This is a genomic window from Pseudomonas sp. GW821-FHT09D08, from assembly GCF_059416305.1.
In genome coordinates this window covers 115,344-172,358 of the sequence record NZ_JBWKOX010000011.1, presented here as the reverse complement: position 1 = coordinate 172,358, position 57,015 = coordinate 115,344, and the positions used below count along the sequence as shown (strand labels likewise).

Here is a 57,015-nt window from a genome sequence, read left to right as displayed (position 1 = left end):
GTGATACTGCCCGGCAACAGTTGCACCAGGTTACTGCCCATGCTGCCGATATCGATCAGCCCCAGCGGCGCCCGCACCACACCGCCCTGGCGAACCGTGGCGGCGCCCAGTTGCAGGCGGCCGAACGCCGAATAGGGAATGGCGGCGTCGGCCGTGCCGGTACGGCCAATGGTCAACGTACGCAACGGGTCGAACAGGATATCGTTGATACCTGCCTCACCCAGGTAGCCCGCGATCACCCGCGCGCCGACCTGTGTGCCGGGGTACAACTGCGCCGCGCGCAAGGTCATGTCGCCCTGGGTCAGCAATTGGGTGCTGATACCCAGGGCGACTCCGTTCTCATTGGCCCCTGCCAGAAACCGCAGGTCACCCTCGCTGGTCAGGTTGACCTGGTCAAACCCACGCCGTTCCATATCCAGCAGGCTGCCATCCGCCTGGCGCAGGCTACCCTTGACGCCAAACAGCACGCTGCCGCGCACATCGATCAGGCTAGCGCGGGCGTTGAACTGAGCGGCGGTTTCACGCTGGGACGGGACAGGCAGCACAATCGCCGGACGCACATAGCCGTCCCGGCCTGGCGTGTTGACGCCAGCCAGCAATAGATACGGTGCAGCCAGGTTGACCCGGGTGTTGTCAGCGGCATTTTCACTGAGGCCGAAGGCCGTACCGAACAGCCGCAGACTCTGGCCCAGCGTCAGCGAAACATCGCCATCGGCACTGATGAGCCCGTTGCTCATCAAGGCCAGGTTGTCAAAACCGCCCGCGCTGACCTGGTCCACTCCCAGACGCCCATGGCCGTACTCCAGGCTGCCGGCAGCCTCCTGCGGCGTACCCGCCAGGTCGTGGCGCTGGTGCGTCTGGCTGATCAGCAATTCACGGCCTTTGAGCACCTGATCAACCACGGTATTAAGTGTGTAGAGCGGGCTGTCCAATGCGACCGCGAGACTGCCGCCCGCAGCGCCGGCGCCCCCCGCCCTGGCGACAAAGCTGCCGTCCAGGTACAGGCCGTTATTGGACGCCAGGCTGATACTCCCGCCATTGCTGGCCTGGCGCACCATGCCCTGCCCTGGAACATTCAGCAGGGCCTCGGTGCCGGAGGCGTCCAGGCGCGCACCTTCACGCACCACCACAAACACGTCACTGGCCGTGGCCACCCCGGTCTGCAGATCGAGCGTGCCGCCGATAGTGATGGTACCGCCGTCGCGGACCAGGCCATACGCGCGGCCAAGGTTGTCAACCGCCGTGGCAGCACGCGCTGCGACATCGATCAGCGCATGTTCGCCAACCCAGATGGAGCGACCATGGCCAGCCGCATTCACATCCTCGGCAGACCCAGCCTTGATGCCCCCCAGGGTCACGCTGCCACCCCAGGCGTTCAGCGTGCCGTCCATGTTCAATTGGCCAACGCTGCGCAGGCTGATGGCCTGGCCGGGGTCGACATTGATGACCGCGCCCTGGCCCACCGTCAGGGCAGTGGTTGCCAGTTGTTCGGCGGTGGAGTCGACGTAGCCCGCGTTCAGGCTCAAGCCGGCGCCACGGCGCTGGGTCAGCAGGCTCCTGGTCGGATCTTCCTGATAGAGCATGGGCGTCCAGCGCTCCAACGCACTGGCCGGATCGCTGCCGGTGGCGATCGACGACGCCTGTGCGCCCAACCGATACACCGGGACCGTGACATCGACTTGGGTACCGTCGGTGACGATCAAGCCCTCGTTGCCGGTGATGTCGTAGGCCGAAAAACCTTTATTGAAGAAGTCAGCGGCCAGTTTCAGGGTGTCGGCATCCGCCGCAAGGGGGCTGTCGCCGATCTGCACCTTGCGCGCCTGCAACGCCAGGGTGCCGCCGCCGGTGACGCCATAGCCGCGCACCTCGCCGTCCAGCCCCAGGGCGCCGAGCGCGCCCAGGGTCACGTTGCCGCCCTTGCCGCCGGTGAGCCGGCCATCCACGCCGAGGGTGCCGCCGGAAGAGGCGTCCACCACGCTGCCGGCCATCAGGTGCACGTTGCCCGTGCTGCGCAGCGACACATTGCCACCGTTCACATAGGCCACGCCGGTGCTGTTGGCCGCGTCCAGCAGCAGGTTATTCCAGCGCCCGCTGGCATCCAGCTTGACCCCGGCGGCGACCGTCACACTGCCGTCGCCCGGCAGGATCGTGTCCTCGACAGCGCCGTCCTTGGTCGGATCGACCTGGCTGAGGATGTTCCCGGCCTGGAGGCTGCCACCGTGGGCCGTCAGGTTGGCATTGATGGTGACGCCTGGCCCGAGCAGGGTGATAGCACCACCGTCCGCCACGTTGAGTGCACCGTTGACGCTGACCTGCTGGTTGGCGGCGACCTTGATTGCGCCCAACTGGAAACCGTTGAGCTGGTCACTGTCGAGCACGATCTGGCCTTGGCGATCCGCTGGCAGCGCCGTCGTGAGGTCCAGGCCATCGGCGATTTTCTGTGTATTGCTGTCGATCAGCACCTGCTCGGTGCTGCCGGTCAGCGCATAGCGCAGGGTGCCGGTGGTCTTGTTGTAGACCGGCGTGTAGCCGCCAATGATCAACTGCGCGCGCTGGGCCATGGCCTTCTGCGACTGCTGGTAACCGTCAAGGTTGATGTTCGGCGCCTGGGTCTGGCGATCACCCTGGAACACACCGCTGACCACCTGGCCTTCCAGCACCGCACTGGTGGTGCCGACCACCAGCTTGCCGGCATCGCGGCCCACGGTATAACCGTTCTCGTAACGGCGCTGCTTGGCGATCATCGGGTTGTAGTAGAAATCGGTCTGGCCCCAGCGCTTGCTGGTGTCTTCGTAGCCCTTATAGAGCCCGGAATAGAGAATGTCGCCGGGCGCGTTGGACAGCTCATACAAACGCCCGTCCGGGCCCTTGAGCCAGGTCTGCTGGATATACCCGGCCTGCACATCCACGGTGCCGCCCGACAGGTTGATCTGCGCACCCTTTTGAGTCACCACGTCCTGGCCGGTAAAGGTCACGGTACCGCCCTGGGCCATCCACTCACCCACCGAGTGGCCCTGGGTGCCGAGGTAACCGCCAACCTCCAGCAAGCCGCCGGCGGTGTACCAGCGGTCCGTGGCATAGCCGCTGGTACCGGCCGGCACAAACACCAGTTCGCGCAGGTCGACCCACACATCGTTGTTGATCAGCTTCCCGTCTTCACGGTTGACCGGTGCGTCGCGTTGCTCGTTGCCCTGTACGTTGATCTTGATGTTGTTGGCTTCCATCGACACCTTGACGCCCACCGCGCCGGACACGTCGATCATCGCCCCATCGCGCACCAGGCTGCGCCCGCCCGCGCTGACCGCGACCTGGCCACCGGTGGCCAGGGTGATCGAGCCTTTCTGGAAGTCCACGGTGCCGCCGCTGACGATCTCGATACGCGACTGGTCGGTACGATCGGCCACGGCGCTCAAGTGGTTGAATTGCTCGGTGATCAGGTTGGCGGGCTTGCCATCGAACGAAGTCAGGCCATTGTTTTTCTGGGAATTGAGGGCGCTGCTGCCGCTGGCGTCCAGCAGGATCGCGGTGGTGCTGCCCTCGCCCAGGGTGACGCTGCCGGTGGTGTCACTGGCCGCGTTGAGCAAGTGGAGGGTGCCGCGCGTATCCACCGAGGTACTGGTCAGGGCCACACCGTTTTGCTGGACCTGGTGGCCGGTCAGGGTGATGTCGCCGGTGGAGGCCATGATCAGGCCGCTGTTGGTGACCTTGCCCGCGGTGCTGTCGGCGTTGAGGGCCGTCGCGACTTCATTGCCACGGGTGGTGGAACGCTCGTTGCCGGCGGTGCCGACGCCTTTGCGGATATAGAAGCTGTCGCCGGCCGCCAGGGTCGTCTGGCCTTTGGCAGTGATGAGCGTACCGGCGTTTTCAACCTCGGTGCCGAGCAGCAAGGCATAGCCGCCGGCATCGGTGGACGTGGCGGCGTTGTGGGTCTGGATCAGCGCGCCGCGTTGCACCTCGACCTTGCCTGCCGCGTCGGTGAAGGTCGGTTGCGTACCGGTGGTATCGACGTAGAGGCCACGCTGGGTGAACTGCTCATCGGTGATGTTCGCCGCCGCTGCCACCAGGTTGCGCACATTGACCTGGCTGGTGCCGCTGAACACCACGCCGTTGCGGTTCATGATCATCACCGTGCCGGCGCCGTTGATCTGGCCCTGGATCTCGCTGGGCCGGGCATCGGGGTCGTTGACGCGGTTGAGCACGGCCCAGTTGGATTGCTGTTGGAAGTCCACCGTGGTGTTGCGGCCGACGTTGAAGGTCTCCCAGTTGAGGATCGCCTTGTCGGCGGTCTGCTCGATGCTCACCGTGGTCTTGCCGCCGGCCTGGGTCTGGCTCGGAGCCTTGGCGTTGGTCCAGCCCTGGGTCAGGCTGTTGTCCACCTGCAAGCCGCCCTTGCCCAAGCCATCGGGAATCGTCGACACCTGGCCGAACGCAGCCTGGCGCCCCGCCGCTTGCGCGGCCTGTTGCGCGGCAATCGCCGCGACACTGGTATTCAGCGTGCTGATGGAGCGTGCCAACTGCTGGTTGACCCGTGCCTGCTGGTTCAGCGTCGGAACCCCTGGCACCTGCCCGGCACTGAGCCGCGCCGCCGTCGCCGCCTGGGTCGCGCCCTTGTCGGCAAACCAACTGGAACTGAACGCCGTAGCCGCATGGGCATTGCCCGCCACCATCAACAGGGCGATGGCCTGGGCCAGTGGCTTGAGGCGCAGGATCGTCTCTTGGGCTTTCAGGTTAACCGGTGATTTGCAGCGGACCATCGGGGATCTTCCTTCTTTGTTATCACGCAGGGAGCAAGGCACGCTCACGTATGAGGGTTAGGCGGTTGGCGAGGGGCGCGACTGAACTTCTGTCATGCAAAGTTCACATACGGCTGCTAACGCAAAAAAATCAGCAACGGCACAGGCCGTTGCTGATCAGGTGTTGCGGGTCGTTGAACGCTTGGGTTACAGCGGACGACCGATGCCGTTGCAAACGCTGGTGTTACCGATGCCTTGCGCGCTGGAAACGGTAGCGAAGGTGTCGGTGATCGCTTGTTTCCAGTTGCTTGGCAGTGGTACGAAGCGGTTGGCGCTGATGGCAGCGTCGTTGTTATCAACGCTGTCGTAGTGACGCAGGAAGAAGTCTTGCACTTGAGTGGTTTGATTAGCGTCGGCGTAGCACTGGCTGAAGATCACGTTGGTGAAACCCAGGATCGGGTAACCGGTAGTTGGGTAAGCAAAGGTAGCTGAGCCGCTCGCGGTGGCAGCAAATACTGGGACCCAGTTGTCTTGGTTGGTGGCGTCGATGAACGTGCCATTAGGGCGGGCTTGGGTTGGAGCAAGGATCTGACCGATAGCGGCCGACACGTTGGCAGGCGCAGGCGAAACACCGGCAACCTTGGCGACTTTGGTGGCGTCATCCAGACCGGCCAAAGTAGTCGCGGCGTAATCCGGGCTCATGTAGGTGATACCACCGTCCGTAGCGTTCAGCGCAGTCATCACGCCTTGGCTGCCGGTCGCGGCCACGGAACCGGCCGGCGCGCTATTGGCCACGTTGCCGTAGCTCGACGAGAAGGTGGTGGTGATGGCGAACGTTTTGGCTTCGCTGCACTTGGCGTTCAGGAAGCGGGTGAAGAGTTCAGTGGTACCGCTGGATTCACTGCGGTAAACAACTTTGATCACACCTGTGCGGCCGGAACCGGTGATCTGGTTCCAGTTGGTCAGGCGACCCGAGAACACGCCGCACAGCTGGTTAACGCTCAGGTTAACCGCCGCGGTGCCGGCCTTGTTGAACGGAATGGCAACCGACGTGGCAACCGATGGCACCTGGATCAATTTGCCCCAGGCCGCTTGGTGGTCATTTTTGTATGCCAGCAGCTCGGCCGCCGACAGTTTGGAGTCGCTGCCAGCCCAGTGCACGTTCTTGGTGCCAGTGCCGAACTGGCTATAGTCGTTGTTCAGGAACGCCAACTTACCTTTGCCGCTGCCCACACCGATGTAAGGGGCGAAGCCAGCGGTCAGGACGCCGGCGGTCTGGTACAGCGGCTGTGGCAGAGTCGCGCCACCGCCGTTTACGTCAGCGAATGCAGCCTGTGCCGAGCACAGTGCAGCGAGGGTCATGGATACCGCGAGAACGTTGCGCTTAAACATGAAGAATCTCCTTTCGTCGTGTTTGTACGTTGGGGTAGATGGCTCTTGCATGACGCCATGGCTTCGGTCCCAGGCCGTGTCTCGGGGGTGGCAAGGGGTGAGGCCATGGGTAGGAAATTTCGCAGCTTCCGATGACAGCAAAAGGAAAAAACCTCGGGAGGAAGGGCTTGATTTTTAAAAAGATTCTCGGGTGTTTTGGTCATGATTGTGAGCGGTTTGGCGGCAGGTGACAGCGAGGTTTCAGCGCGGGTTTCGCCAAGGCGGCGCGGGCTGTGGCGCAGGGCCTGGATGTGACGGAATGAGGAACCCGAGGTTGGGAGCCGGCGATATCGGCCTGCCCCAAAACCAGCCTCAGCAGAGTTTCTGATACACCGCATTCTGCTTTACTGGGGCTGCTTCGCAGCCCGACGCGGGGCAAGCCCGCTCACCACAGAGGAACTCACCCGTTTCTGAACGTTGTGTAAATACCCATGGCTATCAGGGGCCCCCCCTCCCACATTTCTCAACTGCATGCATTCAGGTAACGAGTTGGTTGATCTCGATGATCGGCAACAGCACCGCCATCACGATCACCAGCACCACCGCGCCCATCACCACGATCATCAGTGGCTCCAGCAACGCGGTCATGCCCATGGCCCGCCGTTCGATATCCCGCGACAAGGTCTGCGCCGCCCGCTCCAGCATCGGTGGCAGCGAGCCGGTTTTTTCGCCGCTGGCGATCAGGTGGATCAGCACCGGCGGGAAGACCTTTTCCACCGCCAGTGCCGGGGCCAGGTTGACGCCTTCGCGCACCTTGGCCGTGGCATCGTTGACGCATTGGCTCAGGCGCTCGTTGGACAGGGTTTGCCGCGCCGCTTCCAGGGCCCGCAGCAACGGCACCCCGGCACCGCCGAGGATCGCCAGGGTCGAGGCAAAGCGCGCGGTGTTCAGGCCCAGCACAAAACGCCCGATCAGCGGCAAGCGCAGCACCCGGCTATGCCAGTTCAGGCGCGCCACGGGGTTGCGCAGGTACAGGCGCCAGCCCCAGAACCCACCGACAATCCCGCCGAAACACAGCCAGCCCCAGGCGCGGATAAAGTCGCTGGCGTTGAGCATCGCCAATGTCAGCCCGGGCAAGTCCTGGCGCGCCTGGGAAAACGCGCTGACCACCTGGGGCACCACGTAGCTGAGCAAAAAAATCACGATACCGATGGACACCAGCCCGACCACACCGGGGTAGATAAACGCGGTGAGGATCTTGCCGCGCAGGTTGTTGCGCTCCTCGATGTAGTCGGCCAGGCGTTCCATCACCTGGGCCAGGTCACCGGACTCCTCCCCCGCCGCGATCAGTGCGCGGTAGATCGACGGAAAGTCCCGAGGCCGCGCGGCCAAGGCATCCGCCAGACGCATGCCGCCGCGTACATCAGCACGCACGGCAGCCAGGGTCTGGGCGATGTGTTTTTTCTCCGCCTGTTCCACCGTGGCGCTTAATGCCGCCTCCAGGGGCAGGCTGGCGCCGAGCAGGCTCGCCAGCTGCCGCGTGGCCCAGGCCAGGTCGTTGTCCGACAGCTTGGCGCTGAACAGGCTGCTGCCGGCGGCGCTTTGCTGGCCGCCCTCGACCTGCACCAGCAGCGCGGTCAGACCACGGCTGCGCAGCACGGCAAACGCCCCGCTCTGGCTGTCGGCCTCCAGGTGTCCGGCCTCGACTTTGCCGCTGGCATCGGCGGCTTCATAGCGGTAGCGATTCATCAGGCGTCCCGTGTCACGCGCAGGATTTCTTCCGGTGCGGTGGCGCCGCTGCGTACCCAGCGCTCGCCGTCTTCACGCATGCTGAACATCCCCGCACGGCGCGCCGCCACGCGCAGATCCTGCTCGCCGGCGCCCTGGTGGATCAGGCTGCGCACCTCGTCGTCGACGCAAAACAATTCATGGATCCCGGTCCGCCCGCTGTAGCCGATCTGGTTGCACTGCGCACAGCCCACCGGGCGCCAGGTGCCGGGCGCGGCCGGGTCTTCCTGCTTGCAATGCGGGCACAGGCGGCGGACCAGGCGTTGCGCCAAGACCCCCAGCAGTGACGAGGCCAGCAGGAACGGCTCGACGCCCATGTCGATCAGGCGGTTGACCGCCGACACCGCATCGTTGGTGTGCAACGTAGCGAGTACCAAATGCCCCGTGAGCGAGGCCTGCACCGCGATTTGCGCGGTCTCCAGGTCGCGAATTTCACCGATCATGATGATGTCCGGGTCCTGACGCAGGATCGCCCGCAGCGCCAGGCCGAAGGTCATGTCGATCTTGGCATTGACCTGGATCTGGCTGATACCCGGCAAGTCGTATTCCACCGGGTCCTCCACGGTGAGGATATTGCTGGTGCTCGCATCCAGCCGCGCCAGCGCGGCGTACAGGCTGGTGGTCTTGCCGCTGCCCGTAGGCCCGGTGACCAGCACGATGCCATGGGGCTGGCGAATCAAGGTGTCGAGGCGCGCCAGCAGCTGTGGCTCCATACCCAGGGTCTCCAGCTGCAAACGCCCGGCCTGCTTGTCGAGCAAGCGCATCACCACGCGCTCGCCATGCCCGGTGGGCACGGTCGACACACGAATATCAATCGGCCGCCCGGCCACGCGCAGGGCGATACGACCGTCCTGGGGCAAGCGTTTTTCGGCGATGTCGAGCTGGGCCATGATCTTGATCCGCGACACCAGTGCGCCATGCAATGCCTTACGCGGCGACACCACATCCCGCAACGTGCCGTCGACGCGGTAGCGCACCACGGAGTGGGTTTCATAAGGCTCGATATGGATATCACTGGCCTCGTCCCGCGCCGCCTGGGTGAGCAAGGCGTTGATCATGCGGATTACCGGTGCGCCGTCCTGGGTGTCGAGCAGGTCGGTGATCTCGGGCATGTCCTGCATCAGGCGGTCGAGGTCGACCTCGTTTTCCGCCGCGCCCACCACGGCGGCGGCGCTGCCCGTATCGGCATAAGCACTGGCGAGGAGGCCATCGAGTTCGTCGTCGCGTACCTGCTCAACCCGCGACTGGCCGAACTGGCGCCGTACTTCGCTGATGGACCAACCGGGGGTGGAGGGGCAGACGGTCAGCAGCATGCCGTCGTCGCCGGGGCGCAGGAGGATGCGTTGGGATTTAGCCCAGGCGTAGGGCAGCAGGCTCATACCCCTCTCCCATAGGAATACACAGTGCAAATGTGGGAGGGGGCTTGCCCCCGATAGCGGTGGATCAGTTTGTATATCTGTGGCTGACACACCCTCATCGGGGGCAAGCCCCCTCCCACATTTGGATCTTCATTTGGACTCATGGCCGTGCGCCTACCGGTACGGCGCGAATGACCGCCCTCGGCCCCTGCTGCTGCCCCCCCGGAATCGCCTTCTCCACCGACGGTAATTGCGGCGCCTGCACATCCGGCATCGCCCAGCTGTGCTCGGGTTGCAACCCACCCTGGGCACGACGCATGAATTCATAGCGGTTCAAGGTAATGCTGCGCCCCGCGCCACTGTCGCGAATAATGTAAGGCCGCAAAAACACCATCAGGTTGGTCTTGCTCACACTGCGCTTCTCGTTGCGAAACAACGCCCCCAACCCCGGAATATCCGAGAGCCACGGCACCGCGTCATTGCTCTGGCTGTAGCCGTCCTGCAACAGCCCGCCCAGCACCATGATCTGCCCATCGTCCAACAGGATGCTGGTATCGATCGCGCGCTTGTTCGTCACCGTGCCCGCCGACACCGATGCCCGTGTGTCCACGGTGCTGACCTCCTGGTAGATATCCAGCTTCACCGTGCCGCCCTCGGAGATCTGCGGGCGTACATTCAGCTTGAGCCCCACCTCTTCGCGCTGCACGGTCTGGAACGGGTTATTGCTGGTACCGCCGCCACCGGTCACATAACTGCCAGTGACGAATGGAATGGTCTGCCCGACGAAAATGCTCGCCGCTTCGTTGTCCAGGGTCAGCAGGTTCGGCGTGGACAGCACGTTGGTGCCGCCCTTGCTCTTCAGCGCACGGGCCAGCACCTTGAGGTCGAGCACCTTGCCGATCCCCGGAATATCCACGGTGCCGTTGACCACGCCGATATTCAGGCCCTTGGGCAGTACGTCGATGCTGGTGGGACTGGCGGGCGTGCCGTTCACGCCGCTGCCACCCAGATTAACGCCACCAAAGCCACCTTTGCCCGCCAGATTGCCGGCCTGCCATTGCACACCGAACTCGGTGGCATCGTCCTCGCCCACTTCCACGATCAGGCTTTCGATCACCACCTGGGCGCGGCGCTGGTCGAGCATGTCGATCACTTCCCGCAGGTTGCGGTACAACGGGTCCGGCGCGGAGATCAGCAGGGTGTTGGTGGTGGCGTCGGCCTGGATGGTCACGCCGCCGGCGCTGAACGCGGTGTCCTGCTCGTTGGCGGTATTGCCGCTGCCAGTACTGGTGCCGGTGCTGGAGCCGGTGGCTTGCCCATAGCCCGACTGCACGCCACTGCCGGTGGGCGTGCCGCTGCTGTTCTGGGCATTACTCGTGCCCTGGCTGTTATTGCCATTGCCGCCCATGGCGCTGAGCTTGCCACGCCCATCGTCGCTAACCCCGGAATCGCTCTCGCCGGTGAGCAGCCCGCGCAGCGACTGAGCCAGCTTGGCCGCCTGGGCGTTGCGCAGGTACACCACGTGCATATTGCTGGGGTTGCTCTGGGCATTGTCGAGCTTGTAGATGAGGTTGCGCGCCAGCTCCGTACGTTCGGGGCTGCCGGAACGGATGATGATCGAATTGGAGCGCGGGTCACCGACCACGTTGATCTTCTGGGTCTGGTCGGCGCCCTGGGTTTCCAGCAGCTCGGAAACCATGGCGGCGATGTCCACGGCAATGCCGTTCTGAATCTGCACCACATCGGTGTCGATGGCGCTGGGGGTGTCGATGCCGCTGATGATCTGGGCGACCCGCGCGAGGTTTTCCGCATAGTCGGTGATGACGATGCTGTTGTTGCCGGGGTAGGCGTTGATCGGGTTGTTCGGCGACACGATGGGGCGCAGCACCGGGATCAGGTTCACCGCATTTTCGTATTGCAGGCGGAAGGTGCGCGTCTGCATGCCACTGCTGCCGGCACTGTAGATCGGCCCGCCGAGCAACTTGGCATCGGCCTCCGGCACCACCTGGGCCACGCCGCCCACATCCACCACACTGAAACCCTGCATGCGCAGCGCCGCCAGCAGCATGTCGTAGGCCTGATGGGCCGGCACCTGGCCTTCGCTGACCAGGGTGAGCTTGCCCTTTACCCGTGGGTCCACCAGGAACTGCTGGCCGGTAGCACGGGACAGCGCACGCACCACCGCCTGGATATCGGCATCGACAAAGTTGAGCTGCACCGGCTGGTCACCCAGCGGGTTGCGCGCCTTGACCGGCGCCGGGGCCTGGCCACGGACGCTGTTGGTCACCGGGTGCTGGACCCGCGGTTTCGGCGCTTCGTCGCGCTGGCGATCCAGCAGGGTATCGCCGCTGCGCCGGGTATCAGCCAGGGGTTGGCCAAGCTCACTGTCCACCAGTAACGGCGTGGTTGACGGGCTGCTGCACGCACTCAAGGCCAGCAACAGCAACGGCGCGGCCTTGCGAAAAGGGAGGACTGACCACTTCATGAAGCTTCCTTAGCGCCAGGCGCCTGATCCATGCGAACGGTCCCGGACACAGTGCCGGCCGAGTTATCGACGGCATCCGCAGCACGTTGCAAACGCGCCTCGGACACCTCCAGGGAAAATGAACGGGGATTGCCCAGCAGCCAGCCCACTACGGCGGCGGCCGGGGCGTTGTCGAAGGTCAGGCGCCACCCGCCGGCGTCCAGCGCCTGCACCTGGTAATGCCCTTGCAGGCCGGCACTGTCCAGGGCCTGGCGCAACGCGGCTTCGTCGGCCTGGCGCGGCGCGGCGACGCCCTGCAACAGCACCTGCAAGGCTTCGGCCTGGGCGCGCAGCTTGGGGGTTTCGGCCTGCCAGTAGTCGATCTTTTTCAACGCCGGCTGCACCAGCACCAGCCAGGTCAGCAGGCTCGCCAGCACCAGCCCGGCGCCGATCAGCAGGCGTTTCTCGCGCAGGGCCAGGCCGCTCCAGAACACCTGGGCCTGGGTGCGCAGGCGCAGCCACCTATTCATCGCCGGCCTCCGTTTTTTCCGTGGCCTGCGCCGGGCCGATGCTCCAGCCATGTTCATCGCGCGTGGCCGCAAAACCGGCCTGGGCCAACGCCGCCTGCCACTCCCCCTCGGCCGCCGGGTTGCGGCTGTCGGCGAGTAGCGCCAAGTGCAAGGTGCCCTGCTCAAAGTTCAGGTTATCGACGCTGCCCACCATAAAGGGCAGGTTGCTGCCTGCCAGTTGCAGCAGGCTGCTGAAGCGTTGGCCCGAATCGGCAGCCGCGCCGCTCTGACGTGCGGCCAACTGTTGACGGGCCTGCTGCAAGGGGTTGAGCACCACGGGTAATTCAGGAAACGCCTGGCGCACCTGTTGGTTCATCAACGCCTTGAGCCGTTGGCCTTCGTCGACCTGGCGCGCGGCATACAGGTTGAGGCCGACGGTCCAGATGGCAGCGGCCAGCGCCACACAGGCCAGCGCCCTGCCCCATCCGGCGCCGGAGGCTTGACCGAGGCGAGCATGCAAGCCCCAGCCAGGCACCGTGCCGCTCCAACGCTGCGCCTCCGCCACCAGCGGCACGTCGAGCGCCTGCAACCCCAGCGGGTGCACAGCGCCCTGTTGCAGGCTGTCGCGGGTCAACAGATAGCCGTCGTCCAACGCCGCCGCCCCCACCGGCAACGCATAGGGCGCCGGGTACAGGCCGCGCAGCTTGAGCTGCACCTGGGCCAAGACCTGGCCCAGCCGTTCCAGCCCGGCCTTGGGCACCCAGCCCACCTGCACGCGCCCATCGCTTTCGCGCGGGCCGTGGGCCACGTGCATCTGTTCCACCGGCCCGAGGATCAGCGCCTGGGCCGCACAGGCCACCGCCGCCTGGTTTTTTGCTGCGGGCAATGGCGGCAGCTCCAGGCTGGTGAGCAGGCTGTCATGCGGGTGCAGAAAGCAGTCCACCGCCTGCCGGCGCTTGCCCAATTGCGCCAGGCTTTCCTGCCCCTCGGCCACCACCACGCCACGCTCGAGCCAGGCAAATTTCACCTGGCTTTCAGCACTGACCTGATCCAGCGGCGGCAAGGCAATGCGCAAGCGTTTCATACGCCCACCCGCGACCAGATCACCCTGGGTTCACGGTCTTCGGGGCGGTGCAGCAACGCGTCGATCGTCACCCGCCGGCGCTCGCGTCGCGCCTGGCCCTGCAGGCGAAACCACTCGCTGGTAATGCCCACCTGCACCGCTTCCAACTCCACCTGGGGCAAGTGCAGACGGTTGACGAAATCCCCACGGTTGATAAACCAATGCCCGTTGTCGCGCTCGGCCACCAGCCCGTGGGCCTGGGACAGGCTGAGCTGCGGCACCACCGCGCTGAGCACTTCGGCGCTGGCGGTGTTGCCGTTGACCCAGGTGTTGCCGGGCAGCACGCTGACGTACGCCTGCAGGCGCTGCAACACCTCCGGGGTCAGGCCTTCGAGGCCACTGAGGTCGTCGAGGCTGCGCAGCATCGGGTATTTGGCGGGCAACCCGTTCTGTACATAGGAAGCAATCACCCGCTGGCTGATGCGCCGGCTCACGGCCGGGGCCACGCCCAGGGTGCGGCACAGGCGCTCGAAACTCTGCAATTGCTCGGCGTCGGGCTGCTGGCGGGTGACCAGGTTGCGCAGGTTGAACTTGCCCTGTTCATCGTCGATCCGCCCCTCGAACACGCCGGCCTGGGCCCGCGCCCAGGGCTGGTCAAGGCGGGTCAGCACGTCCTTCTGGCGGGCTTCCCAGAGCATCTGCCGGCTGCGTTCAAGGCCACCGAGCAACAGCCACTGGCCCTGCACGCGCGACTGTTCGGCTTCCAGGCTGCGGGTGAATACGGTCTGGCGCGTGAGCATGCCGCCGGCGATCACCGCCACCACCGCCGCGATCAGCAAGGCACTGATAATCGCCATGCCGCGCTGCTTCGCCGCTGGGGGCGAATACCCTTTCATGGCGCGCCTTACAACTGCCAGGAGCCGATATCGGCATTGACGCCATCGCCATCCGGTTGGCCATCGGCGCCCAGGGAGAACACATCGACCTCACCGTTGGCGCCCGGGTTGAGGTAGTGGTAAGGGTGGCCCCAGGGGTCGTTGGGCAAGCGCTCTAGGTAGGCGCGCCAGTTGCTGTTCTTGGCATCCGCCGGGCGCTCCACCAGCACTTTCAGGCCCTGGTTCATGCTCGGGTAGGTGCCGTGGTCGAGGCGATACAGCTTCAACGCCTGCATCAACCCACCGATGTCCTGTTTCGCGGCGGTGGCCCGCGCCTGGTCCGGGCGATCGAGGACCTTGGGCACCACCATCGCCGCGAGGATCCCGAGGATGACCACCACCACCATGATCTCGATCAAGGTGAAGCCACGCTGGCCGCGAGGGCCTTGCAATGGGGATGTTAGGCGCGCGATATCCATCTCGACATTCCTTGGCTTGGGTACATTTCGTGGCGCAGTGTTGCAAGAACACATGTCAGTCGTATTGAAAATCCTCGGGAGTTTCGGTCGCCAATCGGTCAACTGCCGGCGCTAGTCTGCGGGCCTGTTTCCCGGCTTTGAGAACCCCATGTACGGCCGTCGCAAGGAGCAAGGTTTTACCCTGATCGAGGTGCTGGTGGCGCTGGCGATTATCGCTGTGGCGATGGCCGCTGCCATCCGCGTGGCCGGGTTGATGACCCAGGGCAACGGCCTGCTGCGGGACAAATCCATGGGGTTGCTGGCGGCGCAGAGTCGCCTGGCGGAGTTGCGCCTGGAGGGGCATTTGCGCGACGGCACAAAGACCTTCAGCTGTGACCAGGGGCGCTTGAAACTGCGGTGCGAGCAGACCATCAGCCGCGATGGCCGCCTGTTTCAAGTCAATGTGCAGGTGCTCGACGCCAGCCGCGAGGCGCCGCCGCTGGCCCGCGTGGAGACACAGGTCAGGGCCGAGTGAGCCGCGGCAAGGCCGGCCCATCGGGCAACTTGTCGAGGTTGACGCGCAGCTTCTCGCCGCCGCGCTCGATCTCGACCCCGTCGCCTTCGATGGCCGTGAGCCGCACGCCCGGGCTGAGGCGCTCGCCCAGCAGGAAACTGCGCGGCGGGCCGTCGTTGAGACTGAGGATCGCCACCGCACCGCGCGCCCCGGCCAGCACGCCAGAGACCTTGACCTGCAACGCCGCCGGCGCATTGGAAAACCATTGCAGCGCCGGGTTATCGCTGCGCGCCGCCAGCACCTGGGGCGCGGCCTGGGGCGTATGGGACTCGGCGGACGTCAGCAGCAGCGGCGTCCAGACCGCCACACCGGCCAATGCCGCCAGCAACGCCACGATCTGCACACCGTGGGCCGGTGAGAAACGCAGGGTGAATGCCATGGGAAGGACCTCCTGTTTGTCCATGGCACCAGCCTACAGGCCAATTCGCACGTTTTTATTTCACAAGCTCACCAGCTTTCGAGGGGCCTACCGATGAAACAGCAAGGCTTCACCCTGATCGAGTTGATGGTGGTGCTGGTGATCATCGGCATCGCCAGCGCCGCCATCAGCCTGACCATCAAGCCCGACCCGCTGCACCTGCTGCGCAAGGACGCCGAGCGCCTGAGCCAACTGCTGCAAGTGGCCCAGGCCGAAGCCCGCACGGACGGCCGCCCGATCACCTGGCGCGCCGACGCCAAGGGCTTTCGCTTCAACCGCCGTACCGACGATGGCAGCGGCGTCGAAGCGTTCCAGGGCGACACCCAACTGCGCCCGCGCCTGTGGGAAAGCACACCGATGCACATCAATATCGAACCCCGGCAAACCCTGGTGCTCGACGCCGAATGGATCAACCCACCCGTGCGCATCGTGCTGTCCGACGGCCAACACAGCCTCAGCCTGCAACGCGACACCGCCGGCCTGATGCGCGTGGTGAGCCAGCCATGAACCGATCCGAGCAAGGCTTCACCCTGATCGAAGTGATGGTCGCGATCATGCTTATGGCCGTGGTCAGCGTGATCGCCTGGCGCGGCCTGGACAGCGTCACCCGCGCCGACCAGCACCTGCAGGCAAGCAGCGAACAGACCGAAGTGCTGCTCCGCGCCCTCCACCAACTGCAGCGCGACATCAGCCTGCGCGCCGGCGTCGAACTGAACGCCCCGGAGCCCTCAAAGAACAGTGCAGAAAAGCTCGATGGACTGGCGGCGATCACCGTGCTCAGTTCCGACAGCAAAGGCTTTCGGCTGGACATCATTCGCAGCGCACCCATCGCCGGCGATGGCCTGCAACGGGTGCGCTGGTGGCTCAAGGGCGACCGTTTGTATCGCGCTGCCGCACCCGCGCGGGATCGCTATCCGCTGCCGGCGGCGAAAGATGGCGTGGTGGTGTTGAGCGGGGTCCGTGATTTGCAGGTGCGGGTGTGGGAGGCGGATAAGGGCTGGCGGCAGTTGAGCGGGAATCGGCGTGAGGATCCGTTGGGACTGGAGATCAGTTTGGTGCGGGAGACGCCGCAGGGGGTGGAGAAGTATCGGCAGGTGGTGGGGCCACTGAGATAGCCGTCCCCCACTCGCGCTTCTCATGTAGTTGTCGAGCGCAAGCCATTGCAGAGCAGTCGGTTCACTAACTGACCATCCTGAAGAACGACATAGTTATATCTTCCTGCGCCTTGAGTCAACTTTGTCTCTAAGATTAGCGTTGGAACACCCGTTGGGTGATCTGGGGATCACTGGGTCAGACCCCGTTTACCCCCCACTTAACTGCAGAAAGGGTGCAGGTAGGGTGCAAAAACACCGGCGCAAGGCCGGTGCTAAATAAAAAATAGAATTTCTACAGATCAGCGACGCCAGAACGGTAATTCGTCAGAAGCAAGAGAGTTATACAAGTCTTCGGAACGATTCACATCAAAAATATAGTCAGGTGCGTCGGTAAATCCGATTCTTAAAGGGACGTACTCATTAAACTCTTTATAAAAAACATCTGAACATTCGACAGCATCAAAAATAATTTTGAAGAAGCGAGCAAAGATGTCAGCCAGAGTATTACCATTCAAAAGCAAACGAGTATTCTCCTCGTCCACCCCGAAAGCGTTTATATCAAAGCCATCCGCAGGAATGCTATTAAACTCAGCCCTTACACTCTCTAAATCCATCTTTAACTCAGCCAGTTCGTTTTTGCTTAAAGATCGGCAATAAAGCTTCTCTGTAACCAAGGGATACTTGCTTCCTCTTTTGCCGCCCTCAAGAAAAAACACAACTGACTTAAAAAAACAGTCAACATCAGAGGCTGGACCTAAGACAGATATTGTCATTGCGGCAAGAACACCTACATTTTTCATTCTGCTTTAAACCTGACCAATAAGGGTCTGGCGCCACTTGCCTCCTATTGCACCTATGAATTCCCAACATAAACAATATTATTCGGAAGAGTCATTACCCAAGGCTCGCAAACAGAAGAGCAAAATACATCAAGCCTTCTACCATCAGAAAGTGCAAAATATGGATCTACGGGCTGATTCTGGGCGATCCACGAAACACTTCCAACTGAAAGACCTACCAACTTTAATACGCACACTTGCCTGATCATCCCAACATGCAAACAACATGTCGTCATCCTTAGACACCCTCCAGGCACTACTACTGCTAAAGCTCCAACCGTCTCCAGAAACGTTCAAAAAATCACCATCCCACTCAATACTATTAATACGAAGTGAGGAAAATGACATGACAAGCTTTAAAAAATCAAACATTAGTCCACCTGCTCAATATGCGTTCTTTCTCTAATCCACTGTTTTCTTTCGATTTAGAAATACCTTTCGGTGGCTGTGGTGGCTTGCACGTTGTTGGATCTATTGGCCCACCATTAGCATTTTCAAACGAAGCCCTCTGAGGACTACGGCTATCTGCTTGCATGACACGGACACGCGAACCATCCGGCATCGTAGATTGCGTACCAACCAACTTTCCTACAGGTGTTGATGGATAACCCCCAGTCTCAAAACTGGCAATCATCTGAGATCACTCGGGGTCAGACTCCGTTTAATTTGAATCGAAAAATCTAGCGCTTCTTGACCATTAACCGGAGCTCGACTATTAACTGCATTATCGACTTTTCCGTGGTAGGGAGCACCTTCATAGTCCAATCGGCGCATGGCGCCTGCACTTTCACCGGCACCACCTGTCGCTTTTGCCCCAAATCGATTCGACATTACAAAAAGATCATACTATTGAAACAAAATCCGGCCGAGGTACTTTAGGCATGTTTTCGTATGCTTTCAAAACAGTTTGTAACGGTGTCAGAGCTTCATCGTTGTGCCAGTAGACAATCTTGAGCCACGTAGCTGCACGAATATATTGCCCACCGCCCAACCAATTTTTTTGCAAATTGGCCTGAAGCATTTTTCTACCAGCTTTAAAAAGTTCGTCTTCATTAAACTCCTGACGGGCCGTTCGATGAAGGCACAAAGCATAGCCAAAGTCTCGGGGCTTCAAAGTGCTGGATAGCAATATTTCTCCTTTGCCACTCCAACGTTGATACATCTCAATACCTGCCTCAAAGCCTTCGTCGTGTTCGCCGCTCTGATATGCAAAAGCCATGTAGTCATCTAAGCCAGTTTTGACAATATCATGCGTTGACCAAGGGCGTTTTTCGTAACGCCAGCGAGCTTCCTCATACACACGGGCCGCGCCCCATTCGCCTTCAGAATTCCAGCCCGTTTCCATCCATTCACCCAGAGCTTTTGCCCAGTGCAATATTGTCCTGTGAGCATTAATGTCTGGCCCGAATTCCTCGTCGTTTTCTATGGCCTTATCTATCCATTGCAGAGAGCGGGGAAGTACCGGTGCAATCTCGCCTTGGAGGCCAACTAGCCATGCTGAAATCACATCGGACAAATCAGACTTGGCAACATTCCCCATTGGCCGCTTTGGATCATACTGCGCCTCCAATTGCCATTTAAGCATTGCCTCACTGAAACCATTGAATCTGGTTTTGACTGGGTCAAAGAGCATGAATTATCCTCAACAAGGGTTATTTCCGCAAAATTCCCGCCCTGAAGCAAGCTGTTAGCTAGAAAATCAAACTCAACATAGACAGAGCCTCTGGGTGCAGCTTCTTTAAAGTCGGAGATGCCATTAGTCGAAATAAAGGTTTGTACTCCAGCGCCTTGCACCACTTTATTTGTATTTTGCATCTGCACCCGCTCATCAGGAGACATCCACCTTCCTACACGAGTCGTGCTGACATCGTTGATTACCTTGGTTTCGCCAAGTTTTAACGGAGAACTGACTGTTGCTTTTGCACCGAAAAACCAATCTTATTTTTTTGACTTACTGATTACATAGTGATCAAGATATTCTTTCAGCGGCTTGGCGGTCCCTAAAATATGAAGCTCTCCAGTTTCCTTATCAATCAGGAATGGTCCGTTTCCAGCCAGTTGAGCCGACAGACTCCCTGTCTCCAAATACTCTTTAGATTGATAGCAAAAAAACCATCCCTCAGAGAACTCGCCCTCATGTGTTAGCTGCAAAGCAATCTCAGAGTCTTTCAAATATTCCTGAGCTCTTTCCAAAGCGTATTCGTAGGTAATCATTAGTTAGTTCTCAGTAGCTGCAATGTCTTAAAATCACTCTTATTTGCCGGCTTTCCAGTCTGCCCATCGAGATAACGAATAGCCCCATTCTGATTAACCACGTTGAATACATGGCCTGGCTGACCTGGACCATAGGAGCCAAACACAATCCCACGTGCGCCGTCCCCACCACCAATCATGTGCTGGGTGATGGTTTCGGGTGAAGACACACCGCTAAACTTAGCTCCATATTGCTTCTCCAGCACGGTCAACGGAACACCCTTGGTGGAGTTTATCGGCAATGCAGATGCTGGATTACCTGCCAGTGTTACATCAGTAGCAATTGAAAAATTAACGCAGTTATGAGTTCGCCCAGCGTCTGGATAACCTGGATTGACGTTCCTTATTGAACCGGCAGTTTCGTCCGCAACCCCCGCCGCTTTTGCACCATTAAATCATGTTGAGTTCTCGTAGTTTTTTCTCGTTCACAAACTCCAACTCTCCACTACCCACCTTATAACTATCTGAGTAAGTGGAATGACCACAGACGTTACACTGGAAAGCAAGCAACCCGTTATATCTACCGATAAAAATTCGCATCCCGTCGGATAGACACCTAGGGCATTTCCTATCGACCTCAACAGTTATCAACTGTTCCAGTGTGTCACGTAGAAATCTCGCAATAGCCTCTGTCTCATTAGCTTGACACCCAAAAATCACCTTCTTCAAATGAGCTATATCGCTAAGTAGAAATGATGAAAATTCAACCGGCATTAAATTCTCATCAATGTGCGAAAACTCATCAAACCTATAGGTCGAAAACGGCTCAACCGTGAAGCATTTGTAGTCCCCCCTAATCCACGAAAGAACCACCACAAAAACCTCCCTTAAAGATGAATTCTCATCCAGCAGCGTCATAGCCAATTGAAGTTCACGCCATACATACACTGGGAGAGATGGCATTAGTTCGCTGCCTTAGCTGGGAAAGCTGTTATCAAACTGCCTGCCTTATCGGTAAAATTTGCTGCGCAATATTTTTCAGATGTCGTTATAGGACGTTTTTACCAAATTATTTTCCCAGTGAAAGGCTCGAGTCGAAATTACTTTCGACGCCCACACTAAATAGATACTCCCTTGACCTTGCGAAATCATTCTTTGCGACGGTAAACGGCCCTATCAACCCCAGACATATTAGGTAGACTTTCACTCCCAACGAAAATTTCCGACCTACACTTCAGACTCACCCCTTGATATGCAGTATATTGACACATGAGATCCTCTATCTCAGAAATATCATCCGCAATATGCTTTTCAAGATAAAACCTAATCAGCCAAACACCACTTTCACGGGATAAAACCACCATCCGGAAATTTGGAGTTATCCCACCCAACAATGCTTGACTAAGCATTAACACCTGAAAATTCCAAGCTTCTAATTCAGCATTATTCATTTCTGTATCCAATTAGGATTGGTGGGAACGACACTCGGGCTTTTTGTACCTTTGATGATAAAAACATTGGTTGGCTGGTTTGTTATTCCTACTCCAGCGTTAACATTAGTTCCGGTTACATTTTCAAATTTTACCACCGGATACCCTTGAGCATTCTTGCCCAAAATCTTGACCTGTCCTATGCGGTAAGCATCTAGTACCTTTTGTGCGTCATCAACACTGTTCAAAAAACCACCGCCTCCTCGGGCCTCAAGCTCGGGCCTTCCAGCGATATGTCTAAGTTGTTTCTGACTAATTTTGCCAGCTACCGTTGGAAAGTCATTAGGTGTTAAATCTTTTTTCGACCACGCCGCCACAGCCCGCCTATAAGCCACCACCCCCGCCGCAGTCCCCACCCCAACCGCCAGCGCGATCTTCAAATTGTCCGCAATGTCCTGCGCCTGAGCGTCGCTCAGTTCCCATTTCGCCTTGAGCGAATCGACCATCGCACCCACCGAGTGCTCGGTCGTGGCGGTCGCTAACATTTCCTGGAATTCGTAGTTGCCGTTGATAAGGTTCTGTACTGCTGCCCGGGCCTCAGGCGAGGCGTCGTCAGCGATATCGCGGATGGCGTTGAGGTTCGCCTGGGTGTTGGCGACTTCCATGGAGCGTGCGGCGCAAGAGTCGGGGTCGGCCTGGCAGCTGACTATCGCGTCAATGTCCTGCTGCAGGCTCAGTTCTATGAATTTGCGCGTCGTGTCTTCGATGCAGGAGGCGTCGGTGCATCGCGTTATCTGTTTGGCGGCTCGCTCCAGTTGGTTGTGTGACAAGTAGTTGTATTGCGTGGCGTTCTTCGCCACCCAACTGCCGGTCTCCAGCTTGGCTGCGTCCGTATCGCTCTGCGCCGCAGCCGCGAGCACGCCGACGATCTGCGAGCTCATGGTGAGCAGGTTGTCGTTGCCCTTGACCAAGTCATCCAGGTGGCCAACCAGCGCTTCGCTCGCCGCCGCAGCCAATGCGCCGGTTTTGAAGTCGCCGCCGGTGGCTTCTGCCAGCAACCCACCGACCATGGCGTGAATCACCACCTTCGGGGCCGAGCCGTCCGCCAGGAGGTTTTTCGTGTAATCCCCGACCAGGTTGAAGCTGGCGGCCGCCAAGGTGTTGAACAAGGCATTTTTCAGCGCGTCACTGACACTGCCGCCCTGCCCCAGGGCTTTGTTCAGCAACACAGAGGTGCCGTTCTGCAGCGCCTGGTTGGCTGCGAACTGGCCGACGCCACTCCAGGTGCCCAGCGAGCCGGATGTAACAATTTTGCCTATGTCGGTCTGGGTGTGGGTGCCGGTCCATCGATCGAAATGGCCCACCGTCAGCCCGGCAGTGATCGCCGAAATCCCATAGCCCTTGATGGCATCGGACGCCGTCACATCCTTGAGAACCGCACCGAGATTGCCCCGGTTATTGACCACGCTGACGCCGGCATTGGTCGACGCGCCGGTGGCTACTGCACCGACCATGGCGCCGCCGACGCCGCCCCCCGCGGCAGCCGCCGCCATGGGTCCGATGACTGCCGACATCACAATGGCAATGATCATTTGCGAGGCGGGGCCCAGCCCGGAGTGGCTGTACTTGAAGCTGTCGTGGACTTCCCTGACCTGACGCCAGTCCACGTCCCCGCGTTGCTCTGCGTCCTTGAGCCAAGCCAATTGCGGGTCGGCCTTGACCATCGCATCGATGGACTGGGTGACGCTCTGCTGGTTGACCTGCTTGATGTCGATCTTCAAACCGTCGACGGCTTTGATCGCAATGGCGCCCCCGGCAACCAGCTGACTCTGGCGCAGCGTTTCGTCAGTGCTGCCCTTGCCCTTGGATGACACCCAGAATGCGTTGTTGTTGGTCTTCTCGTGGCTCTCCTGATGCAGGTCCTTCACCGCTTCGAAGGTCACCGCTCCACCACTGGTGATGGCGATGTCCGCAGCGCTTTCCAGCCTGGCCCCTTGATAAAGCTGGTCACCGCCGCTGATCAGGTTGAGGTTGCCGCCAGTGGTGACCTGGCTGCCCACCGCGCGCAGGTCGGTGACTTCGTCGCGTTGGGTCTTGAGTGCGCCGAAGCTGCCTTTTTTCTTGTAGTCATACAGGCTGTAGTCGCTGTCATTGGCACTCAGCAGCTGCAACTGCCCACCGGCCACCAGATACGCATCCTTGCCGCTGCGAACCTGGCTGGCGTGCAGCACGATGTCTTGCCCCGCACTGGCGGTAAGGGTGCCGCCGGCAGTGAGCTGGCTGCCCACGTGGCGGACCTGGGTGGTTTGCTCATGGACCCTGGCGCCGTCGCGTTTGCTGTTGACCTCATGATCGGTCTCGTTGGCGGCGGCCAATAGGTGGAGGTTGCCACCGGCGGCGACGGTCAAGTCTTTGCCGGCGTTGGCCTGGCTGGCCAATAGCGTGATGTCGCGCCCGGCGTGCAGGCTCAGGTTACCGGCGGCGTTGAGGTTGGCGCCGAGCTGTTCAGTGCGGCTGTGTTGGGTGACGCGGTGGCCGCCGTTTTCCGTGGTGCGGACCTGTTGGGTGTCGGTGACGGCGATGAGGTTGATGTCGCGCCCCGCACTCAGGCTGGCATCGCCAGCGCTGTTGATATCACCACGGTTGGTGATGTCACGACCGGCATTAAGCGTGAGTTGCTGTCCGGCACTGATCCGGCTGGCGGTGTCGAGATGGGTGACGAGGGTGCCGTCGCCCTGATGCCTGGCGTGGGCGGTGCGTTCGTTGATGATGTCGCCGCTCACGCTGGTGAGATCGATGTGACTGCCACGGATCTCACCGGCCATCGCATTGCGGATACTGTCGCTGGCCAGCAGGCTGATGCGGTCACCGGCGCTGATCGTGCCGCCATTGAGCAGGCTGCCATCGCTGATAGCGGTCAGATCCTGCGAGGCTTTCAAGGTGCCCACGCTGACGATATCGCCACCGCTGACCAGGTTGACATCCCGGCCTTGCACCAGGCTGCCGCCCCGCAGGTTATGGGCATCGACCGTTGCCAGGTACAGCACCGGCACCAGCACGTCTTCGCCCTGCACCTGGCGTTTTTCCATCCACACGATGTCGTGGGTCAGGGCCGCCACCTGCTGCGCGGTGAGGCCGACGCCGACACTCAGTTGCAGGCTGTCGCGGGCGCTGAGGCCGTTGTCCATCAGGTAGCGGAACTGTTCCTCGTCGCTCTCCAGCCCGGCGAGAAAGCGTTGCCCGGTCTTCGCCAGCACGGCGTCACGGATCAGGCGGCTTTCGTAGTAGCCGTCGCCCAGGCGTCGCCAGGCTTCGTCGTTGTTGTAGCCGATCTTGTCGAGCAGGTACTGGGAACTGAGAAAGCTGGCAAGGTGGGTGAAGAGTGGATTGGTTTCAATCAGGTAGGGGCTGCCCGGATTCCTGCTGGGGATAAACAGCCCGTATTCACCGCTGGGCAGTTGGAATTCCGGCGGTTGGGTCAAGTCTTCGCTGAGGCGATCAGGGCTCAGTTCGAGGTCGTTGGGGTTGTGGCCTGTTTCGCCCGTCAGTTGCGCCAGGGTGTTTTCACGCAGGGTGCCGTTTTGCAGGTACTCGCTGGCCTGCAGGTTGAGGCTGCCGCCGGCTTGCAGGGTGGCGGCATAGACTGCGCGACCATCCTCGCGCCAGGTCGTGAGTGTGCCGGGGTTGCTGAAGCCCTCCCCTGTCGAGCGCGCCTTGAGTTCGGCAAAGCGCACCGGGTCGAACGGCGCATTGTTGAAGGCCGGCAGGTCGTGGAACTCCATCTGGTCCCACAGGGCTTTGTCGATGCGCCCGGGGGTGCCGATGATGGTGCTGGAAGTACCGGTCTGGGAGGCCGCGCCCTGGTTGATAAGACGGTGGGCGGCGAGGTGCATGTCGCCATTGGCGGCGAGCAGGCTGTAGCGGTTTTCCAGGGTATGCGCGTCGATACTCAGGTGTTTGCCGGCCACCAGTCGCGCGGCCTGGGTGGAGTTAGGCGCGGCGGTTTCGCGCCAGGTTTCGCTGATATAGATGGTGCCGCGCTTGAAGCTGTCGTCGCCGTCGCAGTGCTGGCCGCAGACCCACTGGATGCTGCCGCCGACCAGTTCGCGTTCGAGGGCAAGGTGGGTGCGGGCGTTTTCGAACTCACGGGCGTTGATGTGCAGGTTGCCTTCGGTTTCCACGCTGCCGGAGAGGTTACTGAAGCGCGTGCCGGTGAAACTGAAATCACCGACGCTGTAGAGATCACCTTCGAGGTTGCTGAAATGCTCGCCGCGCACGTGCAGGTCGCCGCCGCTGAACAGCAGGCCGGTGTTGGAGACGTTGGCAGTGAGCAGGAAATGACCTTGGCTGCCGACGCTCCCATGGTTATTCAACTGAGCGGCATTGATCTGCATATGCCGCGCTGCGCTGAGCACGCCGAGGTTGTGCAGTACATCGCGCACGCGCAGTTGGATGTCTTGACCGCTGAGGATCTGGCCGTGGTCTTGGGTGAGGTTTGATGCGCTGATGACGGCATCGCCTTTGGCGGCGATGAGGCCGGTGTTCTTCAGATCGCCATCGATCTGCAGTTGCAGACGGTGGTCGCCGAGCAGTTCGCCAGCGTTGGTGAACGTGCCGGCCGCAATACTCAGCTCACTGCCCGCCCCCACGATCTTGCCGCTGTTGTCGACGGTGTCGGCGACCAGGCTCAGATCGCCTTCGGCATGAATCGTACCGGCGTGGTTGATGGCCTGATTGGCGACAATGTCCAGTTCGCGGGCGGTGACGACCTGGCCGTTGTTTCTCAGGGCCTGGCGAGCTTCGATTCTCGCGCTGTCGGCGGCGATCCGGCCGTTGTTATCGACGTTGCCGCTGGTGATTTCCAGGTGGCCACTGGCGTTGAGTTCACCCTGGTTATCCAGGCGCTGGGCCTGGATGGCCAGCTGTTTGCCCGCGATACGCTGATCTTCCAGGATGCCGCTGACAACCTTGCCCTGGTTGCTGACCGAGGTGCCTTCCACGCTCACATTCCCGGCACTGGCCAGGGTTTGCCGCACCACCAAGTCACCCTGGGCCTGCAGGTTGACATCCCCCATCGCAAAGGTCGGGCCCTGCAAGTCAATCGACTCGGCCTTGGCAGTGAGTGCGCCGACGCTGGTGGTGTGGGACAGGCTCAGGCCACCATTGGCGTTGATCACAATGTCGCCGGCGGTGCTGGCCATATCGCCCGCCAGCCTTACGCCTACGCCCTGTTCAGTGCCCACCAGGCGAATCGTCCCGGCGTACATCCCGCCGAGTGCGCTGGCGTCGATGGCCAGTTGCGGTTTGTCCCAGCCATCCTCGGCATGGGCGTGGGCCTGCAAACTGTCGGCGCTGACATCGTTACGGCCGGTGATGACGGTGAGGTGGTCGGCATGCAACTGCGCATTCAGCTTGGCGGTACGGGTAATCAGGTCGAACTGGCTGACATTGCGTGCATTGAGCCCGGCGCCCTCCACTGCAATATCGCCGCCCTCTACGCGAAAGTGATCCAGCCGCCCGCCCTCGATCACTGGCTTGCCGGTGGTCAATGTCGCGCGAGGCGTATTGATAAACCCGCAGCCATTGCAGGTGATGCCATGGGGATTGGCGACGATCACCCGCGCGGCCTGCCCGGCCACCTCGGTGTAGCCCCCCAAGTGGCTGCGGTTGCCACCGGTGACTTCGTTGAGGATCACGCTGGCGGGTCGCCCTTGCAGGCCTGGGTTGCCGAGGATCACCCCCCCCAGTTGGGTGTGTTGCGTGGCCTGGGTGGCGTTATTGAGGATCAGCCCCTGGCTGCCGACGTTGTAGTCGGTGAACAGGTTATGGGACAGCCCGCTGCCATTGGGCCCGGCGATATTCACCACCGGCACGCCATTGGGTGCATGGCCGACGCTGGTGCCAGGGCTGGCCGGGTCCACGCTCAGCTCTGCGGCGGCGGCAACAATGGGGTTGAGGAAGATGATTCCCGCCAGGCTCAGGGCCAGGCACTGGTGAAACGGGCTGCGCACGTCCATAGGCAAGGTTCCTTGTTGTTATTAGAAAAACAGCTCGATTCGGGCGTAGATCGGGTGTTCGCGGCGTTCAACGACGGCCGGGCGCTCCAGGGAACGGGCGAGCACCAGCGACGCCGCAAGGTGAGTGCCGCGTGCGCTGAACTCCCAGGCATGGCCGGTAAGGCGCCCGGCGACCCCGGGGTTATGCGGGCCGCGGCTGATCACACCGACGTCGTAGCCAAAGCCCACGCCCACTTCGTGCACCCAGGGGCGCAGCGCATCCCAGGCAACCGGTTGGCGCCAGCGCACCTGGCTGCGCCAGTAGCCGCCGCTGTTGCCCGACAGGTTCTGTTGCTGAAACCCGCGCACAGCACCAAGGCCGCCGACGCTCAGGCGTTGTGGTCCATAGAGTTCGTCTTCGGCGTGTTGGCCGGTAGCAAGGCTGTCGACACTCCAGTACTGGCCCAGCCAGCGGAAGGACTGCAAATAGCTGAGGGTCAGGGTGTATTTCTGATAGCGCGAAGTAGGCGCGCCGCGCTGCCTGGAGAGATCGCGCTGGGCGTCCAGGGCACCGATGCCCTGTTGCCAACCGGCATCGAGATTGAGAAAGGCATTGCCGATTCGGCGGCCATGGTTGAAGCCCAGTTGACGCTCAGTGATGCGATGGCTGGAGGTGCGCAGCAGCGCGTCTTCCAGGTAGTTGCGGGTGCGCAGGTGGCTCAGGCCCAGGTTAAATGCCGTCTTGCCCAGGTTATCGCGGTGCAGCACGCGTTCGGCGCGCAACTGCTGGCTGGAGGTTTCACCTGACAGCGCAAAGGCAAACCCGGAGAGGTCGTTACGCGTGCGGTAGTAGCTTTGGCCGTGGCTGAAATTGAAGGTCCACCAACCATACGGCAGGCTGTAGAACAGGTTCTGGCTGTGGGAATGGCGCCAGCGGTCGCTGACGGTGTCGCGGTTGGCCCGCAGGTTCAACTGATCCGCCAGGCCCAGGGGGCTGTCCCAGTCCAGGCCGATACCGGCCTGCTGGCGACCGGTGCTGGTATCGCCATGGTTGTTACGGTTGGCCGAGACGCGCCAGGGTTTGAAGCGCTCGCCTTTAAGCGTCACGCGACTGCCGCCCACCGCCTGCCCCGGCAGGACCTCAAGCTGCGGCTGGCGCGAGGGCAAGCGCGACAGCTGATCCACCCATTGCTCCAGCTCACGCAGGTCGAGCACCTCACCCACGGTGCCGGGGAAGGTCATGGCGGACTCCAGCGGGCTGGCCAGCGATGAGCTGTCGAGTCCTTCAAGGCGTCCTTCCACCACAATGATGGTCAGCTCGCCATTTTTCAGGTCCTGCTGCGGCAGGTAGGCGCGGGTGGTGACGTAGCCGCGATGCAGGTAATGATCAGTGAGGCTTTTAAGCACTGCGTTGAGTTGAGGCACCCCCAGGCAACGCCCCTGCCAGGGCTCCAGCAACGCCTGCCGCTGGCCCGCGGACAGCAACGCAGCGCCTTCGACATTGATGCGCGTGAGGGTGATGCACTGGCCGTCGTCCAGCGGCGCGGGGGCGGTTGGTGCAGCGATCTGGCCCGGCAGGTGTTGCAGGTCTTCAAGGCGGCGACGCTGTTCTTCCAACACTTTCTGCTGACGCTCACGGGCCAGTTCACGGTCGCCGGGCGACACGGTGGACGCGGCAAAAAGCGGACCTGAAAGCAGCGCCATCCCCAGCAGCGCAGGTCGGAAAACAGCTGGCATCCCTTCACCCTCACACAGGTACTCAAATGGAAAGAGCACCCATGCTGCCGAGGCTGAAACGCTTAAGGAAAAAAGGAAAAGTTACAAAAAGTTCGGCGTTTTTGACGTCGTCGCCCTGCCTGTCACACAGCCGTTCGAGGACTGTCAGAGGCTTCCGAACAATGTAAGTCGAAGGAAGAAATCGGATAGGCAGTGAGACTTGAAGAGCGTGTTTCCTGGTTTTTTCATACGTTAAAAATCTCTTCCCCTACAAACAAAAGAGAAAATTCAGAGAAGATAAGAAAGGAGGTCTGTCAGAGGGGAAAGACCGGTCGCTCAGCCCATGAGCACACAGGCATACCTGAAAGCGACAGGCGTAGAACAACGGGTGATCGCGGCTCTTTTACAGCGTAAAAATCGGAGTTACCCGACGAGCGGCAGGCCCTCAACTCAACAACACCACCCCACCCGGCAACTCCGTACACTTGGCCCCATACGCATCCCGAATCAACAGCGCCACCCCTGCCAACTGCTGCAGGCTGAACCGCGCCTGGACGCGCCGTTGGCCAAGTTGCTTGTTGAGCAGCACCAGCATCCCCGGGCGGTAGCGGTTGATTTCGTCCACCACCGTGGCCAGGGTGGCGTTGTTGAAGACCAGCACTTGTTCGCGCCAGGCCACGACCGCCTGGGTGTCCACCACCACCGGTTCGCCCAGGCCGGACGCGTCGTAGCTCAGTTGCCGGCCGCTTTCCAGGCGCACGCTGCGCCCGGCCACGGCCACCGACAGCCAGCCCTCGATACAGGTCACGCACACCGTGCGGTCGGTGTTGCGCAGATTGAAACGTGCCTGCGCCGCGCTCACCCAGCCTTCGCCCGCCAGCACCTTGAGCGGTTGTGCGGAATGGGCGATCACCTCGACTTCGCCTTCGAGCAATTCAAGCCCCTGGCCCACGCGGCTGACGCGCGTCTGGGTGTTGAGTTCCAGGCTGACGCCGTCGCTTAACAGCACTTGGCGCTGTTCGCCGACTTCGGTGCGATAGTCCGCCGTGAGGCCGGCAAAACCACCGGGGGAACCGACGTGCACCATGACCACGGCAGCCGATGCGGCAATCGCGCCGCCCAGGAACGCCCGGCGCCCAAAGCTGCGCGGCTGCGAGACTTGCTCAAGCGCCGGGGCCAGTTGCTGCCACATCGCCTTGGCCTGCTCGAACGCCTGGGCATGCTCGGGGCTTTGCGCACACCAGGCCTTGAGCGCCTTGGCATCGGCCACGGTGGCGCGGCCCGAGGTCAGCAGGACCAGCCAGTCGCGGGCTTCGTCGTGCAGGGGGCTGGCGGCGGATTGCCGAGTGGCACTGAGGCTAAAAATGTTCAAGCGCGCAAATACTCACGGTTTTATCAGGGACTCGACTCTAAGACGGTTTTCCGGCCCCGGGACCGAACCGCTGGATCACTTTTCTTTCCAGGCGCTTGGCGCAGTGGCCCAGGGCGGCCTTGATTTCCTTCTCGACCATGCGCGTGGAAATGCCGAAACGCTGGGAGATTTCCAGGTGCGGGGCTTCTTCCAGGCGGGCGGCAATAAGGATCTTGCGGCGGCGGGCCGGCAGTTCGTAGAGCGCCTTGACCAGGGACTGGATTTCTTTCTGGCCGCCCACCACCCGTGACGGGTCCTGGGCTTCGTCGGCGCTTTGCAGCAGTTCTTCCACCTCGCTGCCGGTGAGCAAGCGCGCGTCGGCCTGGCGGCGGTCGGCGGCGATGTTCAAGGCCATGCGGTACAGGTAGGCATTGGGTTGCGCCAGGTTGGGCGGCACTTCCATGCGGTCGACCCGCAGGTAGGTTTCGTGCAGCACATCGTTGGCCAGGTCCTCCGAGCCCAGGCGCTTGCGCAAACGCACCTTGAAGTCGTCGTAGGAGGCCAGGAACAAGCCGACCATCGTACTGTGCCCGGTATTTTTCATCCGCCCCAGGCTCCGTTTGCTGCTGTGCATTCCATGCGCGTTCCTGTGGTGTCGGGCATCAAAAGTAAAGTCACCGGTTGACGCAGCGAGCTCGGTGCCGGTCGTTCGACCCGCGTGGTGCCCAGGTTGCGTACCAGTGCTTCATCGCGTTGTTCGTCGCCGGTGGAGCTGACCAACCGACTGTGTTCGATCAGCCCTTGGGGGTTGACCCACACCTGTACCAGCGCGCGGAAACTGCCGGGCCGGGTCAGCGGCGAGCGGCACAGGCTGGTCTCGATGGCCTGCTGCAAGGCCGTGGCGTAGCTGTTGTTGATCCGTGCGGCGTTGCGTGCCGCCGCACCACGGGTGGCAGGCGGCTGGCTGACCGCGGGCAACTGCAAGGTGAACGCATCATCGCGTGCATAACGCGCCATCAGGCCACTCCCCGTCAGCAACATCGCCAGAGCCTCCTGCGCCGTAAAACGTCCGCGCACACTGATGGAACGCCGGCCCCGCGTCAGTTCGCGGTCGACCAGCACCGCCATTCCGGTGGCGCGGCTGTACGCTTGCAGTGCATGTTCCAGGTCCTGCGCCGGCAGGTTCAACAGCAGCAGCGGTGACTCCGCCTGCGCGACGCGACCACCGGCCAGCAGCAACAGCAAGACCAGGGCGCATACGGCGCGCCTCCAGCCCCCCTGTTCACCCCCTGCTCTGCATCGCTGCACGGCCGACGCGCCCTAGAAAACCGTCATCCTGAGGCCAATTTATGAACCTGATGTTACGGTGATAGCAAAAAAAACATCACGGTGACGAGAGGCCCGCTGCACTAGACTTGCACACCAACCGGCCCACCCCCTCGGGCCCGCCAGGAGGCCTTGATGAAACGCTTACCGCTCCTCGCCAGCCTGTTGCTGTGCACGGCCCTGCCCTTGGCCCACGCCGGCAACTGCGCCGAAGTCTCGGTGGATGGCTACAAGGCGCCCGACTATGGCTGCCTGAGCCAGCAGATGGGCAACGACACGAATGCGGCCAAAGCCGCGAAGAAAAACCGCGAGGCGCAAGGTATTGCCGTGGAAAAACGCCAGCCGAACAAGGTCGGCCTGGCCACCCCGGCGGCGACCAGCGTGCGCATGGGCAACACCTTCGGCACCTCGGTGAAGCCGCAGCGGCCTTGAGGTGTTCGATGACCGTTTGAGCAACACAGCACCCATGTGGGAGGGGCATAGGTATCTACACAACTTTGTCTAAATGCTGTCCCCCCGGCACATAGGGCTGTTGTGGTGAGCGGGCTTGCCCCGCGCCGGGCTGCGAAGCAGCCCCAAAACCAGCCCCTACAGAGTGTCTGATACACCGCGTTCTTCTTTCCTGGGGCTGCTTCGCAGCCCAGCGCGGGGCAAGCCCCCCTCCTACATTGCTCCCAGTGTTTCCCAGAGCAGTTTTCAAGCCGCGTGGCTTTCCTTTTTCAAGCTGTCCATATCGATCACGAACCGGTACTTCACATCGCCCTTGAGCATGCGCTCATACGCCTCGTTGATGCCCTGGATGTCGATCATCTCCACGTCCGAGACAATCCCGTGCGTGGCGCAGAAGTCGAGCATGTCCTGGGTCTCCTGGATCCCGCCGATCAGCGAACCGGCCAGGCTGCGGCGCTAGAAGGTAAAGGGCTTGAGGGCATCCGTGGCGTTCTGGGCGGCGTCGCTGTAGGTCTTGGCCATTTCGTTCACCTGTGTGATCTGACGGTAGAGATCAGTGGGCCAGCATAGACGCTGAACCGTTCAACCGAGCACGCCTGTACAATTTCCATCGCCTGCCTGCCCCTAACCTCACGGCTTTCAATCCCGTAGAAGTGTTGGAGAGTGGGCATGGGCAGCAAAGCAATCAAGGTATCGGTGGCATTGACGCTGCTGGCGGGCGCAATGATGGGCAATGCCTTCGCGGCAACCCCGAGCGTGGCCGTGGCGCCGCAATACGACACCAGCCACGTGTATGTGGCCCCGGCGGATGTGGAGCGTTTCGCCCAGAGTTTCCTCGCCACCTTTGGCGGCAAGAGCACGCCCCAGGTGGTGGTGAACGTGCTGCCGGTGCCGAGCAGCACCACCTCGCAATTGCTGCAGACGCCGGCGGGCATGGTGTCGCTGTTCGGTTTCACCACGCCGATCCCGCACCCCTTCGGCCAGGAACGCAACGGCTACCTGGTCAAGGACATGGACGCGGCGCTCAACGCGGCGCGGGAAAACGGCGCCGCCGTTATCGTCAGCGACTTCCCGGACCCGATCGGCCGAGACGCCGTGGTGCAATGGCCGGGCGGCGTGAACATGCAGCTCTACTGGCACACCAAGACCCCGGACTACGCGGCGTTCCAGACCGTGCCGGAAAACCGCGTGTACCTGTCCACCGATCGCGCTGACGCCTTTATCAAAGCGTTTCTGGGCTTCTCCCACGGCAAGGTCCTGGCCGATGACAAACACGCGCCTGGCGTCGATGTGGGTCAGGCCACTGGCACTTACCGTCGCGTCGATATCGAGTCGGCATTCGGGCGCATGGCGGTGCTGGTCACCAACGGCCACCTGCCCTACCCCTTCGGCCACGAGACCACCGGTTACCAAGTGCCTGACCTGACAGCCACGCTGGGCAAGGCCACCGGCTCCGGCGCCAAGGTGTTGGTGCCGGCCTTTGACAGCAAGGGCCGTCGCAGCGCCGTGGTGGAGTTCCCCGGCGGCTACGTCGCGGAAATTCACCAGTTCCACGCCGCAAAATGATTCGCCGCACAGGCTGGGGCCTGGCCGTGCTGTGGCCGCTGCTGGTCGGCAGCGCCTACGCCGACGAGCAACCGGCACGACCGGCCATCAAGACCAACCGCTGGCAGGAAGACTGGTCGGTGCTCAAGGATCCGGCGTTGCGCACGCAACCGCTGGACAGCGTGAAGTACATCCCGCTGTCCAGCGCCAACCCGTTCACCTATTTGTCATTGGGGGCGACGCTGCGCGAGCGCTTCGAGATGAACGATGCCAGTGGTTTTGGGGTGAAGGACGTGAAGCGAGATCGCTACCTGATCCAGCGCTTCCAGCTGCACGCCGACCTGCACTTGAATGAACACTGGCGGCTCTTCACCCAACTCGAAGACGTACGCGCCTACGACAAGACCACGGTCGGCGGCGCCGACCAGAACCGCGTCGATCTGCGCCTGGCCTTCGCCGAATACGTCAATGCCTTCGGCAGCGGTACGCTCAAGGCGCGTGTCGGGCGCCAGGACTTCGCCTTCGACCTGCAGCGTTTCATCTCATCGCGGGACGGCCCGAATGTGCGGCAATCCTTCGATGCGCTGTGGGCCGATTGGGAAACGCCCAACTGGCGCTTTATCGGGATTGCCAGCCAGCCGGTGCAGTATCAGGACGAGCGGCACTTCGACGACACATCCAACCGTGACGCGCGCTTCCACATGCTGCGGGTCGAGCGGCTGGTGGGCGGCAAGAATGAGCTGTCGGCCTACTACGGCGTGTACGAACGCAGCGCCGCGCATTACCTCGACGCGGACGGCGATGAAACCCGCCACCTGTTCGACGCACGCCTGGGCGGTGCGGCCCTGGGGTTCGACTGGGACATCGAAGCCATGCTGCAAAGCGGCTCGGTGGGCAGCAAGGATATTCGCGCCTGGGCCGGCGGCAGCCGCACGGGGTACACCTTCGAGAGCCTGGCGTGGAAGCCGCGCATCGGCCTGCAGCTGGACATTGCCTCGGGCGACCGCAAGACCGGGGACGGCACCGTCGGCACGTTCAACCCGCTGTTCCCCAACGGCTACTATTTTTCCCTGGCCGGCTATACGGGCTACAGCAACCTGATCCACGTCAAACCGTCGATCACCGTCAAGCCCATCGACAAGCTCAGCGTGCAGACCGCCGTCGGCCTGCTGTGGCGCCAGACCACCAGCGACGCGGTGTACACCCAGCCGAACCTGCCGGTCGCCGGCACCGCAGGACAGGGGGAACGCTGGACCGGTGCCTATGGTCAGCTGCGTACCGACTATGTGTTTACGCCGAACCTCACCGGCGCGGTTGAAGCGGTGCACTACGCGGTCGGCCGCACCTTGCGCGATGCCGGCGGCGATGACAGCAATTACCTGGGGGTCGAGCTCAAGTTCAGTTGGTGACCCCAGGCAAGCACACCCGTACAAGCCCCCGGCCCGGTTTCGGGCAATAGTGAGGCTGGTTTTTCAGTCCCTCAATCAAGGAGTTTTCCATGAGCACATTCGTTGCCAAAGACGGTACCCAGATCTACTTCAAGGATTGGGGCAGCGGTAAGCCCGTGCTGTTCAGCCACGGCTGGCCGCTGGATGCCGACATGTGGGAATACCAGATGGAATACCTCAGCAGCCGTGGCTTTCGCACCATCGCGTTCGACCGCCGTGGCTTTGGCCGCTCGGACCAGCCCTGGACCGGCAACGACTACGACACCTTCGCCGACGACATCGCGCAGTTGATCGAACACCTGGACCTCAAGGACGTGACCCTGGTGGGCTTCTCCATGGGCGGCGGCGACGTCGCCCGCTACATCGCACGCCACGGCAGTGCACGCGTGGCCGGCCTGGTGCTGCTGGGCGCAGTGACGCCGATCTTCGGCCAGAAGCCCGATTACCCCCAGGGCGTGCCGACCGAAGTGTTCGACGGCATCAAGGCCGGGTTGCTGAAAGACCGTGCGCAGTTCATCGCTGACTTCAACACGCCGTTCTTCGGCATCAACAAGGGCCAGGTCGTTTCCGAAGGTACGCTGACCCAGACCCTGCAGATCGCCATGCTGGCGTCCCTCAAGTCGACCGTGGATTGCGTCACCGCCTTCTCCGAGACCGACTTCCGCCCGGACATGGCCAGGATCGACGTGCCGACCCTGGTGATCCACGGTGACGGCGACCAGATCGTGCCGTTCGAGACCACCGGCAAGGTGGCGGCCGAGATGATCAAGGGCGCCGAACTGAAGGTGTACAAGGATGCGCCCCACGGTTTTGCCGTGACCCACGCTCAGGCCCTGAACGAAGACCTGCTGGCGTTCCTGCAGCGCTGAAACACCCGCTCCTTTGGCCGGCACGCCACTCCCCCTGTAGGAGCGAGCTTGCTCGCGAAGATCGTCAACGATGACGCAGTAAATCAGATTTCACGCGTCGCTCTAGAGTTCTTCGCGAGCAAGCTCGCTCCTACAGGGGTTGGTTTACCCGGCCTTTTTTTCCAGTGCCAGGCGCCCTGGTCCGGCAATCAGGATGCTGGTGAAAATGATCAACAGCAGCCAGCCGAATTGCCCTTCCAGCAGCGTCCACTCCGGATGCACCACCACCATCGCAATCAACAGCACCGCCAGAATCGGCAGGCACGCCAGGCGCACCAGCACCCCGGCGATGATCAGCAGCGGGCACAGCACTTCGGCGAAGATCGCCAGCAGCAAGGTGACATGGGCGCCGAGGTGAAACGGGTCTTCGATCAGCTTCAACTGCTCGCTGTAGTTGAGCAACTTGGGCAAGCCATGCACCCATAGCAGGAACAGCGCCCCGCTGCCTCGCAGAAACAACAGCCCCAGGTCCTGGTGTCTTGATTCGTTCATATGCGCTCCGGTGGGTTGACACGTTATCGACCTCGATTGTGTCCACAGAGCGGTACGCACGCTTGCAACCGTGTGCTGACCTCACTCCCCGGTGCCGGCAAACCCCGCGACGATTTCATCGATCACCGCCCGCACCCGTGCGGTGTGGCGCAGGTCGGCGTGGGTCACCAGCCAGACGTCGTAGGGCAACGGCCGCGTGCGCTCCGGCCACAGGCGCACCAGCCCGTCGCGCTCGCCGGTGAGGATCGGGATTTCGCCGATGCCGATCCCGGCGGCGATGGAGCGGCGCACCAACAGGCTGGAACTCAGGGCGGCGACGATGCGCCCACGGCCCAGGGGTTCCGAGACCAGGGTCATGTCCTTCTGGGTTTGCAGGTACGGTTGATAGACCACAAGATCATGCCCTTCAAACAGGCTGCCCGGCTCCGGCGTACCCTGGCGATCGATATAGGCCTGGGACGCAAACAACCCCACCGGCCAGCGCGCGAGACGCCGGGCGATCAGGTCGGGGCTGTCCGGGCGGGTGTTGCGCACGGCGATGTCGGTCTCGCGTTTGGCCAGGCTCAGGAACTGGGTAGACGCGTCGAGCTGCACGCGCACATCCGGGTGCTGGACGTGCAGGCGCGCAATCGCCGGGATCAGGAAGTCGATGGCCAGGGAGTCGGTGGTGCTGACCCGTACGGTGCCGGTCAGGCGGTCATCCAGGCCCTGGATCTGGCGCTCCAGTTCCAGGGCCGAGCGTTCCATTTTTTCCACCGAGTGCAGGGCGGCCTCGCCGACGGCGGTCAGGGCGTAGCCTTCGGAGGTGCGCAGGAACAGCGTGGCACCCAGGGACTTTTCCAGGGCGTTGACCCGCCGCCCGACTGTGGCCTGGTCGACCCCCAATACCCGTGCGGCCCCGCGCAACGTCGACTCGCGGCAAACCGCCAGGAACACCCGTGCATCATCCCAATTCATGCGGTCTCCTTATGCTGCATATCTGCATCACAGCGACGTGTATTCGCTGCATTATTGCATCCAAAAACCTGGATATGCTGGGCACCAGAGAAAAATACCCAGGACCGCCATCATGTTCGACACTCACGCCCCACCCCGCCGCTCCGTGTGGCTGCCGATCTTCGCCGGCCTGTGCGCCAGCCTGGTCAGCATCGGCCTGGCACGCTTTGCGTACACGCCGTTGATTCCGTCGCTGATCCAGGCCCACTGGTTCAGCGCCAATGACGTGGTATACCTCGGTGCCGCCAACCTGGTGGGTTACCTGATCGGCGCGCTGATCGGGCGGCCCATTGCCCAGCGCACCTCGAACAGGACCGCGCTGCGCATCATGATGGTGACGGTGACCCTGGCGTTCTTCGCCTGTGGCTTCCCGCTGTCGGTGGTGTGGTTCTTCGCTTGGCGCCTGCTGTCGGGGATTGCCGGTGGCGCAATCATGGTGCTGGTGGCGGCGACCGTGTTGCCCCATGTACCGGCTGCACGCCGGGGCCTGGCCAGTGGCGCGATCTTCCTCGGCATCGGCCTGGGCATCGCCGGTTCCGGCACGCTGGTGCCGCCGCTGCTGAGCCTGGGCTTGCAGCAGACCTGGTTCGGCCTCGGCCTGCTGGCCGTGGTGTTGACCGCCGCCAGCTGGTTCGCCTGGCCGGCGGGCACGCTGCATGAAGACGCGCCGCCATCCGGCGCAGCCGTAGCAACGCCTTCCGGCGTGTACCTGCTGTTCGCCCAATACGCCTTTATGGCCGCGGGGCTGGTACCGGCGATGGTGTTCCTGGTGGATTACGTGGCCCGTGGCCTGGGGGCCGGGGCGCATATCGGCGCGATGATCTGGGTGATGTACGGCCTGGGGTCGATTGTCGGGCCGGTCACCTACGGGTTCCTGGCAGACAAACTGGGGGCGCGCTTGAGCATCCGCGTGGTGCTGGTGGTGCAGGCAATTGCCGTCGGTGCGTTGCCGTTTGCCGGCTCGTTGACTGGCCTGGCGGTCCTCGCGGTGATCCTCGGTTCTTTCCCGCCGGGCATCGTGCCGTTGGCGCTGGCGCGGGTGCACGAACTGCTCCCCGACCATCATCAGCAGCAGGTTGCGTGGAGCCGTGCCACGGTGTCCTTTGCGACTTTCCAGGCACTCTCGGGGTTTGCCTATTCCGCCCTGTTCAACGTCAGCGGAGGCCAGCATGCGCTGTTGTTCCTGATCGCCGCCGGGGCGATAGTGGTCGCCCTGGCCCTGGAACCGGGCATGCGCCTGCTGAACCGTCGACCGTCCGACGCGGTCCCACCCCATACGCTCATCGCTGCAGGTAATCTGAAATGACGCTTCCCAAAGAAATGACCCTGATCGAAATCACCACCCCCGGTGGCCCCGAGGTGCTGCAACCACGCCGGGCAGATGTACCGGTGGCGGGCCCCGGCGAGATCCTGATTCGCGTGCATGCGGCCGGTGTGAATCGCCCCGACGCCCTGCAACGCGCCGGCAAGTACCCGATGAAACCCGGCATGAACCCGCTGCCTGGCCTGGAAGTGGCGGGCGAAGTTGCCGCGCTGGGCGACGGCGTGAGCGAATTCGCCGTGGGCGATAAGGTCTGTGCCCTGACCAATGGCGGCGGCTATGCGCAGTTCTGCACGGTGCCCGCCAGCCAGGCGCTGCCGATTCCTGAAGGCATGGACTGGATTCAAGCCGCTGCCGTGCCGGAAACCTTCTTCACCGTGTGGGCCAACCTGTTCGGCCTCGGCGATGCCCACACCGGCCAGAGCGTGCTGATCCACGGCGGCACCAGCGGCATCGGTACGACCGCGCTGATGCTGTGCCGCGAATTCGGCATCCAGGCCTTCGCCACTGCCGGCAGCGCCGACAAATGCGCAGCCATCGCCCAACTGGGCGGCGAGCCGATCAATTATCGCGAGCAGGATTTTGCCGAGGTCATTGCGCAACAGACCAACGGCCAGGGTGTGGATGTGATCCTCGACATCATGGGCGGCTCGTATCTGAACAACAACCTCAAGGCCCTGGCCATGGACGGGCACCTGGTGATGCTGGGTTTCCTCGGCGGCGCCAAGGCCAACGACGTCGACCTGTTGAGCATCCTCGGCAAGCGCGCGGTGATTACCGGCTCACTGTTGCGTGCGCGCAGCAAGGATGAAAAAGCCGCGATTGCCGAACAGTTGCGCGAGTACATCTGGCCGGTACTGGAGGCCGGGCGTTGCCTGCCGATCATCGACAAGGTCTACGAATACACCGACGCCGCCCAGGCCCATGCGCGGATGGAAGGTGGGGACCATATCGGCAAGATTGTGTTGCGGGTAGAGTAACCAGCAGGCAACACAAAGCAAATGTGTGAGGCGCAAGCAGCAACCTGTAATGAGCGGGCTTGCTGTGGTGAGCGGGCTTGCCCCGCGCTGGGCTGCGCAGCAGCCCCAATAAGAGCGCTGCAGTGTGTCAGGCAGCTCCGGGGCTATGTTTGGGGCTGCTTCGCAACCCAGCGCGGGGCAAGCCCGCTCACCACAGTGATAGTGTCCCTTCTTAAATGGCTGGCATCAGGGCAAGCCCCCCCACATTGACCGCGTTCTTACTCGGAGTAAGTGGGGTAGTCGATGTAGCCCACCTCACCGCCACCATACATCCCCTCTTCCCGCAGCGGGTTCAACGGCCAGCCCTTGAATAGCCGTTGCGGCAGGTCCGGGTTGGCAATGAACGGCCGTCCGAACGCAATCAAATCCGCCAGCCCGGCGTCCACCAGTTTCGCGCCGCGTTCAGCGGTGTAGCGACCGGCGTAGATAATGCGACCGCTGAAGGTGCTGCGCACGGCTTCACGGAAGCTGTCGGGCAGCACGGGGGCGTTGTCCCAGTCCGCTTCGGCGATGGACACGTAGGCGATGCCCGACTGTTCCAGCACCTTGATCGCTTCGATGTAGGTGTGGTGCGGGTCTTCTTCCACCAGGCCGATGTACACACGGTCCTGGTCGGTGCCGCTGAACAACGGCGAAAACCGCACGCCCAGGCGCTCCGGCCCGACCACCTTGCTGACGGCTTCGACGATCTCGCGCAAAAAGCGCAGGCGATTGTGCAGCGAACCACCGTACTCATCGTCGCGCTGGTTGGCATGGGCCGAAATGAACTGGTTGACCAGGTAACCGTTGGCCGAATGAATTTCCACGCCGTCAAACCCGGCGTCCAGGGCATTGCGTGCGGCCTGGGCGTAGTGCCCGACCAATTCTTCAATCTCGAGCACGCTCAAGGCGCGAGGCACCGGCGGTTGCTTCAATTCACCCGTGCCAGGCCCGGTCTCGATAAAGGCCTTGGCTTGCTGGGCTTGAATAGCCGACGGTGCCACCGGTGCGGCGCCGTCAGGCTGCAAGGCGTTATGGGACACACGGCCCACATGCCACAACTGGGCAAAGATCACCCCGCCTTCGGCATGCACCGCGTCGGTGACCTTGCGCCAGCCGTCAATCTGCGCCGGGGTGTAGATGCCCGGCGTCCAGGCATAGCCCTGGCCACGGGGTTCGATCTGCGTGCCTTCGCTGACCATGAAACCGGCCGTAGCGCGCTGGCGGTAATACTCGGCCATCAGGTCGGTGGCGATATCGCCGGGCTGGGCGCTGCGCTGGCGTGTCAACGGTGGCAGCACGATACGGTTGTTCAAGGTGTGATGACCCAGTTTGACCGGGGTACTTAAAACGCTGTTAGTCATTGAGGTATTCCAAATTCGAGACGAGCAAACCCATTGGCGACTGTTGCAAGTCGCCAATGAGTGAAAGGGTTAATTAACTTACGCGGTGAGTTTGAGCAGCGCCTTGGCCACGTCACTGGAGCTGGCAGGGTTCTGCCCAGTGATCAGCAAACCATCTTCGAGCACGAAGGATTGCCAGTCGGCGCCCTTCTGATAGTTGCCGCCCAGTGCCTTGAAATCATCTTCAATCAGGAACGGCACCACCTCGGTCAGGCCCACCGCCGCTTCTTCCGAGTTGGAGAAGCCGGTGACGCGACGGCCCTTGACCAGCGGCTCGCCATTGACCGCCTTGACGTGGCGCAAGGCGCCCGGTGCGTGGCAGACAAAGCCGATGGGCTTGCCGGCACGCTCGAAGGACTCAATCAGGGCAATGGACACCGGCGACTCTGCCAGGTCCCACAGCGGGCCGTGGCCGCCTGGGTAGAACACGGTGTCGAAGTCGTCAGCGTTGACCGTGTCCAGCTTGACCGTGCTGGCCAGGGCCTCTTGCGCGGCAGGGTCGGCGGCAAAGCGGCGAGTCTGCTCGGTTTGCGCGTCGGGCGCGTCACTCACCGGGTCCAGGGGCGGCTGGCCACCGGCCGGGGACGCCAGCACCAGTTCGGCGCCCGCGTCCTTGAACACGTAATAGGGTGCGGCAAATTCTTCGAGCCAGAAGCCGGTCTTGCGGCCGGTGTCGCCAAGCTGGTCGTGAGAGGTCAGTACCATTAATACTTTCATTTTCCAGTGCCTCGATCAGTGAATGTCAGTGTGTCCAGGGCAACCCAACAGCTGTCGGGTCAGCAGCAACGCCTCCTCGAAAGGCGCGGATGTCCGGGTGATCTTGCTCATCACGCTGGTCCCCAGCCACAGCGCGTACAGGCGCCGGGCCAGGCTTGCAGGGGCTTGGTCGACGGTCAGGGAACCGTCCTCAAGGCCGCGCTGTATGGCGATGGCGAGTAAATCGATGGTGCGCGACGTGCCACGTTCCAGCGCCAGGCGCATGGGCTCTGAAAGGTCTGACACCTCCGCACCCAGTTTGACGGCAAGGCATTTGCCCGCATCGGTGCAGCCGGTCTGATTGTCGATCCAGGCCTGCCAATAACGCATCAACTTGGCGTGCTGGGATAAACCGGGTTGGTCGAACAGTTGCTGCATGCCGTGCACGTAGTTGTCGAAGTAGGTGTCGAGCAACACGACACCGAAGCCATCCTTGGAGTTGAAGTAGTGATAGAACGACCCTTTAGGCACCTCGGCGGCTTGCAGTATTTCGTTCAAGCCCACCGCAGAAAAACCTTTGCGGCCGACAATCAATTGCGCCGTGTCGAGAATGGTCTGCCGTGCACTTTTAGTTTCGCTGCTCATGCTTCACTCCGTCCGATTAGACCAGTCGTCTAGTTCGTTGAGGGAATGTTAGGGGCCGCGCCAACCCCTCACAATGTCATATGCGCAAGGATTCCGGACATGACCCGAAGTCGGTTGCCGTTTTCCCGGCAGCCGCCGACAATCCACCCTCCCACGCCCCTGGAGACATGCGATGCACAGCGTTGCGCTGATGGTTTACCCGAACTTCCAATCCCTGAGCCTCAGCCTGGGCTCGGTGTTCGAGTGCGCGAACCTGCTGCGCGGTGAACCTGCCTATGAGTTTCACCTGGTGTCGGAAAGCGGCGGCGCCGTGATGACGTCCCAGGGCTTCTCGGTGAACACCTCGCCCCTGCGGCCCCAAGGCTATGACACGCTGATCGTCAGCGGTTACCTGGAGTTTCGCCTGCCCGAGGCCAACCTGCTGGCACTGGTCAAGGCCGCCTCGGCTCAATCGCGGCGTGTCGCCTCGTTGTGCATGGGCATCTTCGTGCTGGCCGAGGCCGGTTTGCTCGACGGCAAGCGCACCACCACCCACTGGATCCACGCGCCGGCCTTTCGCAAGCGCTACCCGGACATCCGCCTGGAAGAAGACAAGCTGTTCATCGTCGACGGCCAGGTATGGACCGGCGCCGGCATGAGTGCCGGGGTGGACATGGCGCTGGCCATGGTGGAGAACGACCTGGGCAGCGACCTCGCCCGGCGCATTGCGCGCAAGCTGGTGATCGCCCAGCGCCGGGGCAGCGAGCAATCGCAGTTGTCTGCACTGTTGGAGCTGGACCCCAAGTCCGACCGCGTGCAACTGGCCCTGGCCTACGCCCGCGAAAACCTCACCCATGACCTGTCGGTGGACGCCCTGGCCGAGGTGGCCCGGCTGAGCCCACGTCAATTCAGCCGGGTATTTCGCGAAGAAACCGGGCAGACGCCGGCCAAGGCCATCGAATCCCTGCGGGTGGAAGCCGCACGGGCGATGATGGAAACCAGCCGTCACCCGGTGGAAGTGGTGGCCCGCGAAACAGGTTTCGGTGATCGCGAGCGCATGCGCCAGGCGTTTCTAAGGGCGTTCGGGCAGCCGCCCCAGGCGATGCAGCACACCTTTAATGCAACACCGCCCGCGTAACCAGGTAACTCATCAACTGCGGGTCATCCGCCAGTTCAAGGGCCTGCACCGGGCGCGGCAGGTTATCCAGCACCGTACGCCAGAACGCCTGGGACACTTCGTCCTGGTCATAAAACCGCACCAGCCAATCCGCCTCGCCGCTGCACAACACCTGGGTGGCGATGGCGCGGCCGATGCCTTTGCGACGATAACGCTTGAGGATAAACAGGTCGGCCAGTTCCAGGGCGTCGACACCCGGCAACTCGCTGCCCTCGATCAGCAGGAAGCCGGCGATATAACCGTCCACCAGCAACAGGTTGGCGCTCCAGTGCGGGTCTTGCCAGTAGCGGTTCAGGTGCTGGTCATGGATGTAGAAACGGCCGTCCGCCTCGACATCTTCCTGCTCCCAGTCCGACGATTCATAGGCGTAGTACTGGTAGAGATTGCGGATCAGCTCGGCTTCTTCGGGGCCGGTCTGGATCAATTCCACGGTGGTTTCAGGCATGGGGCTCTCGGTCAAAAAACGCAGGGCGCCATTGTTCACAAAACCTCGGCGCAGTCCAATAGCTCCGCGAACCTTTCTACTTGCTGAACCGATTGCAAATAGCGGCGAGCCCTGCCGAAGCGCTGAAACATTTCGAATAAACTCCGCCGGCTCGCCACTTTTTCAAGGACACGCACTTTGACCAACGTCTGTACCGCCGGCCTGGATGTGGGCTTCGCCTCCCTGGATTACCTGCAGATCTTTATCCTGGGCGTGATCCAGGGCATTACCGAATTGTTGCCGGTCTCCTCCACCGCCCATATGCGTGTGGTGCCCGCCCTGCTCGGCTGGCAAGACCCCGGCTCGGCGTTTTCGGCGGCCATGCAGCTTGCGGCACTGGCGGCGGTGGTCAGTTACTTCTGGCGCGATGTGCGCCAAGTGACCACGGGCAGCATCGGCGCGGTGCGCCGGGGCGACTACAACGATCCATGGTTCAAGCTCGCGGTGGCGATTGTGTTGGCGACCATTCCGATCGGGATCGCCGGCCTGGCCTTGTCGTCGACCCTGAACGCCTGCAATTCGCCGTTGCGCGGGCTGCTGGTGATCGGTATTTCCTGCGTGGTAATGGCGGTGCTGCTGGCGGCGGCCGAGCTGCGTGCCCGGCATACCCGCGAGGTCAGCCAGATGCGTCTGCGGGATGCGCTGATCGTCGGGGTCGCGCAGATCGGCGCGTTGATTCCGGGCGTATCGCGTTCCGGCTCGACCCTCACCGCGGCCCTGTTCCTCAACTTCAAACGCGAAGAAGCCGCGCGCTTTTCCTTCCTGCTGGGCCTGCCCGCCATCGCCCTCGCCGGTTTGAAGGAGCTGTGGGTGCTGCTGCATGCCGATATGCCCGCCCATGCCTGGCCGCATTTGTTGTTCGGGCTGGTGGTGGCCAGCGTCTCGGCGTTCTTCGCGATCTGGGGCCTGATGAAGTTCCTCGAGCGTTTCTCCACCTGGCCGTTTGTGATCTATCGTGCGCTGCTGGGGGTGTTCCTGATTGTGTCGGTCAGTACCGGGTTGCTGGGTTGATATAACACCCCGTCTCAACCCGGCATCAATCTCATGTGGGAGGGGGCTTGCCCCCTCCCACATTTGAACTGCCTTGCCTTATAGCCCGCCCGTACGCTCCGCCAGTGCTTCGAGCAGGTCGGCCGATGGCACGAAAAACAACCCGCCGGTGACCGCCGTGCTGAAGTCGAGCAAGCGGTCGTAGTTGCCTGCCGGGCGGCCGACGAACATGTTTTCCAGCATCTGCTCCAGCGGCTGCGGCGAGCGTGCGTAGCCGATGAAATAGGTGCCGAACTCCCCGGCACCGGGGCGGCCGAAGGGCATGTTGTCGCGCAGGATTTTCACTTCTTCGCCGTTCTCGTCGGTGATCACGGTCAGGGCGCTGTGGGCATTGCTCGGCTTGGCGTCTTCGCCTAACTCGATATCAGCCAGCTTGGTACGCCCGATCACCTTCTCCTGGGCTTCGACCGTCAGGCCGTTCCAGGCGGTCATGTTGTGCAGGTACTTCTGCACCAGCACGTAGCTGCCGCCTTCGAATCCGGGGTCTTCGTCGCCAACGATAGTGAAGCCCACGGCCTTGCGCCCCACCGGGTTCTCGGTGCCGTCGACAAAGCCGATGATGCTGCGCATGTCGAAGTAGCGGAAACCCTGGACTTCATCCACCACCTTCACGTTATCGCCCAGGACGGTCATCAGTTGGGTGGCGAGTTCAAAGCACAGGTCCATCTGCTCGGCGCGGATATGCAGGAGGATGTCGCCAGGCGTCGACACCGCCATGCGCCCTTCCACACCGAACTCGCGAAACGGGTGCAACGCCGCCGGGCGCGGTGCGCCGAACAAGCGGTCCCAGGCCTGCGAGCCAAAGCCGCAGACGCAGGTGAGGTTGCCCGCCGGCACGCGCTTGCCCACCGAACGCACCAGCCCGGCGATGTCTGCGCACCAGGCGCGCACGCTGTCTTCACTGCCGGGGACGATGGTGGCGACCATAAAGATCGCGCTGCTGGTGATCGGGTGGCAGACGGACTGCGGTTCAAGAGGCGGCTGAACGGAGGAAGTCGGCATGGGGCAAATCCAGGCTAAGGGCGGGAGTGAACCCGCGCAGGTTAGCAGATCATTTCCGGCACGCCTGCCACACGTCGCGAATCAACGCCTTGAGCTGCAACGCCTCGGCCCAGCGATCACTGATTTCACGCCCATCGGCGCCGGTGATGGCATAGGGCGGCGGGCCCAGTTCGCAGGTGAAGGACAGGCTGTGCGGGGTCTCGGGGCGGGCCAGCCAGTCTTCGATCCCGTAACGCCACCACGCGGTAAAGCGCTGCACCCAGGCCTGGTGCTGGGGGAACGCCAGCGACACCTGCACCTGTTCGCTGCTGGCCACACGGCCATGAAAGCCCCAGCTGTGGCGCAGGATCGTGCGGATCTGCTCGTCGTCTTCGGCGGCGCCGGGCTCGGGCAGCTCGCGGCCGACCACGTAGTGAGACAGGTCGGCCAGCAGCTTCAAATCGGGCATCTGCGCCAGCAGGTCAAGGGTGAACAGCAGGTCGTTGGTCAGGCGATAGCGGTGGGTTTCCAGCAGCACCGGAAAATCCACCTGCTCGGCCAGGCGCTGCCAGCCTTCGATCAAGCGGGCGGCTTCGGTTTGGGTGCGCGGGCGCACATCGGCTTGCAGGGTGAGGTGGTGGCAGCCGTGGCGGCTGATCACATCCAGTGCCGCCGCCAGGTCGTCGACGCTTTGCGGGAACAACTGGCCTTCGATCTCCAGGCCCCGCGCCGTGGCGGCTGCGTGCAGGCGCGCGACATCGGCGGCGTGCCAGTAGTGATCGGTAATGCCGTCGAAACCGGCGGCCTTGATGCGGTCGAGTTGGGCCTCCAGGGGGCCGGGCTCGGTGTGCATCGCCCAGAGGGATTGGAATACCAGGAATTGGCGCATATCAGCCTCGCAGCAGGTGTTTGAGGGACACGTCAGGGTCGGCCAGGCTGGCCGCGTTCAGGGCAATGCGCGCGCTGATCAGGCGTTCGCACAGCTTGATGTCCTTGGCCACGCTATTGCCGGGGCCCCAGCCGCAGGCGCCTTGCAAGCGCTGGTCGGCGTCGAGGTAGAACAGCAACAGACCCGCGCCCGGCAAGGCACGGCTGACGGTCAGCGGCGTGATCACGCCCACGGTCTGCAAGCCCCAGTCGTACTGGTCGGACCAGAAGCCGGGCAGCGCTTCGAACGGCTCATCACGCCCGAGCATGTTCAGTGCGGCATGCCGCCCTTGGGCCTCGGCATTGCGCCAGGTTTCCTGGCGCTGGTACTCGCCGCCGAGGCGAAACTCGCACACGTCACCTGCCGCGTAGATGTCCGGCGCGCTGGTGCGCAGGTGCGCGTCGACGCGAATGCCCTGCCCCACCTCCAGCCCCGCCGCCACGGCCAGCTCGATATTCGGTTGCATGCCGATGCCGACCACCACCAGGTCGCAGGGCAGTAACTGCCCGTCCACCAGTTGCACCGCCTCTGCATGGATCGACTCCAACGCCACATTCAAGCGCACGTCGACACCCTGTTGGCGATGCGCCTGCAGCAGCGCCTCGGAGATGACCGGCGCCAGCACCCGGCCCGCCAAGCGCGGCCCGGCTTCGAGCACCGTCACCTCGCAGCCCAGGCCACGAGCGGTCGCCGCGACTTCCAGGCCGATAAACCCACCGCCGACAATCACCAGCCGCGCTCCGGGCCGCAACGCGGATTTCAGCGCCAGCGCTTCATCGTGGGTGCGCAGGTACAACACGTTGGCCTGCGCCTGGGGCAGACGCCGCGCCCTGCCCCCGGTGGCCAGCAACAGGCCGGCGTAGGACAGCCACTGGCCGTCGGCCAATTGCAGGCGGTGCTGCGGCGGGTCCAGTTCGCGGACCGGGTTACCGGCGATATGTTCGATGCCCAACTCGGCGAGCCGGGCGCTGTCGCACAGGCTGCAGCCGGCCAGGTCCATGCTGCCTTGCAACAGGCCCTTGGAAAGGGGCGGCCGCTCGTAGGGCACGTACGGTTCGTCGCCGATCAGGATCAGGCGCCCGCTGTAGCCTTCCTCGCGCAGGGTCAGTGCCGCGCGGCCACCGGCATGGCCGGCGCCGACGATGATCAGGGCTGCGTCCATCATCAAGCCGTGACGGCGAGCAACACCCGCCCCGCTTCGACCCGTACCGGGTAGGTCTTGAGGTTGACGCACACCGGCGCGCCCAGGGCCTTGCCCGAGCGGTAATCGAAGCGCCCGTTGTGCTTGGGGCACTCGATCACATGGTCCATCACCAGGCCGTCGGCGAGGTGGATTTTCTCGTGGGTGCACAGGCCGGCGGTGGCGAAAAACTCATTGTCCGCCGAGCGGAACACCGCGTAGGTGTGCGCCCCGTGGTCGAAGCGCAGCACGTCTTCCGCGTCTATTTCGCCCACGGCGCAGACGTCGATCCATTGATCGTTCATGGCGTTTTCTCTTGTTCTTGGGTGGGATTCAGCCGGCAGTGGCTTCTGCATGCATCGAGGCCCTGGCGGCCGGTTCAGCGCTGGGGCGGATGGGACGCTGGACGAAGTAAGTCGGATCGCTGCGCTGCTTCCAGATCGTCGGAAGGATCTCCTTGTACGCCTCGAACAGGTTGGCGTACGGCGGCGGGCAGTCGCTGCGGATCTCTTCGTGCAATTGCGCCAAGGCGTGGTACGGCACCATCGGGTACATGTGGTGTTCGAGGTGGTAGTTCATGTCCATGTAGATAAAGCGCAGCACGCGGTTCATGTAGATGGTGCGGCAGTTGCTGCGGTGGTCGAGCACATCTTCGGCCAGGCCCACATGCTGGGTGAGGCCGAACACGTAGCCGAGCCAGGCGCCGTAGATACTTGGCAGCCCAACCAGCATCAGCGGCAACCAGCTGTGCAGGTACAACGCGGTGCCGATCACCAGCGCATAAATACCGACCCAGATACGCGCGGCGCGGAACACCTTGGGCCACTCGGATTCGGGGATGAAATCCGCCTCCTGGGCACTCATCTGGCCGATGGCATGGCGCGCCACACCGCTGAAGGTCTTCCAGGCCAGGGGCAGGTTGAACAGGCTGAGAAACATCATCGGCAGGCTCGGCGGGCGTGGCTCGACGATCTCCGGGTCGCGGCCGACGACGATGGTGTCGGTGTGGTGTCGGGCATGGCTCCAGCGCCACACGTGGGGTTCGAAGATGCACATGAAGCTTGCGACCTGGTACAGCACGTCGTTCATCCAGCGGGTCTTGAACGCGGTGCCGTGGCCGGTTTCGTGCCAGCGCGGGTTGGACGCGGTGCCGTACAGCACGCCATAGGCGAGGAAGAACGGCACGCAGGCCCACGTGCCCCAGAACCAGTAGCCGCCGAATCCGGTGGCCAACAGCGCGGCCGCCCAAATAGCAGTGTCGAGCAAGGCCGGGCCGTCGCGGCGTTGCATCAGTTCTTTCATGCGTTTACGGGAAATCGGCGATTGGTACCAACTGGCCGAGACCAGGCCTTTTTCCGCCGCGCGGGCGGCTTCGGGGCCGGTAAGGCTGTAGTCGCGCCGAGCGGTGTGAGCGGTGTGTTCAGGCATTGTTATTGTTCTCCGCAAGCGAGAGGTTTCAGGTGCTTTGCGAAACCAACGATAGAGCGCGGCTAAATCACCCTCAAGGCCTTGAATCCATTCCCTATCAAGCTATCATCCAGGCCCAGCGGGGCTTGATAGTTTTCTATCAAGACGCTCAAGGGGGCTGTCATGAACAACAATAAACGCCCGACCATCGCCACCGTCGCCGCCCATGCGGGCCTCAGCGTGGCCACCGTCGACCGCGTGCTGAATGCGCGCGCGCCAGTCAATCCGCAAACGGCCGAGCAGGTGTTCCAGGCTGCCGAAGCGGTGGGCTATTTTGCTGCACGGTTGATCGGCCAGCGCATACGCGAACGCCGGCCCACCTATCGCTTCGGCATCCTGCTGCTGGGCACCGCCCAGGCGTTCTATGCCCACCTGGCGCAGTCGATCAGCGAGGCGGCGCAGCATCACGCCAGCGCCAACCTGACCTGCCAATTCGACTACATCCACGACCGCACACCCAGCGTCATCGTCGCGCAGATCGAACAACTGGCCGTGCAGTGTGATGCCCTCGCCGTGGTCAGCTTCGCCCACCCGCTGATCAACGCCTGCCTGGCGCAGATCCGCGAGGCCGGTGTGCCGGTGGTGGCCCTGCTTTCGGATATTCACGAGCAAGCCCTGGAACCCTATGTGGGCCAGGATAACCACGTGGTCGGGCGCACCATGGGCTGGCTGCTCGCCCGCACCTGCGGCGCACGCAAAGGCAGCGTGGGGATCCTGCTCGGCGGCCATCGCTTCCTCGGGCACCAGGCACGGGTCGAAGGCCTGCACAGCTACCTGGCCGAACACGCCCCGGGGCTCAAACCGCTGGAGCCGCTGATCAACCTGGACAACTGCGACATCACCGAAGAAGCCACCCTCGACCTGCTCACCCGCCACACCGACCTGCGCGGCCTGTGCGTGGTGGGCGGCGGCGGCGACGGCATCATCAGCGCCCTCGCGCAACTGCCCAAGCGCCCCGCGTTGTGCTGCATTTTGCAGGAGTCCACCGCGCTGTCACGCCAGGCGCTGAGCCAGGGGTTGATCGATGTGGTGATGGATTCCCAGCCCAGGCAGACGGCGAACGCGCTGGTGCAGCTGCTGGTGGAATTGCAGAGTGCCGAGGGGTTTGATCCGGGGCGGCATCGGGTGTATATCGCGCCGCAGATTGTGACGTCGGAGAACATGTGTGCCTGATACATGGAGATCAAAATGTGGGAGGGGGCTTGCCCCCGATGGCGGTGGATCAGTTAAGTAGATGTCAACTGACACTCCGCTATCGGGGCAAGGGCATCTACGCAACTTTTCAGACCCTGACAAATCTCCCTGTGGCGAGCGGGCCTGTCCCGCGCTGGGCTGCGCAGCAGCCCCAAAACCAGCCTCTACAGAGTGTCTGATACACCGCGATCTTCTTGACTGGGGCTGCTGCGCAGCCCAGCGCGGGACAAGCCCGCTCACCACGACAGCCCTATCTGTCGCGCTTTCAGCGTTGAGCCAACGTTGGGTAGATACCTATGGCTATCGGGGGCAAAACCCCTCCCACATTTCGACCCTATGCGCCGCGAAAATCTGCGGCACTCAGCCCGAGTCGACTCATCTTGTTGTACAGCCCACCTCGCGATACGTTCAGTTGCCGGGCGGCCAGGCGGATGTTGCCGCCGGTGCTTTTGAGGGCGGCGACGATGGCGTGCATTTCGTGGCTGCTCAGGTCCTGGGCGGGCTGAGGTTCGTGGTGGCGCAGCGTGGCGCGCGGTCTGGTTTCCAGGGGTAGATCGGCTGCCTGGATCAGTTCGCCCGTCGCCAGGTTGGTGGCGCGTTCGATGCTGTTTTCCAGCTCGCGCACATTGCCTGGCCAAGCGTAGGCCGAGAGCACTTCCAGCGCATCCGGGGCAAAGCCCTGCACCGCTTTACGCAGCGAACGCGCGCAGCGCGTAAGGAAGTGCCGCGCCAGCAACGGGATGTCTTCACGGCGCATGCGCAGCGGCGGTACGGTCAGGTTCAGGACGTTGAGGCGGTAGTAGAGGTCTTCACGGAACGCCCCTTCGGCCACCGCCTGGCTGAGGTTGCGGTGGGTGGCGGCGATGATCCTTACGTCCACTGGCCGTGAGCTTTTCGCGCCGACGCGGGTGATCTCGCCTTCCTGCAACACCCGCAACAGGCTGACCTGAGCATCGAAGGACATATCGCCAATCTCATCCAGAAAGATGGTGCCGCCATCCGCCAGTTCAAACTTGCCCGCCGACCCGCCCCGGGCCGAGCCGGTAAACGCACCCTCGACATGCCCGAACAGCTCGCTCTGCACCAGGTCCCGTGGGATCGCGCCGCAGTTGACCGCCACGAACGGGCCGTTGGCGCGGTCGCTGGCGTTGTGGATGGCCTGGGCGAACAGCTCCTTGCCGGTGCCGCTTTCGCCGAGGATCAGGGTGGTGGATTCACTGCGACTGGCGATGCGTCCCAGGTGCAGCGCGTCCTGGATCGCCCGCGACGTGCCCTGGATGGTGTCGAAGGTGTAGCGCGCCTGGGTGCTGATGATGCGCCGGGTGATTTCACGGATGCGGCGGTTCTCGCGCAGGGACACGATCACCCCGCCCTGCTCCAGCGGGCACACCGAGACCAGGCAGGCGAGCTGGCTGCGGTCGTGCAGGTGGAAGGTGCAATCGAGGTCACGCACCGGCTCACCGCCGCGCAAAAGCATGGCGTCACTCAATTCACTGCGGCCCAGGCGCTGGAAGGGGCTGCCGATCAGCTCCAGCCCCACCCCGAACAGTTGCCGGGCATAACGGTTGAGCGCCTTGATGCAGCCACGCTCATCGAGCACCACCAGGCCTTCGTTAAGCACTTCGAGCACGGTTTGCTGCTCTTCCAACAGCGCTTGCAGGGCCATCTGGCGGGAGACCGCTTCGGCAGCCGCTTGCACGGTGCCGAGGGTGTGAAAATGAAACCAGCCGGGTTCGGCGGTGAGGGTCAGCATCGCCAGGGTCTGGCCCTGGGCATTCCTGATCGGCGCGGCGGCGCAGTGCATGCGGCGTTGACGCAGGCCGCGGCCGAAGTTCTCCTCGGCCAGCACGTACACCAGGCGGTCTTCGGCCAGGGCCAGGCCGGTGCAGTTGGTGCCCTGGACCGATTCGAGCAGGCGGCTGCCGACGGGTGTGATGTCCAGCCCGCAGAAATACAGGGTGGTGCCCTCGGCGTCGGTGAGGTTGATATGCCCTCGCGGGTTATAGGCCAGCAAACCATGCATGACCTGCGCAGCGGCGGCGATCAGGACGCGGTGAGTGGCCAGGGTGGCGGAAAGGTCGTGGGGCGCCACAAAGCGGTACTGGCTGTCATCCGGGTCGATACCCGCCTCGACACTGCGGCGCCAGGAATCCCAGATCACCTGCCGCACCTCGGCCGGGCGCTGCACCTGCCCGGCGAGGCACGCGCGCCACGCCTGTTCCAGCGCAGCCACCGGGCCGTCGTTCAGCACCGCAGGCCCCAGGGCCGCCAGGTAGTCGAGGTCTTGTACGCTGAACGCCATGCTCATCGGGCGATATCCATGTTCATGTTTTTGACATGTCAGTATAGGCATGTCATCAGAATGAACACATTTTGTTTATTGTATTTTATAAAGTCTTAATTATCAGACAGTTATAAATTGGCATAACCTTTGCTCCAGCCCCTTTGCCAGCCAGGGCTGTCCTGCGGCCAACAATAAAAAGGGGTTATTTCATGAGTACACAGAACATCCGCCTGGGCTTGATCGGTGCAGGTCGCATGGGCAGCTTCCACGGCCTGACCGCTGCGCGACACATCCCCGGCGCAACCCTCGCCGCCATCGCCGACCCCACTCCCGGCCAAGCCGCACGCCTGGCGGCCGAACTGGGGGTAGCCAAGGTCTACACCGACCCGCAACAGCTGCTCGACGACCCGGACATCGACGGCGTCCTCATCGCCGCCCCCGCCCGCAGCCACGCAGAACTGGTGATCAGCGCCGCCCGCGCCGGCAAGGGGATCTTCTGCGAAAAACCCATGGCCATCACCCTCGACGAAGCCGACCGCGCCATTGCCGCCGCGGCCGATGCGCGCGTGCCGCTGCAGGTCGGTTTCAATCGGCGTTTCGCCAAGAGCTTCCGCACGGCCCACCTCGACGTGGCGGCCGGCCGCATCGGCACGCCGCAGTTGTTGCGCTCGCTGACCCGCGACCCGGCACTCAACAACCCGGCCAATTCGCCGCAATGGGTGATCTTCCTGGAAACCCTGATCCACGACTTCGACACCCTGCGCTACCTCAACCCCGGTGCCGAAGCGGTGCAGGTGTATGTGATGGCCGACGCATTGATCGCGCCGGAATACAAAAGCAAAGGTTTCCTCGACACCGCCGTGGTCGCGATCCGCTTCGACAACGGCGCCATCGCCACCGCCGAGGCCAACTTCCAGGCGGTGTACGGCTACGACGTGCGCGGCGAAGTGTTCGGCAGCGCCGGCATGCTGAGCATGGGCAGCCTCAACGACTCCGACCTGGTGCGCTACCTGGCCGAGGGCATCCAGGCCGACACCCAGCGCATGGACACCGACCTGCTGCGCGACGCCTACATCGCCGAACTCAACCACTTTGTCGACTGCCTGCGCAGCGGCGCCAAGCCCATGGCCAGCGGTGAAGACGCGCGCGCCGCCCTGGCGATCGCCCGCGCCTGTATCGAGTCGTTCGAGACCGGCAAGGCCGTGGCCGTGCAGGGAGCCCGCTGATGATCCCGTTCAAACTGGCGATCAGTGCCGAGATGGTGTTTCTCGACCTGCCCTTCGTCGAGCGCGTGAAGCGCATCCATGCACTGGGTTTCAGTGCCGAAATCTGGAACTGGACCAATAAAGACATCAGCGCCCTGGCCGCCACCGGCGCCGATTTCACCTCGATGACCGGCTATATCAGCGGCACCCTCACCGACCCCGACGGCATCCGCCAACTGCTCGACAGTGCGCGCGAATCCATCGGCGTCGCCGAGCGCCTGAACTGCCCCAGCCTCAACCTGCACGGCACCGGACTCGGTGACGGCGGCCTGCCGGTGCAGCCCGTGAGCCAGACCACCGGGCGCATGTGGCTGAGCGCGTGCAAGGCGCTGGAAAAAATCGCGCGCCTGGGCGAAGACGCCGGCCGCGTGTTCCTGCTGGAAAACCTCAACACTGAGGTCGACCACCCCGGCACCCCGTTCGCCCGTGCCGACGACACCCTGGCGCTGATCGAAGCCGTGGGCAGCCCGCACCTGAAGATGAACCTGGACCTGTACCACGCGCAGATCGGCGAAGGAAACCTGATCGAGCTGATCCAGCGCGCAGGCAGCGCCATCGGTGAAATCCAGGTGGCCGACGTGCCCGGACGCCAGGAGCCCGGCACCGGCGAAATCCACTACCCGGCCATTGCCAGGGCCCTGCACGCCATGGGTTACAACGGCGTGGTCGGCCTCGAAGGCTGGGCCAGCGGCGAAAGCGAGTTGGCCCTGGAGCGTTTCCGTCAAGCGTTCACCCTATAACAATAAAAGGAACACCCTCATGCATCGCTATTCATTGCTTGTTGCTGCGTTTTTACTGCTGTTCAGCCAATGGACCTTCGCCGCGTATCGCATCGGCGTGAGCATCGCGCGGGTCGACGATAACTTCATGACCTACGTGCGCACCGGCCTGGAAAATGCCGCCAAGCAACAGGACGTGCAGATCCAGTTCGAAGACGCCCAGGGCGACGTGGTGCGCCAGCTCAACCAGGTCGAAGGCTTTCTCAACCAGAAAGTCGACGCCGTGATCGTGCTGCCGGTGGACACCGCCGCCACCGCCAACATGACCCGCGCCGCCGTGGCGGCCAAGACGCCACTGGTGTACGTCAACCGCCACCCGGATGAGCGCACCTTGCCCAAGGGCGTGGTCACCGTGGCATCCAACGATATCGAGGCCGGGCAATTGCAGATGCGCTACCTCGCGGAAAAGCTCGGCGGCAAGGGCAATGTGGCGATCATCATGGGCGACCTCGCGCAGAACGCCACCCATGACCGCACCGAAGGCGTCAAGCAGGTGCTCAAGGACTTTCCCGGCATCAAGGTGGTGGAGCAGCAAAGCGCCGAGTGGCAACGCAACAAGGGCATGGACCTGACCAGCAACTGGCTGCTGGCCGGCACGCAGTTCGATGCGATTGTGGCCAATAACGATGAAATGGCGATTGGCGCGGCCATGGCCTTGCAACAGGCGGGCAAGGCCAAGGGCGAGATCGCGATTATCGGCATCGACGGCTTGCCCGACGGTCTGGCGGCGATCAAGCGCGGCATGCTCACCGCTTCGGTGTTCCAGGACCCCAAGGCCCAGGCCACGCAAGCGGTACAGTCGGCGATCAGGATGATCAAGGGCGAGCCGATCGAGTCCGAGGTGTGGGTACCGTTCGAGCTCATCAAGCCCGAACAGGTGGCGGTGTTCGAACAGCGCTACAAATAAATCGAAGATAAGGCGATCAAAATGGGGGAGGGGGCTTGCCCCCGATGGCAGTGGGTCAGTTGATACGTCCGTGACTGATCCACCGCTATCGGGGGCAAGCCCCCTCCCACACTTGGATCTCAATCAGTCCAGGTCACTTGCATCATGGCGCTCGGGCAACTGTTCCTCGCCCGACACCCGATTCACCCGCCGCCCACGCTGCACCGCCGGCCGCGCCTCAATCGCGTCCGCCCAGCGCTGTACGTGCTTGTACTCGTGCACCGAGAGAAACTCGGCCGCCCCATACAAGCGACCTTTGACCAACCCGCCGTACCACGGCCAGATGGCGATATCGGCGATGGTGTATTCATCCCCGGCGATGTATTCGCTCACGGCCAGGCGCTGGTCCAGCACATCCAGTTGGCGCTTGGTTTCCATGGCAAAGCGGTTGATCGGGTATTCCATTTTGCTCGGCGCATAGGCATAGAAATGCCCGAAGCCGCCGCCCAGGTAGGGCGCGCTGCCCATCTGCCAGAACAACCACGACAGGCATTCCGCGCGGGCCGCCGGCTCGGTGGGGAAGAAGGCGCCGAACTTCTCGGCCAGGTACTGCAGGATCGCGCCGGATTCGAACACGCGAATCGGCTGGGCGCCGCTGTGGTCCATCAAGGCCGGGATCTTCGAGTTCGGGTTGACCCCGACAAAGCCGCTGCCGAACTGGTCGCCGTCGCCGATCTTGATCAGCCAGGCGTCGTATTCCGCGCCGCTGTGCCCCAGGGCCAGCAGTTCCTCGAGCAGGATGGTGACCTTCTGCCCATTGGGCGTGGCCAGGGAATACAGCTGCAGCGGATGCTTGCCGACCGGCAATTGCTTTTCATGGGTGGCGCCGGCGATGGGCCGGTT

Annotated in this window: 47 protein-coding genes and 3 pseudogenes (2 of these 50 running past the window's edge); 15 read left to right on the top strand and 35 right to left on the bottom strand. The window is 62.6% G+C overall.

All coding sequences use genetic code 11. The features are described 5' to 3' along the window. The 9 genes from AC07OP_RS19770 to gspG all read right to left on the bottom strand — a co-directional run. A protein-coding gene (locus AC07OP_RS19770) for a filamentous hemagglutinin family protein (RefSeq protein ID WP_495102226.1) crosses the window boundary here: on the bottom strand, nt 1-4,754 show its 5' end (the start). 7,735 nt of this gene lie to the left of the window's left edge; the window shows 4,754 of its 12,489 coding nt (coding positions 1-4,754); its start codon is at nt 4,752-4,754; the stop codon falls past the left edge of the window. Between the two features lie 186 nt (nt 4,755-4,940). After that, nucleotides 4,941-6,125, bottom strand: a complete 1,185-nt coding sequence (locus AC07OP_RS19765; protein ID WP_495102225.1) for a substrate-binding domain-containing protein — start codon at nt 6,123-6,125, stop codon at nt 4,941-4,943. A 516-nt stretch (nt 6,126-6,641) separates the two neighbouring features. After that, nucleotides 6,642-7,853 (bottom strand): type II secretion system inner membrane protein GspF, encoded by a 1,212-nt coding sequence (gene gspF, locus AC07OP_RS19760; protein WP_027607539.1) that lies wholly within the window; start codon nt 7,851-7,853, stop codon nt 6,642-6,644. Continuing rightward, complete coding sequence (gene gspE, locus AC07OP_RS19755; protein ID WP_495102224.1) at nt 7,853-9,271, bottom strand: type II secretion system ATPase GspE; 1,419 nt, start codon at nt 9,269-9,271, stop codon at nt 7,853-7,855. Before gspE ends, gspF begins: the two co-directional genes overlap by 1 nt. Before the next feature lie 139 nt (nt 9,272-9,410). After that, nucleotides 9,411-11,735, bottom strand: coding sequence for a type II secretion system secretin GspD (gspD, locus tag AC07OP_RS19750; protein WP_495102223.1), 2,325 nt, complete (start codon nt 11,733-11,735; stop codon nt 9,411-9,413). Further along, nucleotides 11,732-12,244 (bottom strand): type II secretion system protein M, encoded by a 513-nt coding sequence (locus tag AC07OP_RS19745; RefSeq protein ID WP_495102222.1) that lies wholly within the window; start codon nt 12,242-12,244, stop codon nt 11,732-11,734. The genes gspD and AC07OP_RS19745 overlap by 4 nt, the downstream gene beginning before the upstream one ends. Continuing rightward, nucleotides 12,237-13,307: a type II secretion system protein GspL gene (gspL, locus tag AC07OP_RS19740; protein ID WP_495102221.1), complete on the bottom strand. Its 1,071-nt coding sequence runs from the start codon at nt 13,305-13,307 to the stop codon at nt 12,237-12,239. Before gspL ends, AC07OP_RS19745 begins: the two co-directional genes overlap by 8 nt. Next, nucleotides 13,304-14,182 carry a type II secretion system minor pseudopilin GspK gene (gene gspK / locus AC07OP_RS19735; RefSeq protein ID WP_495102220.1) on the bottom strand — a complete coding sequence of 293 codons (879 nt, stop codon included), beginning with the start codon at nt 14,180-14,182 and terminating at the stop codon, nt 13,304-13,306. Before gspK ends, gspL begins: the two co-directional genes overlap by 4 nt. An 8-nt stretch (nt 14,183-14,190) precedes the next feature. Beyond that, nucleotides 14,191-14,640, bottom strand: coding sequence for a type II secretion system major pseudopilin GspG (gene gspG / locus AC07OP_RS19730; RefSeq protein WP_495102219.1), 450 nt, complete (start codon nt 14,638-14,640; stop codon nt 14,191-14,193). Between the two features lie 148 nt (nt 14,641-14,788). Here gspG and gspI point away from each other — a divergent pair, with 148 nt between their 5' ends. Continuing rightward, nucleotides 14,789-15,154 (top strand): type II secretion system minor pseudopilin GspI, encoded by a 366-nt coding sequence (gene gspI / locus AC07OP_RS19725; RefSeq protein WP_027607546.1) that lies wholly within the window; start codon nt 14,789-14,791, stop codon nt 15,152-15,154. Here the strand turns inward: gspI and AC07OP_RS19720 are convergent. Continuing rightward, nucleotides 15,141-15,572 (bottom strand): type II secretion system protein N, encoded by a 432-nt coding sequence (locus AC07OP_RS19720; RefSeq protein WP_027607547.1) that lies wholly within the window; start codon nt 15,570-15,572, stop codon nt 15,141-15,143. The genes gspI and AC07OP_RS19720 overlap by 14 nt on opposite strands. A 93-nt stretch (nt 15,573-15,665) precedes the next feature. Here AC07OP_RS19720 and gspH point away from each other — a divergent pair, with 93 nt between their 5' ends. Together gspH and AC07OP_RS19710 are read left to right on the top strand one after the other, a co-directional pair. Then, nucleotides 15,666-16,118, top strand: coding sequence for a type II secretion system minor pseudopilin GspH (gspH, locus tag AC07OP_RS19715; RefSeq protein ID WP_495102218.1), 453 nt, complete (start codon nt 15,666-15,668; stop codon nt 16,116-16,118). Then, nucleotides 16,115-16,726: a type II secretion system protein GspJ gene (locus AC07OP_RS19710; protein ID WP_495102217.1), complete on the top strand. Its 612-nt coding sequence runs from the start codon at nt 16,115-16,117 to the stop codon at nt 16,724-16,726. The genes gspH and AC07OP_RS19710 overlap by 4 nt, the downstream gene beginning before the upstream one ends. A gap of 278 nt (nt 16,727-17,004) precedes the next feature. Here the strand turns inward: AC07OP_RS19710 and AC07OP_RS19705 are convergent, their stop codons facing one another. From AC07OP_RS19705 to AC07OP_RS19655, 11 genes and pseudogenes are all read right to left on the bottom strand, one after another. Further along, the gene (locus AC07OP_RS19705; RefSeq protein ID WP_098479771.1) at nt 17,005-17,505 is read right to left on the bottom strand and encodes an Imm70 family immunity protein; all 501 of its coding nucleotides are present in this window, start codon (nt 17,503-17,505) and stop codon (nt 17,005-17,007) included. Nucleotides 17,506-18,385: 880 nt separating this feature from the next. Continuing rightward, nucleotides 18,386-19,177, bottom strand: coding sequence for a hypothetical protein (locus tag AC07OP_RS19700; RefSeq protein ID WP_098479772.1), 792 nt, complete (start codon nt 19,175-19,177; stop codon nt 18,386-18,388). Between the two features lie 50 nt (nt 19,178-19,227). Then, nucleotides 19,228-19,359: pseudogene (locus AC07OP_RS19695) on the bottom strand (TreTu family toxin); the annotation flags it as partial. Nucleotides 19,360-19,482: 123 nt separating this feature from the next. Further along, complete coding sequence (locus tag AC07OP_RS19690) at nt 19,483-19,758, bottom strand: YrhB domain-containing protein (RefSeq protein WP_027607551.1); 276 nt, start codon at nt 19,756-19,758, stop codon at nt 19,483-19,485. Then, nucleotides 19,758-20,144: a toxin glutamine deamidase domain-containing protein gene (locus tag AC07OP_RS19685; RefSeq protein ID WP_495102231.1), complete on the bottom strand. Its 387-nt coding sequence runs from the start codon at nt 20,142-20,144 to the stop codon at nt 19,758-19,760. Before AC07OP_RS19685 ends, AC07OP_RS19690 begins: the two co-directional genes overlap by 1 nt. A 741-nt stretch (nt 20,145-20,885) precedes the next feature. Continuing rightward, nucleotides 20,886-21,188: a MafI2 family immunity protein gene (locus tag AC07OP_RS19680; protein ID WP_495102216.1), complete on the bottom strand. Its 303-nt coding sequence runs from the start codon at nt 21,186-21,188 to the stop codon at nt 20,886-20,888. Further along, on the bottom strand, nt 21,185-27,184 hold the full coding sequence (locus tag AC07OP_RS19675; RefSeq protein ID WP_495102215.1) for a two-partner secretion domain-containing protein: 6,000 nt from the start codon (nt 27,182-27,184) through the stop codon (nt 21,185-21,187). The genes AC07OP_RS19680 and AC07OP_RS19675 overlap by 4 nt, the downstream gene beginning before the upstream one ends. Before the next feature lie 21 nt (nt 27,185-27,205). Beyond that, a complete protein-coding gene (locus AC07OP_RS19670; RefSeq protein ID WP_495102214.1) occupies nt 27,206-28,900 on the bottom strand; it encodes a ShlB/FhaC/HecB family hemolysin secretion/activation protein in 1,695 nt (564 codons plus the stop codon). A 424-nt stretch (nt 28,901-29,324) separates the two neighbouring features. After that, complete coding sequence (locus AC07OP_RS19665) at nt 29,325-30,251, bottom strand: FecR family protein (RefSeq protein ID WP_115488568.1); 927 nt, start codon at nt 30,249-30,251, stop codon at nt 29,325-29,327. Nucleotides 30,252-30,288: 37 nt separating this feature from the next. Further along, nucleotides 30,289-30,834 (bottom strand): RNA polymerase sigma factor, encoded by a 546-nt coding sequence (locus tag AC07OP_RS19660; protein ID WP_027607555.1) that lies wholly within the window; start codon nt 30,832-30,834, stop codon nt 30,289-30,291. Continuing rightward, nucleotides 30,831-31,475, bottom strand: coding sequence for a secretin and TonB N-terminal domain-containing protein (locus AC07OP_RS19655; protein ID WP_330216481.1), 645 nt, complete (start codon nt 31,473-31,475; stop codon nt 30,831-30,833). Before AC07OP_RS19655 ends, AC07OP_RS19660 begins: the two co-directional genes overlap by 4 nt. A gap of 216 nt (nt 31,476-31,691) precedes the next feature. Here AC07OP_RS19655 and AC07OP_RS19650 point away from each other — a divergent pair, with 216 nt between their 5' ends. Continuing rightward, the gene (locus AC07OP_RS19650) at nt 31,692-31,988 is read left to right on the top strand and encodes a hypothetical protein (RefSeq protein WP_495102213.1); all 297 of its coding nucleotides are present in this window, start codon (nt 31,692-31,694) and stop codon (nt 31,986-31,988) included. Between the two features lie 264 nt (nt 31,989-32,252). Here AC07OP_RS19650 and AC07OP_RS19645 read toward each other — a convergent pair. Beyond that, nucleotides 32,253-32,462, bottom strand: a pseudogene (locus AC07OP_RS19645) (NAD(P)-dependent alcohol dehydrogenase); the annotation flags it as partial. Nucleotides 32,463-32,675: 213 nt separating this feature from the next. Between AC07OP_RS19645 and AC07OP_RS19640 the strand changes: the two are divergent. From AC07OP_RS19640 to AC07OP_RS19630, 3 genes are all read left to right on the top strand, one after another. Next, nucleotides 32,676-33,572 (top strand): VOC family protein, encoded by an 897-nt coding sequence (locus tag AC07OP_RS19640; protein ID WP_495102212.1) that lies wholly within the window; start codon nt 32,676-32,678, stop codon nt 33,570-33,572. Next, nucleotides 33,569-34,960 carry an alginate export family protein gene (locus AC07OP_RS19635; RefSeq protein WP_495102211.1) on the top strand — a complete coding sequence of 464 codons (1,392 nt, stop codon included), beginning with the start codon at nt 33,569-33,571 and terminating at the stop codon, nt 34,958-34,960. Before AC07OP_RS19640 ends, AC07OP_RS19635 begins: the two co-directional genes overlap by 4 nt. A gap of 89 nt (nt 34,961-35,049) precedes the next feature. Then, complete coding sequence (locus tag AC07OP_RS19630) at nt 35,050-35,868, top strand: alpha/beta fold hydrolase (protein ID WP_480444410.1); 819 nt, start codon at nt 35,050-35,052, stop codon at nt 35,866-35,868. A gap of 144 nt (nt 35,869-36,012) precedes the next feature. Here the strand turns inward: AC07OP_RS19630 and AC07OP_RS19625 are convergent, their stop codons facing one another. Then, a complete protein-coding gene (locus AC07OP_RS19625) occupies nt 36,013-36,399 on the bottom strand; it encodes a DoxX family protein (protein WP_053128802.1) in 387 nt (128 codons plus the stop codon). Between the two features lie 81 nt (nt 36,400-36,480). Next, entirely contained in the window at nt 36,481-37,356 is an 876-nt protein-coding gene (locus AC07OP_RS19620; protein WP_098479784.1) for a LysR family transcriptional regulator, read from the bottom strand. Between the two features lie 112 nt (nt 37,357-37,468). Between AC07OP_RS19620 and AC07OP_RS19615 the strand changes: the two genes are divergently transcribed. Further along, nucleotides 37,469-38,701, top strand: a complete 1,233-nt coding sequence (locus AC07OP_RS19615; RefSeq protein ID WP_495102210.1) for a YbfB/YjiJ family MFS transporter — start codon at nt 37,469-37,471, stop codon at nt 38,699-38,701. Further along, nucleotides 38,698-39,696 (top strand): NAD(P)H-quinone oxidoreductase, encoded by a 999-nt coding sequence (locus AC07OP_RS19610; RefSeq protein WP_495102209.1) that lies wholly within the window; start codon nt 38,698-38,700, stop codon nt 39,694-39,696. Before AC07OP_RS19615 ends, AC07OP_RS19610 begins: the two co-directional genes overlap by 4 nt. A 257-nt stretch (nt 39,697-39,953) precedes the next feature. Here AC07OP_RS19610 and AC07OP_RS19605 read toward each other — a convergent pair whose 3' ends face one another. The 3 genes and pseudogenes from AC07OP_RS19605 to AC07OP_RS19595 form a co-directional block, all read right to left on the bottom strand. Then, on the bottom strand, nt 39,954-41,078 hold the full coding sequence (locus AC07OP_RS19605) for an alkene reductase (protein ID WP_115488561.1): 1,125 nt from the start codon (nt 41,076-41,078) through the stop codon (nt 39,954-39,956). A gap of 78 nt (nt 41,079-41,156) precedes the next feature. Next, nucleotides 41,157-41,834 carry a type 1 glutamine amidotransferase domain-containing protein gene (locus AC07OP_RS19600; RefSeq protein ID WP_495102208.1) on the bottom strand — a complete coding sequence of 226 codons (678 nt, stop codon included), beginning with the start codon at nt 41,832-41,834 and terminating at the stop codon, nt 41,157-41,159. Continuing rightward, a pseudogene (locus AC07OP_RS19595) lies at nt 41,831-42,458 on the bottom strand (TetR/AcrR family transcriptional regulator). Before AC07OP_RS19595 ends, AC07OP_RS19600 begins: the two are co-directional and overlap by 4 nt. 172 nt (nt 42,459-42,630) lie before the next feature. Here AC07OP_RS19595 and AC07OP_RS19590 point away from each other — a divergent pair. Further along, nucleotides 42,631-43,575, top strand: coding sequence for a GlxA family transcriptional regulator (locus AC07OP_RS19590; RefSeq protein ID WP_027607569.1), 945 nt, complete (start codon nt 42,631-42,633; stop codon nt 43,573-43,575). On the opposite strand, the gene AC07OP_RS19585 is transcribed toward AC07OP_RS19590, so the two are convergent. After that, a complete protein-coding gene (locus tag AC07OP_RS19585; RefSeq protein ID WP_141157413.1) occupies nt 43,553-44,059 on the bottom strand; it encodes a GNAT family N-acetyltransferase in 507 nt (168 codons plus the stop codon). The genes AC07OP_RS19590 and AC07OP_RS19585 overlap by 23 nt on opposite strands. Before the next feature lie 177 nt (nt 44,060-44,236). Here AC07OP_RS19585 and AC07OP_RS19580 point away from each other — a divergent pair, with 177 nt between their 5' ends. Beyond that, a complete protein-coding gene (locus AC07OP_RS19580) occupies nt 44,237-45,109 on the top strand; it encodes an undecaprenyl-diphosphate phosphatase (RefSeq protein ID WP_108574877.1) in 873 nt (290 codons plus the stop codon). A gap of 78 nt (nt 45,110-45,187) precedes the next feature. On the opposite strand, the gene AC07OP_RS19575 is transcribed toward AC07OP_RS19580, so the two are convergent. The 5 genes from AC07OP_RS19575 to AC07OP_RS19555 are packed head-to-tail and all read right to left on the bottom strand — an operon-like array spanning nt 45,188 to nt 49,665. Continuing rightward, the gene (locus AC07OP_RS19575; RefSeq protein ID WP_495102207.1) at nt 45,188-46,150 is read right to left on the bottom strand and encodes a Dyp-type peroxidase; all 963 of its coding nucleotides are present in this window, start codon (nt 46,148-46,150) and stop codon (nt 45,188-45,190) included. Nucleotides 46,151-46,199: 49 nt separating this feature from the next. Then, entirely contained in the window at nt 46,200-47,018 is an 819-nt protein-coding gene (locus tag AC07OP_RS19570) for a sugar phosphate isomerase/epimerase family protein (RefSeq protein WP_495102206.1), read from the bottom strand. A 1-nt stretch (nt 47,019) separates the two neighbouring features. After that, nucleotides 47,020-48,219, bottom strand: coding sequence for an NAD(P)/FAD-dependent oxidoreductase (locus AC07OP_RS19565; RefSeq protein ID WP_495102230.1), 1,200 nt, complete (start codon nt 48,217-48,219; stop codon nt 47,020-47,022). 2 nt (nt 48,220-48,221) lie between these two features. Then, a complete protein-coding gene (locus AC07OP_RS19560) occupies nt 48,222-48,542 on the bottom strand; it encodes a MocE family 2Fe-2S type ferredoxin (RefSeq protein WP_027607575.1) in 321 nt (106 codons plus the stop codon). A 28-nt stretch (nt 48,543-48,570) separates the two neighbouring features. After that, nucleotides 48,571-49,665 carry a fatty acid desaturase family protein gene (locus tag AC07OP_RS19555; RefSeq protein WP_368963358.1) on the bottom strand — a complete coding sequence of 365 codons (1,095 nt, stop codon included), beginning with the start codon at nt 49,663-49,665 and terminating at the stop codon, nt 48,571-48,573. A gap of 162 nt (nt 49,666-49,827) precedes the next feature. Here AC07OP_RS19555 and AC07OP_RS19550 point away from each other — a divergent pair, with 162 nt between their 5' ends. Continuing rightward, a complete protein-coding gene (locus AC07OP_RS19550) occupies nt 49,828-50,877 on the top strand; it encodes a LacI family DNA-binding transcriptional regulator (protein ID WP_098479791.1) in 1,050 nt (349 codons plus the stop codon). A 355-nt stretch (nt 50,878-51,232) separates the two neighbouring features. Here the strand turns inward: AC07OP_RS19550 and AC07OP_RS19545 are convergent, their stop codons facing one another. Then, nucleotides 51,233-53,206, bottom strand: a complete 1,974-nt coding sequence (locus tag AC07OP_RS19545) for a sigma-54 interaction domain-containing protein (protein ID WP_495102205.1) — start codon at nt 53,204-53,206, stop codon at nt 51,233-51,235. A gap of 185 nt (nt 53,207-53,391) precedes the next feature. Between AC07OP_RS19545 and AC07OP_RS19540 the strand changes: the two genes are divergently transcribed. Genes AC07OP_RS19540 through AC07OP_RS19530 form a run of 3 tightly spaced genes read left to right on the top strand, consistent with a single transcriptional unit; the run spans nt 53,392 to nt 56,133 of the window. Next, complete coding sequence (locus tag AC07OP_RS19540) at nt 53,392-54,408, top strand: Gfo/Idh/MocA family oxidoreductase (RefSeq protein WP_098479793.1); 1,017 nt, start codon at nt 53,392-53,394, stop codon at nt 54,406-54,408. Next, the gene (locus AC07OP_RS19535; RefSeq protein WP_495102204.1) at nt 54,408-55,187 is read left to right on the top strand and encodes a TIM barrel protein; all 780 of its coding nucleotides are present in this window, start codon (nt 54,408-54,410) and stop codon (nt 55,185-55,187) included. Before AC07OP_RS19540 ends, AC07OP_RS19535 begins: the two co-directional genes overlap by 1 nt. A gap of 19 nt (nt 55,188-55,206) precedes the next feature. Continuing rightward, nucleotides 55,207-56,133, top strand: a complete 927-nt coding sequence (locus AC07OP_RS19530; RefSeq protein ID WP_027607581.1) for a sugar ABC transporter substrate-binding protein — start codon at nt 55,207-55,209, stop codon at nt 56,131-56,133. A gap of 123 nt (nt 56,134-56,256) precedes the next feature. On the opposite strand, the gene yghU is transcribed toward AC07OP_RS19530, so the two are convergent. Next, on the bottom strand, nt 56,257-57,015 hold the 3' portion of the coding sequence (gene yghU / locus AC07OP_RS19525) for a glutathione-dependent disulfide-bond oxidoreductase (RefSeq protein WP_065939862.1). The gene runs 78 nt beyond the window's last position; the window shows 759 of its 837 coding nt (coding positions 79-837); the start codon falls outside the window, past its right edge; its stop codon occupies nt 56,257-56,259.

What these genes read in the sequence shown, in the direction of transcription:
- AC07OP_RS19610 (WP_495102209.1), top strand. Translation starts at nt 38,698, where the DNA reads ATGACGCTTCCCAAAGAAATGACCCTGATCGAAATCACCACCCCCGGT.
- gspF (WP_027607539.1), bottom strand. Translation starts at nt 7,853, where the DNA reads ATGAATCGCTACCGCTATGAAGCCGCCGATGCCAGCGGCAAAGTCGAG.
- AC07OP_RS19540 (WP_098479793.1), top strand. Translation starts at nt 53,392, where the DNA reads ATGAGTACACAGAACATCCGCCTGGGCTTGATCGGTGCAGGTCGCATG.
- AC07OP_RS19660 (WP_027607555.1), bottom strand. Translation starts at nt 30,834, where the DNA reads ATGAAAAATACCGGGCACAGTACGATGGTCGGCTTGTTCCTGGCCTCC.
- AC07OP_RS19605 (WP_115488561.1), bottom strand. Translation starts at nt 41,078, where the DNA reads ATGACTAACAGCGTTTTAAGTACCCCGGTCAAACTGGGTCATCACACC.
- AC07OP_RS19745 (WP_495102222.1), bottom strand. Translation starts at nt 12,244, where the DNA reads ATGAATAGGTGGCTGCGCCTGCGCACCCAGGCCCAGGTGTTCTGGAGC.
- AC07OP_RS19705 (WP_098479771.1), bottom strand. Translation starts at nt 17,505, where the DNA reads ATGAAAAATGTAGGTGTTCTTGCCGCAATGACAATATCTGTCTTAGGT.
- AC07OP_RS19675 (WP_495102215.1), bottom strand. Translation starts at nt 27,184, where the DNA reads ATGGACGTGCGCAGCCCGTTTCACCAGTGCCTGGCCCTGAGCCTGGCG.
- AC07OP_RS19630 (WP_480444410.1), top strand. Translation starts at nt 35,050, where the DNA reads ATGAGCACATTCGTTGCCAAAGACGGTACCCAGATCTACTTCAAGGAT.
- AC07OP_RS19550 (WP_098479791.1), top strand. Translation starts at nt 49,828, where the DNA reads ATGAACAACAATAAACGCCCGACCATCGCCACCGTCGCCGCCCATGCG.
- AC07OP_RS19575 (WP_495102207.1), bottom strand. Translation starts at nt 46,150, where the DNA reads ATGCCGACTTCCTCCGTTCAGCCGCCTCTTGAACCGCAGTCCGTCTGC.
- AC07OP_RS19570 (WP_495102206.1), bottom strand. Translation starts at nt 47,018, where the DNA reads ATGCGCCAATTCCTGGTATTCCAATCCCTCTGGGCGATGCACACCGAG.
- AC07OP_RS19690 (WP_027607551.1), bottom strand. Translation starts at nt 19,758, where the DNA reads ATGATTACCTACGAATACGCTTTGGAAAGAGCTCAGGAATATTTGAAA.
- gspG (WP_495102219.1), bottom strand. Translation starts at nt 14,640, where the DNA reads ATGGATATCGCGCGCCTAACATCCCCATTGCAAGGCCCTCGCGGCCAG.
- gspE (WP_495102224.1), bottom strand. Translation starts at nt 9,271, where the DNA reads ATGAGCCTGCTGCCCTACGCCTGGGCTAAATCCCAACGCATCCTCCTG.
- AC07OP_RS19585 (WP_141157413.1), bottom strand. Translation starts at nt 44,059, where the DNA reads ATGCCTGAAACCACCGTGGAATTGATCCAGACCGGCCCCGAAGAAGCC.
- AC07OP_RS19710 (WP_495102217.1), top strand. Translation starts at nt 16,115, where the DNA reads ATGAACCGATCCGAGCAAGGCTTCACCCTGATCGAAGTGATGGTCGCG.
- AC07OP_RS19635 (WP_495102211.1), top strand. Translation starts at nt 33,569, where the DNA reads ATGATTCGCCGCACAGGCTGGGGCCTGGCCGTGCTGTGGCCGCTGCTG.
- AC07OP_RS19650 (WP_495102213.1), top strand. Translation starts at nt 31,692, where the DNA reads ATGAAACGCTTACCGCTCCTCGCCAGCCTGTTGCTGTGCACGGCCCTG.
- gspK (WP_495102220.1), bottom strand. Translation starts at nt 14,182, where the DNA reads ATGAAAGGGTATTCGCCCCCAGCGGCGAAGCAGCGCGGCATGGCGATT.
- AC07OP_RS19555 (WP_368963358.1), bottom strand. Translation starts at nt 49,665, where the DNA reads ATGCCTGAACACACCGCTCACACCGCTCGGCGCGACTACAGCCTTACC.
- AC07OP_RS19530 (WP_027607581.1), top strand. Translation starts at nt 55,207, where the DNA reads ATGCATCGCTATTCATTGCTTGTTGCTGCGTTTTTACTGCTGTTCAGC.
- gspD (WP_495102223.1), bottom strand. Translation starts at nt 11,735, where the DNA reads ATGAAGTGGTCAGTCCTCCCTTTTCGCAAGGCCGCGCCGTTGCTGTTG.
- AC07OP_RS19600 (WP_495102208.1), bottom strand. Translation starts at nt 41,834, where the DNA reads ATGAAAGTATTAATGGTACTGACCTCTCACGACCAGCTTGGCGACACC.
- AC07OP_RS19535 (WP_495102204.1), top strand. Translation starts at nt 54,408, where the DNA reads ATGATCCCGTTCAAACTGGCGATCAGTGCCGAGATGGTGTTTCTCGAC.
- gspI (WP_027607546.1), top strand. Translation starts at nt 14,789, where the DNA reads ATGTACGGCCGTCGCAAGGAGCAAGGTTTTACCCTGATCGAGGTGCTG.
- gspL (WP_495102221.1), bottom strand. Translation starts at nt 13,307, where the DNA reads ATGAAACGCTTGCGCATTGCCTTGCCGCCGCTGGATCAGGTCAGTGCT.
- AC07OP_RS19590 (WP_027607569.1), top strand. Translation starts at nt 42,631, where the DNA reads ATGCACAGCGTTGCGCTGATGGTTTACCCGAACTTCCAATCCCTGAGC.
- AC07OP_RS19545 (WP_495102205.1), bottom strand. Translation starts at nt 53,206, where the DNA reads ATGAGCATGGCGTTCAGCGTACAAGACCTCGACTACCTGGCGGCCCTG.
- AC07OP_RS19625 (WP_053128802.1), bottom strand. Translation starts at nt 36,399, where the DNA reads ATGAACGAATCAAGACACCAGGACCTGGGGCTGTTGTTTCTGCGAGGC.
- AC07OP_RS19560 (WP_027607575.1), bottom strand. Translation starts at nt 48,542, where the DNA reads ATGAACGATCAATGGATCGACGTCTGCGCCGTGGGCGAAATAGACGCG.
- AC07OP_RS19680 (WP_495102216.1), bottom strand. Translation starts at nt 21,188, where the DNA reads ATGAATAATGCTGAATTAGAAGCTTGGAATTTTCAGGTGTTAATGCTT.
- AC07OP_RS19720 (WP_027607547.1), bottom strand. Translation starts at nt 15,572, where the DNA reads ATGGCATTCACCCTGCGTTTCTCACCGGCCCACGGTGTGCAGATCGTG.
- AC07OP_RS19640 (WP_495102212.1), top strand. Translation starts at nt 32,676, where the DNA reads ATGGGCAGCAAAGCAATCAAGGTATCGGTGGCATTGACGCTGCTGGCG.
- AC07OP_RS19700 (WP_098479772.1), bottom strand. Translation starts at nt 19,177, where the DNA reads ATGCTCTTTGACCCAGTCAAAACCAGATTCAATGGTTTCAGTGAGGCA.
- AC07OP_RS19765 (WP_495102225.1), bottom strand. Translation starts at nt 6,125, where the DNA reads ATGTTTAAGCGCAACGTTCTCGCGGTATCCATGACCCTCGCTGCACTG.
- AC07OP_RS19565 (WP_495102230.1), bottom strand. Translation starts at nt 48,219, where the DNA reads ATGGACGCAGCCCTGATCATCGTCGGCGCCGGCCATGCCGGTGGCCGC.
- AC07OP_RS19620 (WP_098479784.1), bottom strand. Translation starts at nt 37,356, where the DNA reads ATGAATTGGGATGATGCACGGGTGTTCCTGGCGGTTTGCCGCGAGTCG.
- gspH (WP_495102218.1), top strand. Translation starts at nt 15,666, where the DNA reads ATGAAACAGCAAGGCTTCACCCTGATCGAGTTGATGGTGGTGCTGGTG.
- AC07OP_RS19670 (WP_495102214.1), bottom strand. Translation starts at nt 28,900, where the DNA reads ATGCCAGCTGTTTTCCGACCTGCGCTGCTGGGGATGGCGCTGCTTTCA.
- AC07OP_RS19615 (WP_495102210.1), top strand. Translation starts at nt 37,469, where the DNA reads ATGTTCGACACTCACGCCCCACCCCGCCGCTCCGTGTGGCTGCCGATC.